57 protein-coding genes (1 of these 57 only partly in view) are annotated in these 56835 nt (G+C 60.0%); 35 read left to right on the top strand and 22 right to left on the bottom strand.

The annotated features are described in order from the left end of the window. The 11 genes from radA to rarD all read left to right on the top strand — a co-directional run. Nucleotides 1-566 carry the final stretch of a DNA repair protein RadA gene (radA, locus tag AKG12_RS21410; protein WP_046798796.1) on the top strand. 841 nt of this gene lie to the left of the window's left edge, so 566 of the gene's 1407 nt are visible here — the last part of the coding sequence; its start codon lies off the left edge, out of view; its stop codon occupies nt 564-566. A gap of 89 nt (nt 567-655) precedes the next feature. Beyond that, nucleotides 656-1243 (top strand): CvpA family protein, encoded by a 588-nt coding sequence (locus AKG12_RS21405; protein WP_046798795.1) that lies wholly within the window; start codon nt 656-658, stop codon nt 1241-1243. Between the two features lie 138 nt (nt 1244-1381). Beyond that, a complete protein-coding gene (purF, locus tag AKG12_RS21400) occupies nt 1382-2890 on the top strand; it encodes an amidophosphoribosyltransferase (protein ID WP_003502024.1) in 1509 nt (502 codons plus the stop codon). A gap of 145 nt (nt 2891-3035) precedes the next feature. Next, the gene (locus tag AKG12_RS21395) at nt 3036-3776 is read left to right on the top strand and encodes an SDR family NAD(P)-dependent oxidoreductase (protein ID WP_046798793.1); all 741 of its coding nucleotides are present in this window, start codon (nt 3036-3038) and stop codon (nt 3774-3776) included. A 216-nt stretch (nt 3777-3992) separates the two neighbouring features. After that, entirely contained in the window at nt 3993-5378 is a 1386-nt protein-coding gene (gene cysS / locus AKG12_RS21390; protein WP_052820339.1) for a cysteine--tRNA ligase, read from the top strand. 257 nt (nt 5379-5635) lie between these two features. Beyond that, the gene (locus AKG12_RS21385; RefSeq protein ID WP_082178992.1) at nt 5636-6004 is read left to right on the top strand and encodes an endonuclease domain-containing protein; all 369 of its coding nucleotides are present in this window, start codon (nt 5636-5638) and stop codon (nt 6002-6004) included. Next, nucleotides 6001-6477 carry a GFA family protein gene (locus tag AKG12_RS21380; protein ID WP_052820338.1) on the top strand — a complete coding sequence of 159 codons (477 nt, stop codon included), beginning with the start codon at nt 6001-6003 and terminating at the stop codon, nt 6475-6477. Before AKG12_RS21385 ends, AKG12_RS21380 begins: the two co-directional genes overlap by 4 nt. Further along, nucleotides 6474-6935 carry a GFA family protein gene (locus tag AKG12_RS21375; RefSeq protein ID WP_046798790.1) on the top strand — a complete coding sequence of 154 codons (462 nt, stop codon included), beginning with the start codon at nt 6474-6476 and terminating at the stop codon, nt 6933-6935. Before AKG12_RS21380 ends, AKG12_RS21375 begins: the two co-directional genes overlap by 4 nt. Continuing rightward, nucleotides 6935-7420 (top strand): GFA family protein, encoded by a 486-nt coding sequence (locus AKG12_RS21370; protein WP_046798789.1) that lies wholly within the window; start codon nt 6935-6937, stop codon nt 7418-7420. The genes AKG12_RS21375 and AKG12_RS21370 overlap by 1 nt, the downstream gene beginning before the upstream one ends. Then, complete coding sequence (gene pip, locus AKG12_RS21365; protein WP_052820337.1) at nt 7417-8373, top strand: prolyl aminopeptidase; 957 nt, start codon at nt 7417-7419, stop codon at nt 8371-8373. Before AKG12_RS21370 ends, pip begins: the two co-directional genes overlap by 4 nt. A gap of 217 nt (nt 8374-8590) precedes the next feature. After that, nucleotides 8591-9499 (top strand): EamA family transporter RarD, encoded by a 909-nt coding sequence (gene rarD, locus AKG12_RS21360; RefSeq protein ID WP_052820336.1) that lies wholly within the window; start codon nt 8591-8593, stop codon nt 9497-9499. Between the two features lie 53 nt (nt 9500-9552). Here the strand turns inward: rarD and AKG12_RS21355 are convergent, their stop codons facing one another. Together AKG12_RS21355 and AKG12_RS21350 are read right to left on the bottom strand one after the other, a co-directional pair. Then, nucleotides 9553-11313, bottom strand: a complete 1761-nt coding sequence (locus tag AKG12_RS21355; RefSeq protein ID WP_052820335.1) for a peptidoglycan D,D-transpeptidase FtsI family protein — start codon at nt 11311-11313, stop codon at nt 9553-9555. Nucleotides 11314-11555: 242 nt separating this feature from the next. Beyond that, on the bottom strand, nt 11556-12176 hold the full coding sequence (locus AKG12_RS21350; RefSeq protein ID WP_080842185.1) for an LOG family protein: 621 nt from the start codon (nt 12174-12176) through the stop codon (nt 11556-11558). Nucleotides 12177-12332: 156 nt separating this feature from the next. On the opposite strand from AKG12_RS21350, the gene AKG12_RS21345 reads away from it, so the two are divergent. The 6 genes from AKG12_RS21345 (at nt 12333) to AKG12_RS21325 (ending at nt 20101) form a co-directional block, all read left to right on the top strand. Continuing rightward, a complete protein-coding gene (locus tag AKG12_RS21345) occupies nt 12333-14366 on the top strand; it encodes a LysM peptidoglycan-binding domain-containing protein (RefSeq protein WP_052820333.1) in 2034 nt (677 codons plus the stop codon). Between the two features lie 106 nt (nt 14367-14472). Next, entirely contained in the window at nt 14473-16359 is a 1887-nt protein-coding gene (locus AKG12_RS21340) for an ABCB family ABC transporter ATP-binding protein/permease (protein ID WP_052820332.1), read from the top strand. Nucleotides 16360-16523: 164 nt separating this feature from the next. Next, nucleotides 16524-17222, top strand: a complete 699-nt coding sequence (locus tag AKG12_RS21335) for a phosphatidylserine decarboxylase (RefSeq protein WP_046798782.1) — start codon at nt 16524-16526, stop codon at nt 17220-17222. A 24-nt stretch (nt 17223-17246) separates the two neighbouring features. Continuing rightward, nucleotides 17247-18116 carry a CDP-diacylglycerol--serine O-phosphatidyltransferase gene (pssA, locus tag AKG12_RS21330; RefSeq protein ID WP_046798781.1) on the top strand — a complete coding sequence of 290 codons (870 nt, stop codon included), beginning with the start codon at nt 17247-17249 and terminating at the stop codon, nt 18114-18116. Between the two features lie 171 nt (nt 18117-18287). Further along, the gene (locus AKG12_RS31090) at nt 18288-18419 is read left to right on the top strand and encodes a hypothetical protein (protein WP_263135246.1); all 132 of its coding nucleotides are present in this window, start codon (nt 18288-18290) and stop codon (nt 18417-18419) included. 389 nt (nt 18420-18808) lie between these two features. Continuing rightward, nucleotides 18809-20101 (top strand): GGDEF domain-containing response regulator, encoded by a 1293-nt coding sequence (locus tag AKG12_RS21325; protein WP_052820331.1) that lies wholly within the window; start codon nt 18809-18811, stop codon nt 20099-20101. A 228-nt stretch (nt 20102-20329) separates the two neighbouring features. Here AKG12_RS21325 and AKG12_RS21320 read toward each other — a convergent pair whose 3' ends face one another. Both AKG12_RS21320 and AKG12_RS21315 read right to left on the bottom strand, forming a co-directional pair. Further along, a complete protein-coding gene (locus AKG12_RS21320; protein ID WP_052820330.1) occupies nt 20330-21091 on the bottom strand; it encodes an SOS response-associated peptidase in 762 nt (253 codons plus the stop codon). A 10-nt stretch (nt 21092-21101) separates the two neighbouring features. After that, nucleotides 21102-21425 (bottom strand): YnfA family protein, encoded by a 324-nt coding sequence (locus AKG12_RS21315; protein ID WP_052820329.1) that lies wholly within the window; start codon nt 21423-21425, stop codon nt 21102-21104. A 142-nt stretch (nt 21426-21567) separates the two neighbouring features. Here AKG12_RS21315 and AKG12_RS21310 point away from each other — a divergent pair, with 142 nt between their 5' ends. The 9 genes from AKG12_RS21310 (at nt 21568) to AKG12_RS21270 (ending at nt 27623) form a co-directional block, all read left to right on the top strand. Beyond that, nucleotides 21568-21984, top strand: a complete 417-nt coding sequence (locus tag AKG12_RS21310; protein WP_052820328.1) for an NUDIX hydrolase — start codon at nt 21568-21570, stop codon at nt 21982-21984. A 173-nt stretch (nt 21985-22157) separates the two neighbouring features. Further along, entirely contained in the window at nt 22158-22595 is a 438-nt protein-coding gene (locus AKG12_RS21305) for a TIGR02301 family protein (RefSeq protein WP_052820327.1), read from the top strand. A 105-nt stretch (nt 22596-22700) separates the two neighbouring features. Then, nucleotides 22701-22958, top strand: a complete 258-nt coding sequence (locus tag AKG12_RS21300; protein WP_003496894.1) for a hypothetical protein — start codon at nt 22701-22703, stop codon at nt 22956-22958. A 14-nt stretch (nt 22959-22972) separates the two neighbouring features. Then, complete coding sequence (locus AKG12_RS21295; protein WP_052820326.1) at nt 22973-23740, top strand: hypothetical protein; 768 nt, start codon at nt 22973-22975, stop codon at nt 23738-23740. Nucleotides 23741-23862: 122 nt separating this feature from the next. After that, nucleotides 23863-24711, top strand: coding sequence for a CAF17-like 4Fe-4S cluster assembly/insertion protein YgfZ (gene ygfZ / locus AKG12_RS21290; RefSeq protein WP_052820325.1), 849 nt, complete (start codon nt 23863-23865; stop codon nt 24709-24711). A 2-nt stretch (nt 24712-24713) separates the two neighbouring features. Next, entirely contained in the window at nt 24714-25337 is a 624-nt protein-coding gene (locus tag AKG12_RS21285; protein WP_052820324.1) for an HD domain-containing protein, read from the top strand. Beyond that, nucleotides 25334-25852, top strand: a complete 519-nt coding sequence (locus AKG12_RS21280) for a tyrosine phosphatase family protein (RefSeq protein WP_046798772.1) — start codon at nt 25334-25336, stop codon at nt 25850-25852. Before AKG12_RS21285 ends, AKG12_RS21280 begins: the two co-directional genes overlap by 4 nt. A gap of 78 nt (nt 25853-25930) precedes the next feature. Beyond that, entirely contained in the window at nt 25931-26752 is an 822-nt protein-coding gene (locus AKG12_RS21275) for a mechanosensitive ion channel family protein (protein WP_046798771.1), read from the top strand. 184 nt (nt 26753-26936) lie between these two features. Continuing rightward, entirely contained in the window at nt 26937-27623 is a 687-nt protein-coding gene (locus tag AKG12_RS21270) for a metal-binding protein ZinT (protein ID WP_052820323.1), read from the top strand. A 184-nt stretch (nt 27624-27807) separates the two neighbouring features. Here AKG12_RS21270 and AKG12_RS21265 read toward each other — a convergent pair whose 3' ends face one another. From AKG12_RS21265 to AKG12_RS21255, 3 genes are all read right to left on the bottom strand, one after another. Next, entirely contained in the window at nt 27808-28626 is an 819-nt protein-coding gene (locus AKG12_RS21265) for an ABC transporter permease (RefSeq protein WP_046798769.1), read from the bottom strand. After that, nucleotides 28623-29411, bottom strand: a complete 789-nt coding sequence (locus tag AKG12_RS21260) for an ABC transporter ATP-binding protein (RefSeq protein WP_046798768.1) — start codon at nt 29409-29411, stop codon at nt 28623-28625. Before AKG12_RS21260 ends, AKG12_RS21265 begins: the two co-directional genes overlap by 4 nt. A gap of 220 nt (nt 29412-29631) precedes the next feature. Further along, complete coding sequence (locus AKG12_RS21255) at nt 29632-30675, bottom strand: ABC transporter substrate-binding protein (protein WP_052820322.1); 1044 nt, start codon at nt 30673-30675, stop codon at nt 29632-29634. Between the two features lie 290 nt (nt 30676-30965). On the opposite strand from AKG12_RS21255, the gene AKG12_RS21250 reads away from it, so the two are divergent. The 4 genes from AKG12_RS21250 (at nt 30966) to AKG12_RS21235 (ending at nt 37237) form a co-directional block, all read left to right on the top strand. Next, entirely contained in the window at nt 30966-32525 is a 1560-nt protein-coding gene (locus AKG12_RS21250) for a VOC family protein (protein ID WP_052820321.1), read from the top strand. Nucleotides 32526-32795: 270 nt separating this feature from the next. Next, on the top strand, nt 32796-35591 hold the full coding sequence (locus AKG12_RS21245) for a DUF2339 domain-containing protein (protein ID WP_052820320.1): 2796 nt from the start codon (nt 32796-32798) through the stop codon (nt 35589-35591). A gap of 150 nt (nt 35592-35741) precedes the next feature. Further along, entirely contained in the window at nt 35742-36383 is a 642-nt protein-coding gene (locus AKG12_RS21240) for an HD domain-containing protein (protein ID WP_052820379.1), read from the top strand. Nucleotides 36384-36394: 11 nt separating this feature from the next. After that, entirely contained in the window at nt 36395-37237 is an 843-nt protein-coding gene (locus AKG12_RS21235; RefSeq protein ID WP_052820319.1) for an MOSC domain-containing protein, read from the top strand. 30 nt (nt 37238-37267) lie between these two features. Here the strand turns inward: AKG12_RS21235 and AKG12_RS21230 are convergent, their stop codons facing one another. After that, the gene (locus AKG12_RS21230; RefSeq protein ID WP_052820318.1) at nt 37268-38002 is read right to left on the bottom strand and encodes a class I SAM-dependent methyltransferase; all 735 of its coding nucleotides are present in this window, start codon (nt 38000-38002) and stop codon (nt 37268-37270) included. Nucleotides 38003-38182: 180 nt separating this feature from the next. Here AKG12_RS21230 and AKG12_RS21225 point away from each other — a divergent pair, with 180 nt between their 5' ends. Then, nucleotides 38183-39397: an MFS transporter gene (locus tag AKG12_RS21225; protein WP_046798961.1), complete on the top strand. Its 1215-nt coding sequence runs from the start codon at nt 38183-38185 to the stop codon at nt 39395-39397. 2 nt (nt 39398-39399) lie between these two features. On the opposite strand, the gene recO is transcribed toward AKG12_RS21225, so the two are convergent. From recO to AKG12_RS21175, 9 genes are all read right to left on the bottom strand, one after another. Beyond that, entirely contained in the window at nt 39400-40164 is a 765-nt protein-coding gene (gene recO, locus AKG12_RS21220) for a DNA repair protein RecO (protein WP_052820317.1), read from the bottom strand. A gap of 56 nt (nt 40165-40220) precedes the next feature. Then, nucleotides 40221-40598 carry a response regulator gene (locus AKG12_RS21215; RefSeq protein WP_046798761.1) on the bottom strand — a complete coding sequence of 126 codons (378 nt, stop codon included), beginning with the start codon at nt 40596-40598 and terminating at the stop codon, nt 40221-40223. Between the two features lie 135 nt (nt 40599-40733). Continuing rightward, nucleotides 40734-41486, bottom strand: coding sequence for a Crp/Fnr family transcriptional regulator (locus tag AKG12_RS21210; protein ID WP_046798760.1), 753 nt, complete (start codon nt 41484-41486; stop codon nt 40734-40736). A 345-nt stretch (nt 41487-41831) separates the two neighbouring features. Then, entirely contained in the window at nt 41832-42782 is a 951-nt protein-coding gene (era, locus tag AKG12_RS21200) for a GTPase Era (protein ID WP_046798758.1), read from the bottom strand. A 74-nt stretch (nt 42783-42856) separates the two neighbouring features. Then, on the bottom strand, nt 42857-43576 hold the full coding sequence (gene rnc, locus AKG12_RS21195) for a ribonuclease III (RefSeq protein ID WP_046798757.1): 720 nt from the start codon (nt 43574-43576) through the stop codon (nt 42857-42859). Continuing rightward, a complete protein-coding gene (gene lepB / locus AKG12_RS21190) occupies nt 43573-44319 on the bottom strand; it encodes a signal peptidase I (protein ID WP_046798756.1) in 747 nt (248 codons plus the stop codon). The genes rnc and lepB overlap by 4 nt, the downstream gene beginning before the upstream one ends. Nucleotides 44320-44529: 210 nt before the next feature. Then, nucleotides 44530-44934, bottom strand: coding sequence for a holo-ACP synthase (acpS, locus tag AKG12_RS21185; protein ID WP_046798755.1), 405 nt, complete (start codon nt 44932-44934; stop codon nt 44530-44532). Beyond that, entirely contained in the window at nt 44931-45509 is a 579-nt protein-coding gene (locus AKG12_RS21180; protein WP_052820316.1) for a DUF2062 domain-containing protein, read from the bottom strand. Before AKG12_RS21180 ends, acpS begins: the two co-directional genes overlap by 4 nt. A gap of 445 nt (nt 45510-45954) precedes the next feature. After that, the gene (locus AKG12_RS21175) at nt 45955-46101 is read right to left on the bottom strand and encodes a hypothetical protein (RefSeq protein WP_003496944.1); all 147 of its coding nucleotides are present in this window, start codon (nt 46099-46101) and stop codon (nt 45955-45957) included. Here AKG12_RS21175 and AKG12_RS29565 point away from each other — a divergent pair. Beyond that, nucleotides 46100-46291: a hypothetical protein gene (locus AKG12_RS29565; protein ID WP_082178991.1), complete on the top strand. Its 192-nt coding sequence runs from the start codon at nt 46100-46102 to the stop codon at nt 46289-46291. The genes AKG12_RS21175 and AKG12_RS29565 overlap by 2 nt on opposite strands. A 7-nt stretch (nt 46292-46298) precedes the next feature. On the opposite strand, the gene AKG12_RS21170 is transcribed toward AKG12_RS29565, so the two are convergent. Together AKG12_RS21170 and rpoZ are read right to left on the bottom strand one after the other, a co-directional pair. After that, nucleotides 46299-48533: a RelA/SpoT family protein gene (locus AKG12_RS21170; RefSeq protein ID WP_046798960.1), complete on the bottom strand. Its 2235-nt coding sequence runs from the start codon at nt 48531-48533 to the stop codon at nt 46299-46301. Nucleotides 48534-48665: 132 nt separating this feature from the next. Continuing rightward, nucleotides 48666-49058, bottom strand: a complete 393-nt coding sequence (gene rpoZ / locus AKG12_RS21165) for a DNA-directed RNA polymerase subunit omega (protein WP_046798752.1) — start codon at nt 49056-49058, stop codon at nt 48666-48668. 392 nt (nt 49059-49450) lie between these two features. On the opposite strand from rpoZ, the gene AKG12_RS21160 reads away from it, so the two are divergent. Both AKG12_RS21160 and AKG12_RS21155 read left to right on the top strand, forming a co-directional pair. Beyond that, the gene (locus AKG12_RS21160) at nt 49451-50020 is read left to right on the top strand and encodes a LabA-like NYN domain-containing protein (RefSeq protein ID WP_035218078.1); all 570 of its coding nucleotides are present in this window, start codon (nt 49451-49453) and stop codon (nt 50018-50020) included. Between the two features lie 220 nt (nt 50021-50240). Further along, entirely contained in the window at nt 50241-51740 is a 1500-nt protein-coding gene (locus tag AKG12_RS21155) for a globin-coupled sensor protein (protein WP_052820315.1), read from the top strand. Nucleotides 51741-51934: 194 nt separating this feature from the next. Here the strand turns inward: AKG12_RS21155 and smpB are convergent, their stop codons facing one another. Both smpB and dapA read right to left on the bottom strand, forming a co-directional pair. Next, the gene (gene smpB, locus AKG12_RS21150) at nt 51935-52417 is read right to left on the bottom strand and encodes an SsrA-binding protein SmpB (RefSeq protein ID WP_052820314.1); all 483 of its coding nucleotides are present in this window, start codon (nt 52415-52417) and stop codon (nt 51935-51937) included. Nucleotides 52418-52640: 223 nt separating this feature from the next. Further along, on the bottom strand, nt 52641-53525 hold the full coding sequence (dapA, locus tag AKG12_RS21145) for a 4-hydroxy-tetrahydrodipicolinate synthase (protein WP_046798749.1): 885 nt from the start codon (nt 53523-53525) through the stop codon (nt 52641-52643). Nucleotides 53526-53926: 401 nt separating this feature from the next. Between dapA and AKG12_RS21135 the strand changes: the two genes are divergently transcribed. Next, entirely contained in the window at nt 53927-55999 is a 2073-nt protein-coding gene (locus AKG12_RS21135) for a lytic transglycosylase domain-containing protein (RefSeq protein ID WP_052820313.1), read from the top strand. Between the two features lie 164 nt (nt 56000-56163). Here the strand turns inward: AKG12_RS21135 and AKG12_RS21130 are convergent. Further along, nucleotides 56164-56835: porin (locus AKG12_RS21130; protein ID WP_197283339.1), on the bottom strand; the 672-nt coding region annotated here is incomplete at its 5' end.

Below are 56835 nucleotides of genomic sequence, written 5' to 3'. Positions count from 1 at the left end.
AACTGTTTCTGGGCGAGCGCAACGAGAAATCGCCGGGTGCGGCGGTTTTTGCCGGCATCGAAGGCACCCGTCCAGTGCTTGTTGAAGTGCAGGCGCTGGTCGCCGCCACCTCGCTCGGTACGCCGCGCCGCGCCGTGGTCGGCTGGGACAGTTCGCGGCTTGCCATGATCCTTGCCGTGCTGGAGGCCCATTGCGGCGTGAAGCTTGGCCAGCATGACGTTTACCTGAATGTCGCCGGCGGATACCGTATTTCCGAACCGGCGGCGGATATGGCGATTGCCTCCGCACTTGTTTCCTCGCTTGCCGGTCTTGCCCTGCCCGCCGATTGCGTCTATTTCGGCGAAATCAGCCTCTCGGGCGCGGTACGGCCGGTGGCGCACACGGTGCAGCGATTGAAAGAAGCTGAAAAACTTGGTTTTTCCGCCGCACTTCTGCCGTCTGGTTCGGCTGAATTGCCGAAAGCGGGCAAGGGTCGCTGGACGGAAATTGAAAGCCTGCCAGACCTCGTGGCGCGCATCGCTGGCTCCGGCAACCGGTTCAAACAGGTTGAGGACGACGAATATTGATCCTTTCGCCAAGGGAAACAGTGGTGTAAGAGGATCGCAAAATTGGCAAGGCAGCGCCTGACAAGGCGTCGCACCTCCGGAGTTGGTATATGCCCATTACAATTTTCGACGGCATCGTCATCGCCGTTGTTCTTTTCTCCGCCGTTCTCGCGATGGTGCGCGGCTTTTCCCGTGAGATTCTGTCGATCGCGAGCTGGGCGGGTTCGGTCGCCGCCGCCTATTATCTCTATCCCGTTCTGCTGCCCTATGCGCGCAACTATACCGATGACGACAAGATCGCCATTGCCGGTTCGGCGGGCGTGGTTTTTCTCGTCTCGCTCATCGTCATCTCCTTTATCACCTCGCGCATTGCCGATTTCATCATAGACAGCCGCATCGGCGCGCTGGATCGCACGCTCGGTTTCCTGTTCGGCGCGGCGCGCGGCATTCTGCTGCTCGTCGTCGCAGTCGCCTTCTGGAACTGGCTGGTGGATGTGAAGACGCAGCCGGAATGGGTGACGCAGGCCAAGTCCAAGCCCTTCCTCGATGGGCTGGTGGGCAAGCTGGAGGCAGTGTTGCCTGACGATATCGAGCCGCAGATTCGCGCCCGTATCCTTGGAAAGCCGCAGGAACCGACAGCTGCGCAGGCGCCTGCGGAAGATGTGCCGGCAACAAATCCGCCGGCAACGAATAATTGACACAGTGTCGCGCCTTGCAATGCATGCAAGGCGCGCTATTTGTGCTAAATATCAAGCACGACACAGACAGGCCGACCGGGAGACAAGCTCACCGGAGAGGTCTTTCTTTTTTCTCGTTAGAGAGCAAGGGCAAGCCGGATGATTGAGCCGCTTTCGCATTCCCCGTTCCCTGGGGCCACTTTCAAGGAAGAGATCGACGGCGACACGCTGCATGAAGAGTGCGGCGTTTTCGGCATTCTCGGCCATGCCGATGCCTCGGCGCTGACCGCTCTCGGCCTGCATGCGCTTCAGCATCGCGGCCAGGAAGCGGCGGGCATCGTCTCTTTCGATGGCAAGCGCTTCCATCAGGAACGCCATATGGGCCTCGTCGGCGATCATTATACCGATCCCGCAACGCTTGCCCGCCTGCCCGGCTCCATCGCCATTGGCCACACCCGTTATTCCACCACGGGCGAAGTGGCGATGCGCAACGTGCAGCCGCTGTTTGCCGAACTGGAAGAAGGCGGTATTTCCATTGCCCATAACGGCAACTTCACCAATGGCCTGACGCTTCGCCGCCAGATCATCGCCACCGGCGCCATCTGCCAGTCGACATCGGATACCGAAGTCGTGCTGCACCTCATCGCCCGCTCGCGCCACTCCTCCACCGCCGATCGTTTCATCGATGCTATCCGCCAGATGGAAGGCGGTTATTCGATGCTGGCCATGACGCGCACCAAGCTGATTGCCGCACGCGACCCGATCGGCATTCGCCCGCTGGTCATGGGCGAGCTTGATGGCAAGCCGATTTTCTGCTCGGAAACCTGCGCTCTCGACATCATCGGCGCGAAATTCGTCCGAGACGTGGAAAATGGCGAAGTCATCATCTGCGAAATCCAGCCGGATGGTTCGATCACCATCGATGCGCGCAAACCGTCGAAGCCCCAGCCCGAACGTCTCTGCCTGTTCGAATATGTCTATTTCGCCCGTCCCGATTCCGTCGTCGGCGGCCGCAACGTCTATACGACGCGCAAGAACATGGGCATGAACCTTGCCAAGGAAGCACCGCTGGAAGCCGATGTCGTTGTCCCGGTTCCCGATGGCGGCACGCCGGCAGCACTCGGTTTTGCGCAGGAAAGCGGTATTCCCTTCGAATATGGCATCATCCGCAACCACTATGTCGGCCGCACCTTCATTGAGCCGACGCAGCAGATCCGCGCTTTCGGCGTCAAGCTGAAGCATTCGGCCAACCGGGCGATGATCGAAGGCAAGCGTGTGGTGCTGGTGGATGATTCCATCGTGCGCGGCACGACATCGGTCAAGATCGTGCAGATGATCCGCGAAGCCGGCGCCAAGGAAGTTCATATCCGCGTTGCCAGCCCGATGATTTTCCATCCGGATTTCTACGGCATCGACACGCCTGATGCCGACAAGCTGCTCGCCAACCAATATGCCGATGTCGAGGCGATGGCGAAATTCATCGGCGCCGATTCGCTGGCTTTCCTGTCGATCGATGGTCTTTACCGCGCCGTCGGCGGCGAGAATCGCAATCATGCGCGGCCGCAGTTCACGGACCATTATTTCACCGGCGACTATCCGACCCGCCTTCTCGACCAGAATGGCGAGGCGATGGGCAGCAAGATTTCCATGCTGGCCAGCAACGGCTGATAGCCCGAAACAACAAGCGGCCGCCGGCTTCCGGGGCCGCTTTTTTCTTGCCTTTTGTTTAGGCCGTCCCATGCGACGATTTAATCGCTTGCAGCCGGCCGCTGTGGCTTCGTAAAAGGAGGCGCAATCATTTCGGAGGGGCAGCATGACCATCAATCTCAAGGGCCGGATCGCGCTCGTCACCGGCGCTTCGCGCGGCATCGGTTATTTCACGGCGCTGGAACTGGCCAAGGCCGGCGCGCATGTCATCGCCTGCGCCCGCACGGTCGGCGGCCTTGAGGAGTTGGACGACGCCATCAAGGCCGTTGGCGGCACTGCAACGCTGGTTCCCTTCGATCTCTCCGACATGAACGCCATCGATGCGCTGGGGGCCAATATATTCGAGCGCTGGGGCAAGCTCGATATTCTGGTCGCCAATGCCGGCGTTCTCGGTGTCATCTCGCCGGTCGGCCACATCGAGGCCAAGGTCTTCGAGCGGGTCATGACCATCAATGTCACCGCCACATGGCGGCTGATCCGCTCGGTTGAACCGCTGCTGCTGAGATCGGATGCTGGCCGCGCGCTGATCCTGTCTTCGGGTGCCGCGCATAGCTGTCGTCCCTTCTGGGGTGTCTATTCCACCTCCAAGGCTGCGGTGGAAGCACTCGCCCGCACCTGGGCCGCAGAGACCGAAAAAAGCGCACTGCGCATCAACAGCATCAATCCCGGCGCCACACGCACCGCAATGCGCGCCCAGGCCATGCCCGGCGAAGACCCGGCCACCGTGCCGCATCCGTCAGAGGTTGCCGCCGCCATTCTTCCGCTTGCCTCGCCGGAGCTTACCGAGACCGGCAAGCTCTTTGTCGTGCGCGACGGGAAATTCGTGGACTACCGCCAGCCGGAGTGACTATTTCATGCTTCGGCAGCCGATGCAGTCACCACGGATGCTCTTGACCGGACGGCACCGCCGCGCCATAAGGCAAGACATGAAAATAACGATCTGCACCTGCTGCTGAATAAATTTTGCTGGTTCGCCGCCGGCCAGATCGTTTTCGTCTCCCCGCAAGGTCCAACAGACAAACGGTCCGGTCAGGACAATTGACTGCCTTTAGGGAACACCCGCATGTCCTTGCGCCTCAAATTCCACAATACCCTGACACGCGAAAAGGCGGAATTTGCGCCGATCGATGCTGATAATGTGCGCATGTATGTCTGCGGCCCGACCGTTTATGATTTTGCCCATATTGGCAATGCGCGCCCGGTCATCGTGTTCGATGTTCTCTACCGGCTGCTGCGTCACGTCTATGGCGAGACCCATGTGACCTATGCCCGCAACATCACCGACCTCGATGACAAGATCAATGCGCGGGCGCTGCGCGACTATCCGCATCTGCCGCTCAACGACGCCATCCATGCGGTGACGAAGAAGACCGCCGACCAGTTCCACGAGGATGTGGCCATGCTCGGCTGCCTTCCGCCGACCGTCGAACCGCGCGCCACCGACTATATTGCCGAGATGATCGACCTCATCGAAAAACTGATCGCCCGCGGCCATGCCTATACGGCGGGCGGCGAGGTGCTGTTCGACACCCGGTCGATGGCCGATTACGGCCAGCTTTCGAAGCGGCCTCTGGACGAACAGCAGCCGGGTGCACGCGTTGCGGTGGAAGCCCACAAGAAGACATCAGGCGATTTCGTGCTGTGGAAACTGTCGTCGCACAATGAGCCGGGCTGGGAAAGTCCCTGGGGCCGTGGCCGTCCCGGCTGGCACATCGAATGCTCGGCCATGGCCGGTCGCTACCTCGGCGAGGTGTTCGACATTCACGGCGGCGGGCTCGACCTCATCTTCCCGCATCATGAGAACGAAATCGCACAATCGCGCTGCGCCCATGGCACGCATGTCATGGCCAATGTGTGGATGCATAACGGCTTCGTGCAGGTGGAAGGCCGCAAGATGTCGAAGTCCGAAGGCAACTTCGTGACCATCTACGAATTGCTGCATACGGAGAAATTCGGCGGCCGGAAATGGCCGGGCGAGGTTCTGCGCCTTGCGATGCTGATGACGCATTACCGCGAACCGATCGACTTTTCGGTGAAGCGCCTGGAAGAAGCCGAACGCCTGCTTTCCAAGTGGCCTGCGGCCGATGCCTCAGAGGCGGCACCGGATGAAACCGTGCTCGAAGCGCTTGCCGACGATCTCAACACGGTTGCCGCCGTGCAGGCGCTGCACGCCCTGGCCCACGCCGCCAATGTGGACCCGTCCAGGCTGCCGGCCTTTGCGGCCAGCGCCGCATTGCTCGGCGTTTTGCCAAAGAAGGCGGAAGTGGATGAGGCCATCGTTTCGGCTGTCGATGCGCTGGTGGAGTTGCGGCTTGAGATGCTGAAGGCGAAGAACTTTGCGGAGGCGGACCGGTTGCGCGACGAGCTTTCCGAGAAGGGGATTCAGCTGAAGGATGGCAAGGACAAGGAGACCGGGGAGCGGACGACGACGTGGGAGTTGAAGCGGTAATTTGCTGCTTCGGCTAGAGGCTCACCCCCCTCTGCCCTGCCGGGCATCTCCCCCTCAAGGGGGGAGATCGACCTGCGGCAAGGTCTCGCCCATCTCGAAGCTTGAGAGTGGAGTGGCGGTAGAGCGTCTTGCTGATCTCCCCCCTTGAGGGGGAGATGCCCGGCAGGGCAGAGGGGGGTAAGCCCCACGACACGCCCTTGCTTTCACCCACACCATACTCCAATCTCGCGGCACCCCATCAAGCTGCGAGCATCTCAATGCCCCACGCCAAGGTCGAGCTGAAACACCGGGAATATGCCCGGCAGATGCGAAAAGCCATGACCGACGCAGAACTGAAGCTTTGGAACGCCGTCCGCGCTCATCGTCTCGAAGGTATGGCCTTCAGACGCCAGCTACCTGTCGCCGGATATATCGTTGATTTCGCCTGCCCCTCGCATAAGATCATCGTCGAGCTCGATGGGTTGCAGCACTCGGAAGATGCTGCGGCAAGCTATGATCACCAGAGAACACAGACGTTTGAGGAACTTGGCTGGACCGTCCTCCGCTTCTGGAACGATGATATCCTGAAAGACATAGACAATGTCTGTCTCCACATTATCCGAACGGTAAAGGAGAACCAACCATGACCACCCATACCGGCGGATGCCAGTGCGGCGCGATCCGTTTTCGCGCCATCGGTGATCTGAAAGACAGTTCGATCTGTCATTGCCGCATGTGCCAGAAGGCTTTCGGGGCTTATTATGCGCCGCTGGTCTCCGTACGCGACGTTGAATTCGAATGGACGCGTGGTGAGCCGAAGCGCTTCCAGTCCTCCAGCGTGGTCAAGCGCGGCTTCTGCCCGGAATGCGGAACGCCGCTAACCTATGAGGCGCCGGATGGCATGGCGGTGGCGGCCGGGGCATTCGATGATCCCGCGGCACTGCCGCCGACCATTCAGTGGGGAGTGGAGCGCAAGATCGATTTCGTCGACAGCATCCACACGCTTCCTGCCGTTCCAACAGAAGACGACCTGACGCAGGTGGACTATCTTGCCGATCTCGTTTCCTATCAACATCCCGACCATGACACTGAAAGCTGGCCACCGGAGAGCGGAAAATGAATGAAGCGGGCTTTTCCGGCGGCTGCCAGTGCGGTGCCGTGCGTTTCCATGCGGGCAAGCTTGGCCGGGCCTCCATCTGCCATTGCCGCATGTGCCAGAAACATTTCGGCAATTTCTTCGGTGCGCTGGTCAGCGCCGATCAGGCGCATCTGGTCTGGACACGCGGCCAGCCTGCCCTCTTCCGCTCCTCAACCAAAATCCATCGCGGTTTCTGCAACAAATGCGGCACGCCGCTGACCTATCATTATCCGGGAGGCGTGGAGATCGCCATCGGCGCTTTCGATGAACCGGAGCGGATCGAGCCGCAGGTGCAGGTCAACTTTCACAAGCGCATGCCGTGGATCGAGCAGCTGTTTTCCAAACCGGCCGTGGATCAGGGCGTGGACGAGGCGGAGATCAACTCCTATCAGCATCCGGATCACGACACTCAAGTCTGGCCGCCGGAAGAAGGTCGCTGATGGGCGAACTGACGGGCTTTTCCGGCGGATGCCAGTGCGGCGCAGTGCGTTACCGGATCGAGGGCGGGTTGCGTTATCCGCATCTGTGCCATTGCCGCATGTGCCAGAAGGCATCAGGCAACTATTTCATGCCGCTTGCGGCAAGTACCCTCACGCAGTTTGAGATGACCCGCGGCGAGGCATCATGGTTCCAGTCTTCCGACCATGTGCGCCGCGGTTTCTGCGGTCGTTGCGGCACGCCGCTCTTCTATGACATGCCGGGGGCCGATTTCATCAATATCACCCTCGGTTCGCTGGATGAGCCGCAGCGGATAAGACCCGAAGCGCAGTCCAATCTTGCCAGCAAGATGCACTGGTTTTCCGAGCTCGACGGCTTGCCGGTCGAGCCGGAACCTGCAACGGATGACGCGCCCGCGCCGGTGAACAGCCGGCAGCATCCGGACCAAGACACGGCCAAATGGCCACCAGAGGATATTGACCCATGACCGAAGAATTGCGCGGCTTTTACCCCGAGATCGAACCTTTCGAGACCGGCATGCTCGATGTCGGCGATGGGCATGTGATCTATTGGGAACGGGTGGGCACACGCGGTGCGAAACCGGCGATTTTCCTGCATGGCGGCCCGGGTGGCGGGGTGAACCCCACGCATCGCCGCGTTTTTGATCCGGCGCTGTATGACGTCATCCTGTTCGATCAGCGCGGCTGCGGCCGCTCCATCCCCCATGCGGAACTGGAGGCCAACACCACCTGGCATCTGGTCGCTGACATTGAAAGGCTGCGCGAGCTTTGCGGCTTTGAAAAATGGCTGGTTTTCGGCGGGTCCTGGGGCTCGACGCTGGCGCTCGCCTATGCCGAGACCCATCCAAACCACGTCAGCGAACTCGTCCTGCGCGGCATCTACACTGTCACCCGGCCGGAACTGGACTGGTACTACCAGTTTGGCGTTTCGGAAATGTATCCGGACCAGTGGGAAAAATTCATCGCGCCCATCCCGGAAGCTGAGCGCGGCGAGATGATGCAGGCCTATAATCGCTATCTCACCGGCGCTGACGAGGCAAAGAAGCTTGAGTGCGCCAAGGCATGGAGCCAGTGGGAAGGCGCGACCATCGAGCTCGTTACCGATCCTGACCGCGTCGAGGATTTCGGCGAGGACAAATATGCCATCGCTTTTGCGCGCATCGAGAACCACTTCTTCGTTAATGCCGGCTGGCTGGAAGAAGGGCAACTGCTGCGCGATGCCGGCAAGCTCAAGGATATTCCTGGTGTCATCGTGCACGGGCGTTACGACATGCCCTGCCCGCTGAAATATGCCTGGCAGCTGGCCAAGGCCTGGCCGAAGGCGGATTTCCACATTATCGAGGCGGCTGGACACGCGATGAGTGAGCCCGGCATTCTTGACCAGCTGATCCGCGCCAACGATCACTTTGCCGGGAAATAAGAGTCTTTTCAGCGACTTGAAACGGCCGGGTGAGACAATGAATCACGCGGGATTTCCCGCGTGAATCCCCCGGACGGTTACCATGGCAGCTTATTTCAAGAGCAAAGCGCCTGTTATTCATGCAGTTTTTCTCATGAACCCTTCACGGAAATGAATTGGCCGCCACTGTGGCGATCCGCTATAAAACGCCATCCGAACAATTTTGGCGGCACTCCCCATGGCACTCGACAAATCGCTCCCGGCCCAAGAGGGCGGCGACAGCGCGCGCGGTTTTGCTTTCGCGCTCTCCGCATATCTGCTGTGGGGCTTTCTTCCCTTTTACATGAAAGCGGTTGCGCATATTTCGCCAATCGAAGTCATCGTGCATCGCGTCATCTGGTCTGTACCGATCGCGGCGGTCGTGCTGATTGCGCTCGGGCGCACGGCGGAAATCCGCTCAGCACTGAAAAACCCGAAGATGCTGGCCATGGCGAGCCTCACCGCCGCCCTCATCAGCATCAACTGGGGCGTCTATATCTGGTCGATCGGCGCGGGGCGTGCGCTTGATGCCGCACTTGGCTATTTCATCAATCCGCTGTTCAGCATCTTTCTGGGTGCCGTGCTGCTGAAGGAAAAGCTCTACCCGGCGCAGATCGCCGCCATCAGCCTCGTGGCGGTCGCGGTGGCGATCCTCACCTGGCATGCCGGCAGCCTGCCCTGGGTGTCCATCGCGCTTACTGTCTCCTGGGGTTTTTACGCCTTTTTCCGCAAGACATTGCCGATTGGTGCGACGCAGGGCTTCCTGCTGGAAGTCATGCTCCTGTCCATTCCGGCCGTGCTGGTCATGGCCTGGCTGGGCTTCAGCGGACAGGCCCATTTCATGGGCGGCAATTCTGCCGACACCTGGCTTCTGGCAGCAAGCGGCGTGATCACCGCCGTTCCGCTCATTCTCTACGGCAATGGCGCAAAGCTGCTGCGGCTGTCGACCATCGGCATCATGCAATATATCGCGCCGACGATGATCTTCCTCATCGCCATCTTCGTCTTCAAGGAGCCGTTCGACATGGTGCGCATGGCCGCCTTTGCGATGATCTGGGTAGCGCTGGCGATCTATACCGGCTCAAGCCTGATGCGGCTCAAGCGGTAATCCAGACTGCTTCCCCCCGTTCCCTTACTCATCACGGGAATGAGGAGAGGTGGTCAATAATCCACCAGCAATTGCGGGTTCGCATCATAACCGAAACGCGGCTTGACGCCGAGAAGGCCCGCCGTCTGGGCGATGATTTCGCGGGTCATGGGGGCTGCGGTGGAGGCCGCCGTGCGCCCGCCGTTCACGCCGGTCCTCGGAGCGTCGATCATCGTCAGCACGACATATTTCGGCCTATGCATGGGAAAACCGGCCACGAAGGCGTTGAAATTGATATCCTTGGCGTAACGGCCGTTGATCACCTTGTCGGCGGTTCCGGTCTTGCCGCCCACATGAAATCCTTCCACCTGCGCGCCGCGGCCGGAGCCCTTGATACCGTTCCAGTTGAACAGGTAACGCATATCGGCACTCGTCCTGTCGTTGATGACGGTGCGCGCGAGCGATGCGGCAGCTTCTTTCGAACGTGGCAGGAAGGTCGGCGAAATCAGGTTTCCGCCATTGATCAGCGCGGCGGCGGCCACCGCCGTCTGCAACGGCGTGGTGGCAACGCCATGGCCGAAAGAGATGGTGACGGAATTGATCTTCTTCCAGTTTTTCGGCTGGGTGGGTGTCGCCACACCCGGCATTTCCGTGTCCATTCTGGTAAGCAGCCCGAGTTTCGTCAGGAACTGCTGGTGGCCTTCGACGCCGACCTTGTCGGCCACCGCCGCCGTGCCGATATTCGATGAATATTGAAACACTTCCGGAATGGAGAGCGGCCGGTTCCGGCCCTTGAAATCCTTGATGGTGAAGCCGCCCATGCGGATCGGCCGCGACGCATCGACCACCGAATTCAGCGTGATCGCCCCCGCATCCAGCCCCATGGCCAGCGTGAAGCTCTTGAAGGTGGAGCCCATCTCGAAGGTGGCGTTGCTCATCCGGTTGAACCAGCCCTTCTCATACTCCTTGTCGATGCTGCCATCGGCAAGGGTGCGGGAAGGTTCGTTCGGATCGTAATCCGGCACGGAGGCCATGGCCAGCACCTCGCCCGTCTCCACATCGAGGATTACTGAGCCCGCCGCTTCGGCCTGATAGGCGCTTTTCGCCTTCACGACGACTTCACGGACGATGTTCTGCACCCTGAGATCGATGGAGAGCCGCACCGGCTCCAGTGGCGCGCCGCTGGCAAGACCCACGGCGCGCAGATCGGCAAGGCCCTGCTGGTCGAGGTAACGCTCCATGCCGGCAAGGCCCTGATTATCGACATTCACGTGGCCGATAATGTGCGAAGCGGTGGGGCCACCCGGATAAAAGCGCCGCTTTTCCGGCCGGAAGCCGATGCCCGGTATGCCGAGGTTGAGAATATCCGCCTGCTGCCGGGGCGTCAGCTGACGTCGCAGCCACTGGAAGCCGGTATCCGAGCGCAATCGGCGGTGCGTGTCGCGCCAGTCGAGATTGGGGATGACGGTCGCCAGCTTCTCCACCACCTCATCCGGATCGACCACCCGGCGCGGATCGGCATAAAGCGACACCATGTTGAGATCGGTGGCCAGGAGCTTGCCGTTGCGGTCAACGATATCAGGCCGTGACGCGACGGCGGTGGCGCCGGTGTTGATCCAGGCGGTTGCGACGGGGTCCGCAAGTCCATATTGAACGAGGCGCGCAGCCACGACCGCATAGATGGCGATGAAGACGGCGATCAGGATACCGAGCCGCATTCGCGTATCCACCCGGCGGCGGGCGCCGGCGCCAAGCACGCCTTCCCTGCCCCGCAGCGGGCTTCTCTGAACAATGAAATGCGCCCGGCTTTTAAGCCGCACCACAAAAGCAATCATTTCCTGATGCACCCAATCTCATGGCGGCGAAACGAGAGTCCGCGACAGCCAACGCCTTGGTGACGCTGGCACAGGATCAGTCGCGGGGCCATGAAAAGAGCGGGCGGAGCGATGCCGCTGTTAAATCTGTATTAATATACACTTAAAATTATAATGAAGCGCGTGGCGGTTCATTAACGATTTTTCGGTGCGCGACGCATGCCGTTATCCCGAAACCGCTGCACGCTCTCGAATGACATGTGTCAGAGGCGGGAAATGACCGAAGGGTCGCCTTCCGGGTTCTGCTGGGCCAGCGCCCGGTCGATGATGGCGGGCACGATGTCCTTCACCTCGTCGACGACAAGCGGGTTCAACAGGTGGGCGCGGTGGATGAAACCCTGGTCGCGCATGTGCTGCACCAGTTCCAGCATCGGGTTCCAGAAGCCGTTGATATTGGCAAAGACCATCGGCTTGGCGTGACGGCCGAGCTGCGCCCAGGTCATGATCTCGACGATCTCCTCCAGCGTGCCGACACCACCCGGCAGGGTTACGAAGGCATCCGAGCGCTCGAACATCATATGTTTGCGCTCATGCATGTCCTTGGTAACGACAAGCTCGTTCAATTGTCCGAGAGAATGGCGCGTTGCCTCCATATCGACCAGAAATTCCGGTATGATGCCGGTTACTTCGCCGCCATTGGACAGAACGCCGCTGGCAACCGCGCCCATGATGCCCTTGGTGCCGCCGCCGTAAACGAGGCGGATGCCGTTTTCGGCAATGGATTTCCCAAGCGCGCGGCCTGCTTCCATATGAGCTGGATCACGTCCGGGCTGGGAGCCGCAATAAACGCAGATGGATCGAATCGCTGTATTTTTGTCCGTCATGAGAGGAAGGAACTATGCGGGATGCTGCACGTCAAGAAAATTTGGGAAATCCCTTGTAAATATGGCCTTTTGGCCACACGCCGCTTGTCTGGCGCAAGGTAAGACGCTAGCAATCTCAACTCGTGTGAAAAGCTTGAAATACCCGGAGATTCCAGGATGAAAAACAATAAAGCCGGTTTGCTGGCGCTGATCGTGCTGGGCATCGCGTCCCTGCTCATGATCTTTTTCGTCCTGCCGAGGATTTCCAACGACGGCAAACCGATCGGTGACGCCATCAACGAGGCGGGCAACGCCGTGAAGAACAGCGTCGAAATGGGCGGCGACAAGGCGGGCGACATCCTGTCCGACGCTGCCGAGGAAACCGCCAATATCGCCGACAAGGTCGGGCGTCTTGCGGCCTCTGCAACCCAGTCGATCAAGGATCTGACAACGCTTTTCGCCGACAGCAAGGTTCCCTCCGACGCCGATTTCGCAGCGGCGCGCAAAAAGGTCGAAGCTTCGCTCAAAGAGCTGACCAATATCGAAATCCCGGAATCGCTGGACGAAACGACGTCGCGGCTGATCACCACGGCGCGCACGGCGGCCGAACGCACCACGGCCTTCCTGCGCGGCCTGCCCGACAATGCGGCAGCGGCCGCAGCCCAGATCCGCCGCCTGGCAGGTGTTTTCGCCGGGACCGACGATGGCGCAGCGCAGCCGGCACAGCCCGCCGCCGCACCTGCCGTCCCAGCACCGGCCGGTGCTGCCCAGGCAACGCCCGGCGTACCGACCTTTGACGTGTTGCGCGTCGAGCCGGATGGTTCGGCTGTGGTCGCCGGCAAGGCGCAGCCGGGTGCCAAGCTCGAAATTCTCAGCAATGGCAAGGTGATCGCCCAGACCACCATCGACGGCACCGGCGATTTCGCCGCGGTTTTCGACAATCCCCTGCCACCGGGTGACCATGAGCTGGTGCTGCGCTCCACCGACACCAGCGGCAAGGCAACACAATCCGAAGAAGTGGCAACCGTTTCGGTGCCCAACAGCAAGGCCGGCGAACTTCTGGCGATGGTTTCCAGGCCCGGTGAAGCAAGCCGCGTGCTGGCGATGCCGGAGGCCGCACCTCCGGCACTGCAGACCGAACAATCGGGACAGCCCGCAGCGGCACCCACCGAAACCGGCAATGCCGCCACCACGCCTGCAGCCGTTGCCGGAGTGACGGCGCCGCCTGCTGCCGGTTCCGTTCCGGCTCAGGCAGCTGCCTCGACCGTTCAGGTCACAGCCGTGGAATTTGAAGGATCGAAGATTTTCGTTGCGGGTTCCGCGCCCGCCGGTTCGACCGTACGCGCATTGGTCGATGACCGGGAGATCGGCAAGAGCGTTACGGAAGCCTCCGGGCATTTCGTCGTCGAGGGTGATGTCGATCTTGCCGTTGGCAGCCATATCGTCACCGTCGAGGAACTGAATGCCGACGGCACGGTGAAGCTGCGCGTACGTGTTCCCTTCGAGCGGCCGCAGACCGATCAGGCAACCGTTGCCATGCAGGCGCCCACCGCTTCGCCCGCCGCCACCGCAGTCGCGCCGGCTGAAAACCAGAGCACGGCAAGCGACCGCGCCACATTTGAAAAGCTGCGTGACGACGTTTCCAAGGCTTTCGGCATTCTTTCCAATCTCTACAAGGATCAGGCGACGCCGGCGCTCGATCAGGCAATTGCCGGCCGCTCCGCGGTGGTGATTGGCCTGAAATCGCTCTCCGAGTTCCGCACCGCCGCGGCAACAGAGCCAGCCTTCACCGCCTTTGCAGGTGGCATCACCGCCAAGGCGCGTGATCTGCTGGCATCGGTCGAGGCATGGCCGAATGATGTGGCGGCCATCGGCAAGGGCATCGCATCGCTCGCCAGCCGGTTGACCGAACTCCACATTACGGCGCCAGCCGCGCCCGCGCCGCCAGCGCCCGCCGGTCCGCAGACCTTCGAGCAGGCCCCGCTTGCCGAAAGCCAGAACAGCGTCATCATCCGCCGCGGCGATACGCTGTGGCAGATTTCCCGGCGTGTTTATGGACAGGGCGTGCGTTACACGACGATCTACCTCGCCAATGAGGACCAGATCAAAAACCCTGATCTCATCGAGCCCGGTCAGATTTTCGGTGTACCGGAAAAGGCCCTGCCGAATGCGGAGGAACTTCACCGCAAACGGCTGAAGGGCGGCTCTTAAGGCGCTGAAGAGGTTGCGGTGAACCCGCGACAATCCCACCTGTGACAAGCACGGCGGCGAAAGCCGCCGTCCTGCTGTCGGCTTCCGGCAGTGACCGGAGAGAATGATGGCCACGAAGAAAAAAACCATTTCGGCGGATTCCAGCAATCCCACCCAGACCCTGATCAATCTCTGGCCCTATATGTGGCCTGAAGGACGTCTGGACCTGAAGATGCGGGTGGTCTGGGCCACCGTGTTCCTAGTTGTCGCCAAACTGGTGCTGATCCTCGTCCCCTATTTTTTCAAATGGGCGACGGATGCGCTGAACGGCAGACTGGACATGGCAGGGCTGGTTCCGGCCTTCCTGCTCGGCGCGGTCGCTCTGGTCATCGCCTATAATCTGACGCGGCTGATACAGGTCGGGCTCAACCAACTGCGCGATTCGCTGTTTGCCAGCGTCGGCCAGCATGCCGTGCGCCAGCTCGCTTACAGAACCTTCGTGCACATGCACCGGCTTTCGCTGCGCTTCCATCTGGAGCGCAAGACCGGCGGGCTTTCGCGGGTTATCGAGCGTGGCACCAAGGGCATCGAAACCATTGTCCGTTTCACCATTCTCAACACCGCGCCGACCTTCATCGAATTCCTGCTGACGGCTGTTATTTTCTGGTCGTCATATGGGTTTTCCTATGTGCTGGTCACCGTCATCACCGTCTGGGCCTATATCTGGTTCACCGTGCGAGCCAGCAACTGGCGCATCTCCATTCGCCGCGCCATGAATGACAGCGACACCGACGCCAATACCAAGGCAATCGACTCGCTTCTGAACTTCGAGACCGTCAAATATTTCGGTAACGAGGAGATGGAGGCGAAGCGCTTCGACGTTGCGATGGAGCGTTACGAAAAATCGGCGATCTCGATCTGGACATCGCTCGGCTGGCTGAACTTCGGCCAGGGTGTGATCTTCGGCATCGGTTCCACCGTCATGATGGTGATGTCGGCGCTGGCCGTGCAGCGCGGCGAACAGACCATCGGCGATTTCGTCTTCGTCAATGCGCTGCTGCTGCAGCTTTCCGTGCCGCTGAACTTCATCGGTTTCGTTTACCGCGAAATCCGCCAGGGTCTGACCGACATAGAGCAGATGTTCGACCTTCTCGAGGTCGAGGCCGAGGTTACCGACAAGGCGGATGCGAAACCGCTTGGCGCCGGCCCCGGCGCCATCTCGTTCCGCGACGTGCATTTTGCCTATGATCCGGAAAGGCCGATTTTGAAGGGCGTTTCCTTCGATGTCCCCGCCGGCAAGACGGTGGCGATCGTCGGGCCCTCGGGGGCAGGAAAATCGACGATCTCGCGGCTGCTTTATCGTTTCTACGATATTCAGGAAGGCGCCGTCACAATCGACGGGCAGGATATTCGCGACGTGACGCAAAAGAGCCTGCGTTCGGTGATCGGCATGGTTCCGCAGGATACCGTACTGTTCAACGACACGCTCGCCTACAACATCCGCTACGGCCGCCCCTCGGCAACGCAGGAGGATGTCATGGCCGCAGCGGATGCGGCGCAGATCAGCGCCTTCATCGGCAAGCTGCCGGAGGGTTACGCCACCATGGTCGGCGAACGGGGCCTGAAACTGTCGGGTGGTGAAAAGCAGCGCGTGGCGATTGCCCGGACCATCCTCAAGGCCCCGCCGATCCTCATTCTCGACGAGGCGACTTCAGCGCTCGATACGCATACCGAACAGGAAATCCAGAGCGCGCTCGACATCGTCTCGAAAAACCGCACCACACTGGTCATCGCCCATCGTCTTTCCACAGTCATCCACGCGGACGAAATCATCGTGCTGAAGGAAGGCCAGATCGCCGAGCGTGGAACACATGCTTCGCTGATGGCGCAGAACGGCCTCTACGCCTCGATGTGGAGCCGCCAGCGCGAAGCCATCCGGGCGGAAGAGATGCTGCGCCATGTTCGCGAAACCGACGATCTCGGCGTTGTGGACCGCGGCGAACCGGCGCATTGACGGGCATAAACCCCGGGGAACCGGGATCGCAGATCCGCCGGGCCATTGCCGGGCGGGTCGTTTGGCTGTAACCAGCTAGGCAAAATTTGTCGCATTGCCGTGTGGATCGTGTCGTATCACGACCACATATAGACGTGACAACGGAAACCGGAGCAAGGAATCTCATGAGTCTGTTCGACACCATTCGCAACACCATCGTACCGATCCACAAGGAAGGTTACGTCTTTGTCGCCGCCTTCTTCGTCGCGTCGCTGGTGCTCGGCTGGATTTCCGAACCGCTATTCTGGGTCGGTCTCGTGCTGACGGCCTGGTGCGCCTATTTCTTTCGCGACCCCGAGCGCGTTACACCACAGGATGACGACCTGATCATCAGCCCCGCCGACGGCAAGGTTTCCGCCGTGCAGACCGTCGTTCCGCCGCTGGAGCTGGAACTCGGCAAGGAGCCGATGGTGCGCATCTCGGTATTCATGAACGTGTTCAACTGCCATGTGAACCGCGCCCCGGTACGCGGCCGCATCGTCAATGTCGCCTATCGCCCCGGCCTCTTCCTCAATGCGGAAGTGGACAAGGCTTCTGAAGACAATGAGCGCAACGGTCTCGTCATCGAGACGGCGCATGGCAAGGTCGGCGTGGTGCAGATCGCCGGCATGGTTGCCCGCCGTATCGTCTGCTGGGTCAAGCCGAATGAACCTGTTGATGCCGGTGAGCGTTTCGGCCTTATCCGTTTCGGTTCGCGTCTCGACATCTTCCTGCCGGAAGGTTTCCAGCCACGCGTTTCCGTCGGCCAGACGGCGATTGCCGGTGAAACCGTGCTTGCCGAATTCGGCTCCGCCAAGGGCCCGGTCATCAGCCGCCGCGGCTGATGATAATCAGGAAGGGCATGCGCCATGGAAACGCCGATCATCGAGCCGCAACAGAACGGAAAACAGGAGAGCCGCAAGGATAGCGGCCGGGGACCACGCCTGCGGGAAATTCCCTTCCGCCTCGTGATACCCAATCTCATCACCGTTCTGGCCATCTGTGCGGGCCTGAGCGGCGTTCGCCTCGCCATCGAAGGCCGCTTTGAGCTGGCCGTTGGCATGGTGCTGCTCGCCGCCTTCCTCGACGGCATCGACGGGCGCATCGCCCGCATGATGAAGGCGACATCCAAATTCGGCGAACAGATGGATAGTCTGGCGGACATCGTCAATTTCGGTGTCGCCCCTGCCCTGGTGGTCTATGCCTATCTGCTCGATCAGGCACGCTCCATCGGCTGGATCGCCGCGCTCATCTATGTCATTGCCGCCGGCCTGCGCCTGGCACGCTTCAACGTGATGATCGAACGGCCGGTGAAAGCGCCCTGGCAGAACGAATTCTTCGTGGGTGTTCCGGCTCCCATGGGCGCCATGCTGGTGCTTCTGCCGGTCTATCTCGGCTTCCTCGGCGTGGAGCCGGACAAGCCCTTCGCCTACGTCGCCGCCGCCTATACCGTACTGATCGGTTATCTCCTCATCAGCCGTTTGCCGGTCTGGTCGGGAAAATCAGGCACCAGCCGCATTCGCCGCGATCTGGTGCTGCCGATGATCCTCGTCGTCGTGCTTTATGTGGCGATGTTGATGAGCTTCACCTGGGAAGTGCTGGTTCTGACGGTTGCCGCCTATCTCGTCTTCATTCCCATCAGCGCGCGCCTGTGGCACCGCCGCTACGGCACGCTGACCATCGAAGAAGACGCGCATGATGATGCGAATGGCGGAAACGGCCTCGATCGCGGCATTTGAAACCATAGGTTTATTTTTCCCGCAGGACCTTGCCGGCGGATGTGGCGCAAAATGTCGCATCCCCAAAAGCCGGCTTCATTTTTTTTCGCCTCGAATCCGTCAAGATTACCCCCGAAAAAGGGGCTTCACACGCTTCGCACAGGCGAATGGCGTGAATTATGGAGAAGAGAAATGACGAACGAGACGAAGGCACAGCCGCAGGCGAAGCCGGACCTCAAAAGCCACTACCGCCCGCTCGGACTGAAGGCCGTGGCGGCCGCAGCCCTGATGCTGAAGCGCAAGCCAGTCGTCAAACCCGCCTGAAAACATTCAGTTTTTTGGCCAGCGGTTTTCGGATCAACTGGTGGATCGGGTCTAGAATCAACATTCCCCGACAGAATTTCAGCAATCGCGCGGCGCCTTTAACGGCGCCGTTTTTTTATCCGGCATGCAGCATGAACGGCCGGTATTCATAAATTCAGGAACTTTTTGTAACGAAGCAGCAACGAAAGTGAAGTAAAAAGCGCGGCCTCTACGAAACGTCTGTACGAGCGCAAACGTATAGACTAGTGAATAACAAAGAATTTTCTATTTTTCGCAGTTTTTTCCAAAACATTGCATAAGCCGACTTCCCAATCCGCAGACATGCGGATGACGAATATCCGGTGTTCGGGAAAGCGTGCGAAGACAGGCCAGGGGGGCTTGGGACGGCCATGCAGGATAAAATCCTTCTGATTGAAGATTCCGTTGCTCTTTCCATGCTGCTGAAGTCGCGGCTCTCGGAAGAGACCGAAGCCGAGGTCATTCATTGTGACAGCATGGCCGCCGCCGATACGCTGTTGCGCGCCCATGATTTCACGCTGGCGCTGACGGGGCTCAACCTGCCCGACGCACCGAAGGGCGAGATTTTAGCTCTTCTTTCCGAGCACAAGGTGCCGGCGATCGTCTTCACCGCAACGGTGGATGAAGAGGCACGCAAACGTTACGCCGAAAAGAAGATCATCGATTATATCGTCAAGGACGGGCACCGCACCGTCGATGCGGTGGTCAAGACCGTTGACCGGATTTTGACCAACCGGCGCTTTTCCGTTCTGGTGGTCGATGACGCGCGCACGGCGCGTTCCGGCCTGGTGGAAATATTGGAGCGGCAGAATTTCAAGGTCAGCGAGGCCCATTCGGGCAACCGGGCGCTGGAAATCCTGTCGCAGGACCCATCGATCCAGCTCGTCATCACCGATTACCATATGCCTGACATGGACGGTTATGAGCTGACGCGCCGTATCTGCGACAGTCGTTCCTCGGAAGATCTCAGGGTTATCGGCATCTCGTCCTCCACCGACCGGCTGCTTTCGGCAAGCTTCCTGAAGGCAGGCGCATCCGATTTCGTCTATCGCCCCTTCGTGCCGGAAGAATTGCAGTGCCGTATCGACAATAATATCGAAACGCTGAAGCAGCTGAAGCGCCTGCGTGAACTGGCTGAACGCGACCATCTGACCGGCTTGCCGAACCGCCGCTCCTTCTTCGAGCGTACCCGGGCCTTGATGGATATCATCAACGACAACGACGAAAACGGCGCGGTCGCCATTCTCGACATCGACCATTTCAAGAAGATCAACGACACACTCGGGCACGATGCCGGCGACCGGGCGCTGAAAAAGCTTGCCGAACTGCTGCACGACATGTGCCGTGAGAAGCGCCATATTCCCGCCCGCCTCGGCGGCGAGGAGTTCGCCGTGTTCCTGCGCGGGCTTGATGCCCGTGCCGCCTATCAGTTTTGCGAGGAACTGCGCGGCGCTGTTGAAAGCAATGGCCGCCAGCTCAGCGGCAGCAGCCTGGCGCTGACGATTTCGCTCGGCGTGGTGGAAATCGAAAAGGGCGAACCTTTCGACAACCAGCTGAATGCCGCCGATCAGCTGCTCTATCTCGCCAAGGCGAATGGCCGCAACCGGGTGTATTCCGACGTGATGATCCAGGAAGGCTTGCAGAAGATGGGGCAGAACAGCTGAGAGCCCTTCGAATAAGATAGCCGTTTATTGAAAATGGGCGGGTGCCGCTTGTTTCTTCTCCCCGCCGGGGAGAAGTCCGCGGCAGCGGGATGAGGGGGCAAGCTCTCCGTCTCTCGCCGGCGTCGCCCCCTCATCCGCCCCTTCGGGCCACCTTCTCCCCGCCGGGGAGAAGAAATGGGCGGCAACGTCCAGCCGTAAATAACTAGCCTCGCGCGCCACGCAAAGACGTCAAAACAGCGACATCTGCCCTTCATCCTTGGGCGGTTTGATCTTTGCCAGCGGCGCGGTTTCCGGCACCGGCTCGATGAGGTCAGCGCCGACATTGGCGACCTTGTTGACCTTGTCCGACACCGGGATCATCTCGAAGAAATCGTCCTGCGCCGGGCGCATCAGATCGGCCACCTCGCGCGGTTCCTGCGTCTTGCAGTCCAGCCAGCGGCTGAAATCCTCAGGCGCGATGACAACAGGCATGCGGTCGTGAATACGCCCGATCGCGGCATTGGCGGCGGTGGTGAGAATTGCACCGGTATCGACTTCCGAGCCATCGGCTGAGGACCATGTTTCCATAAGGCCGGCAAAGGCGACGATGCCGCCGTTTTTCGGGCGGATGAAATAGGGCTGCGGCTTGCCGCCCTCCTCCTTCGGCGGTCGTCGCCACTCATAAAAGCCAGTGGCGGGAATGAGCACACGGCGATGGCGCATGGCGGCGCGGAAGGATGCCTTGTCGATGGCGGTTTCCGAACGCGCGTTGATGAGCAAGGGAAAATCCTTGGGATCCTTCACCCAGCCCGGCAGGAAACCCCAGCGGACCAGCACGGCCCGGCGGTTGGGCAGGTTGCTGCCGCGCTCCTGCCGCTCGCCTTCCAGCACCACCAGAACCGGTTGCGTGGGCGCGATGTTGAAACGGGCGGGGAAATCCTCAAGCCCGATCAGGTCGAGATAATCGGCGATTTCTTCCGGCGTCGCCTTCAGGACAAAACGTCCACACATGATCTTCTCCTCAGGCGCGTGGGCCGAACAGAATGACGGCCGTGCCGGCAAGGCAGACGGCGCCGCCGGCGACATCCCATTTATCCGGCAGCTGCCCTTCAACGCCCCAGAGCCAGAGAAGCGATGCGGCGATGTAAATCCCGCCATAGGCGGCATAGGCTCTGCCCGCCGTCTCGGTCGGCACCAGTGCCAGCAGCCAGGCAAATGCGGCAAGCGACAGCATGCCCGGCAATAATATCCAGACCGGCTTGCCGAGTTTCAGCCAGGCCCAGAAGGCGAAGCAACCGGCGATTTCCGCAAGTGCCGCCAATACATAGATAAGATAGACCTTCATTCCACCGTCTTCTGCGTGCACAATAGAGCGTGTTGTTCTCAACAGGTTAGAGCCTCCGCGCCTTATCCGAAAGGGCGCATTGGCGCTCTCGCACCACAATATGCAGACAGGCCGGAGACGGCCGAAACGAGTGAAACCCTTCATGACCCTTCGCATCAAGCCCCGCCCCGCCTCCTCCGCCATCGTCAGGAATGGCGACCGGCTGCTTCTCGTGCGCCGGGCCAATCCACCGTCAAAGGACATGTTCGCCTTTCCGGGCGGCCGTGGCGAAGAGGGGGAAACACCGGCCGAGACCGCACTTCGCGAACTTCACGAGGAAACCGGCATCGTGGCGCGCAAACCGCAACTCTTCGCGACCTATGACCTGCCGTCACGCAATGCAGACGGCGTGCTGACCAGCCATTATTTCCTGTCCGTCTTCACGGTGGAAACGGATGCCGATCCGGCCGTGACGGCGGCCGACGATGCGGCGGATGCGGGCTGGTACACATTGGCGGAAATCCGCCGGCTGCCGGCACCTGAAAGCGTCGTCGAATGCGCCGAGCGCCTGTTTGCATGATTGCCAGCCAGCCAGAATCGCGATTATTTAGGGCATGTCCGCTCGCCGGATGTTCACGAGCCAGCAGTTCGCGAGCCAGTAGTTCACGAGCCAGTAGTTCACGAGCCAGTAGTTCACGAGCCAGTAGTTCACGAGCCAGTAGTTCACGAGTATGTGTGGGGCAGAATAGAATTTTGATACGATCAACCATTTTCCTGTCTCTTTTCCTGACCATGTTACCGGCCGGGCAAGAAGGCATCGCTTATGCGCAGCCTTCAAAAGCGGCTCCCAAGGAAGTACGACCTGCGGAAGTAACGCCGCCCAAACCCGCACCTTATGACGACAAGCTGGCACGGCTTTCCGAAATACTTGGCGCGGTGCAATATTTAAGAACCCTGTGCCCTTCTTCCGGTCCGGAGGACTGGCGCAGATCGATGAGCGATCTTCTGGCTGCGGACACGGCCAACGAACCCGAAAGACGCCAGCGCATGACGGCTGCATTCAACCGTGGATACCGCTCCTTTGCGGCCATCCACACCAGTTGCACACGCGCCGCCGTCATGGCAGAAGAGAACTACCGTAACGAAGGGGCAACACTCGCTCAGGAAATCGCGTCGCGGTTCGGAAATTAGCGGATTGTTAACCTCTTTTCGCCGCAGGCCGTGCCGTTTTGATAAAAGACTGATAGTGTTGTTAACAGGGTGGTAAGGACTTGCCCGCCCTGTCGAGGATGAAAAATGCAGACGAGCCGTAACGAAATCGACGATATGATCGTGCATGAAAAGATGCAGGTCGCTCTGGAACACCAGAACGAGGCATGGGCCGACGGCATGGCCGACGGCATCGAGCCTGAGATCATCGCCGATGCCGCCATTGCTCTGGCCATGCGCGAAACCATTCGCATGCATGGCGAAGCCGGCGCTGAAGCAATGCTGGAATCGCTGCGCCAGCGCATGCTTGAAGGTGAATTTTCTCCGCAGCGGGTGATACAGTAAAGCCGGGGTCTATCATGTCTTGCCTGAGCAAGGGGCTTTTGCGCTCTTCCGCCATGCTGTCCATCGTGCTTGCTTTGACCGCCGGGTCGGTTGGCTTGCCGAACCGCGCTTTCGCCCTTTCCGAGCTGAAACCGGCGCAAAACACCGAAAGCGAGCCGCAGGCCCAGAATGGCGATCAGCCGCAGCAGGCTCAGCCCGCGGAGCCGGACGAGATCGAAGGCGATTCGGAAGGTATTCCCCTGCCCGACCCTCTGGTTGACCGTTCCGCTGCCCAGACCAAGCAGCAATCCTCCAAGCCCGACAATGCTCCGGAAATGTCCGTCGTCATCGAGCACGACATTTCCAAGGCGCCGGAAGCCGTTCGCAAGCTGCGCCAGCAGATCATCGACGCAGCCGCTTCGGGTGATATCGAAAAATTGCGGCCCTTCATCGCCGCCGGCCAGAACGCATTCCGCATCGACGGCAGCGACAGTGAAGACCCGATCGCGGCACTGAAAAGCTATTCCGGCGATCCCGACGGGCTGGAAGTGCTGGCGATCATCATCGACCTATTGTCGACCGGTTATGCCCATATCGATGCCGGCACGCCGGACGAAGCCTATGTCTTCCCCTATTTCGCCGGAAAGCCGCTGAATACGCTGACGCCGCCGGAAAAGGTGGAGCTCTTGCGCATCATTACGGCGGGCGATCTGGCGGATATGCAGGAATATGGCAATTACAGCTTCTACCGCATCGGCATTTCGCCTGATGGCAAGTGGAAGTTCTTCACCGCTGGCGATTGATCGCCTCACGGTGCTTGCCGTTCTTCGGTAAAAATCCTAACTGTGCGGAATGAGCCGTCCGGCAAAGTGCATCTGCATTTTGCCGGAGATCGCGCAGTCTCGATGAACCGAACGGTGACGCCATGCCTTCCGCCTTTCTTGCCGACCGCCGCCTGATCAGAGTTTCCGGCACAGGCGCCGAGGAATTTCTGAACAATCTCATCACCGCCGATGTTGAAAATTTGGGCGAGGGCGAAGCCCGCGCTTCGGCGCTGCTGACGCCGCAGGGCAAGATCCTGTTCGATTTCCTGATTGCGCGCGACGGAACGGATTACCTGATCGAGACGGGTGCTGCCGAGCAGGATGCGTTGCTGCGCCGCTTGACCATGTACAAGCTGCGTGCGCCGGTCGATCTGAAATCCGAAGCCACCGAAGGCGTCAGCGTTTTCTGGAACGAGAATGCGCCGGAAGCAGGCATCAAGGATGGGCGTTTCGCCAAGACAGGGGTCGACCTATTCCGCGTGCCGGGCGCATCGGCCTCCGGCGACGCTGCAGCCTATGATGCGCTGCGCGTCGAACACGGTATTGCCGAATCCGGCCGGGACTATGCGCTGCAGGATGCATTTCCCCATGATGTGCTGATGGATGTGAATGACGGCGTTTCCTTCAGGAAGGGTTGCTTCGTCGGCCAGGAAGTCGTCTCGCGCATGAAACATCGCGGCACGGCAAGGCGGCGCGTCGTTACCGTTTCGGCGGAAGGTCCGCTTCCCGCCACCGGGACGGAGATTACCGCCAATGGAAAACCGGTGGGCACTCTTGGGACCGTTTGCGGCAACAACGCTCTTGCCATTGTGCGGATCGATCGCATTGCCGATGCGCTTGCCGCCGGCACGCCGCTTCTTGCAGAAAATGCCACCGTAACCGTGGCCCTGCCGGCCTGGAGTGGCCTTTCCTTCCCGGCCGCCGATCCGGCAGCGCGGGCGGAGGACTAGGCGTGGCTCCCGCAAAAGGTCCGCGCGCCTGGCAGCGCATGCTCTCCGGGCGGCGGCTCGATCTGCTCGATCCTTCGCCGCTCGACGTGGAAATCGCCGATATCGCCCATGGTCTTGCCCGCGTTGCCCGCTGGAACGGCCAGACGCGCGGCGATCACGCCTTTTCCGTCGCCCAGCACAGCCTCATCGTCGAGACGATTTTCTGCCGCATGTGCGCGGATGCGACGCCCGGCGACATGCAGATGGCGCTTCTGCATGATGCGCCCGAATATGTCATCGGCGACATGATCTCACCGTTCAAATCCGTGGTTGGCGGCGGTTACAAGACCGTGGAAAAACGGCTGGAGGCCGCCGTGCATCTGCGGTTCGGCCTGCCGCCGCATGCATCACGCGAATTGAAGGACCGCATCAAGAAGGCCGATACGGTTGCCGCCTTTTTCGAGGCGACGGAGCTTGCCGGTTTTTCCACCGCCGAGGCGCAGAAATTCTTCGGGCTGCCGCGCGGCATCACCCGCGACATGTTCACCATCACGCCGCTGCCCTCGACGGAAGCGCAGAGACTGTTCATCGAACGTTTCGAAGCAATCGAGGCGCTGCGCGTAACCAAGACCGGGAGCGCCAAATGACGGCCATCGTGGTATCGCCGCTGTCGCGGATCGCGGAAATGGCCGTGAAGCACAAGGCCCGCGAAATGGTGACACTGATCGCCAAGGAGCAGAGCTTTCACCGCCCGGCGGTGATTGCCGCCGACCGGCATCTGACGCTTGCCATGAACGACATCGCCTTCAAGGGCACCGGTGATCTTATCGCCCCTGATGATGCGCATGTGCTGAAGCTCATCGATTTTGCGCGTGAATGGGATCAATCCGCACCGCTGCTCATCCATTGCTGGATGGGGATTTCGCGCTCACCGGCCGCCGCCGTCATTGCAGCACTCAGCCTTTATCCGGATCAAGACGATAACGAGCTTGCGCTTCGCCTGCGCGCCGTCTCGCCCTATGTCACCCCCAATGCCCGCATCATTGCCATCGGCGATCGGCTGCTGGCGCGTGAAGGCCGGCTGGTCAAGGCAATCAAGGCGATCGGCAGGGGTGCCGATACCGACGGCAATGTGCCTTTCGTGTTGCCGCTTGGCGGCTGACGCCCGATTTTTGGCGGAACCCCTGCGGCACCCGTTCGTTACCAACCCTTAACAGCAATGAAAATCACGGGATAATTCATGGAACAACAGGCAACGGATATCATCGTCGCATCGCAGGCGGCCGTGCGGCAGGCGAGCGCGCTGGCGGTGCAATATTCCTTTTCGATCGTCGGCGCGCTTCTGCTGCTGATCGTCGGCTGGCTGGCCGCCACCTTCCTGCAACGCTGGGCTTTTCAGGGCCTGTCGCGCATTCGCGGTTTCGATGAGACCTTGGCCGGTTTCTTCGCAGGCGCCATCCGTTATGTCGTGCTTATTCTGGTGCTGGTGATGGTGCTTGGCCAGTTCGGCGTGCAGACAGCTTCCATTCTCGCGGCCCTTGGTGCTGCCGGTCTCGCCATCGGCCTTGCGCTGCAGGGCACGCTGCAAAACATTGCCGCCGGCATCATGCTTCTGGTGCTGCGCCCCTTCCGGGTCGGTGAATATATCGAGACCAATACGGTCAGCGGCACCGTGGTGGAAATCGGTTTGTTTGCCACCGAGCTCAAGACCAGCGACGGGCTTTACCGCCTCGCGCCGAATTCCACCCTTTGGAATGTACCGATCACCAATTACAGCCGCTTTCCCTCACGCCGCCACGAGCTGAGCCTGACGGTCAAGAATGACGACGATCTGGCTGCCGCACAGGATATGCTGATGCGCGTGGTGCGCTCGGAAAGCCGGGTGCTGCTGGACCCCTCCCCCATCACCTTCGTCGATTCCGTCAGCGCCGACAGCGCGACGGTCAAATTGCGCTATTGGGTGCGCAGCGACAGTTATTTCGTAACGACCCGCGATGTGACGAAGGCCATGAAACTCGCCTTTGATGAACGCAAGGCGGAAGTGAGCGCGCAGCCCGCCTGAGGCCTCAAAGCTCTCTTTTTGCCCTCCTCCATTTCTCAAGCGCGGTGGCCTTACCGGCCATCGCGCTTTTTCATTATGGCCCGCCCGCTCCCGCCTTGCGCCCCGCAAAAGACATCTCTATAGGTCGACTTGTAATGTTATTACGTAACCTACTTTTCGATGGCAGATATGAGAGGCCGAAACAATGCAGAAGACACACATCCTCGTCACCGGCGCGGTGGCACTTGGTTCCATGCTGCTGGTGGCAGCCGCTGCCACGGCCGCCGGGGGTGACAAATCCGCCGCCCACAGCCATGACCATGGGCACGATCACGGCCACCAGATGACCGAGGCGGAAAAGAAGATTTATAGCGGCTATTTCGAAGACGCCCAGGTGAAGCCGCGCACGCTTTCCGACTGGGACGGCGACTGGCAGTCTGTCTATCCCTACCTGCTGAACGGCTCGCTTGATTCCGTCATGGCCGAAAAAGCCGCCCATGGCGACAAGACGGCTGCAGAATATCGCGCCTATTACGACATCGGTTACAAGACGGATGTGAACCGCATCGTCATCAAGGGCGACAGCGTGGCCTTTTACAAGGAAGGCAAGCCGGTCGAAGGCACATATGCTAGCGACGGTCAGGAAATCTTGACTTACAAGAAGGGCAATCGCGGCGTAAGATACATCTTCAAGAAGACCTCCGGCGACGAGGCCGCTCCGCAGTTCATCCAGTTCAGCGACCATTCCATCGCCCCGGTCAAGGCAGGCCACTACCATCTCTACTGGGGGAATGACCGCAAGGCCCTGCTGAACGAAGTCACCAACTGGCCGACCTATTATCCCTTCCTGATGGACGGCGCTGATATCGTCAAGGAAATGGCGGCGCATTGAGCCATTGCAGGCTTACGGATTTCCACGGTTTGGAGAATGCCGAGCGAGCGCGTCTTTCGCCTTCTCCCCGAGGGGGAGAAGGTCGCGGTAGCGGGTTGAGGGGGCAAACTCTCGGTTTATCGCTGGCGTTGCCCCCTCATCTACCCCTTCGGGGCATCTTCTCCCCGGCGGGGAGAAGAAAGACTCACTGCCCCATGGTCGAGCGATGCGCCCAGCCGGTCATGCGCTTCTCCAGCCAGGCCATGATGGCGTACATGACGATGCCCTCCACCGCGAGCATCAGGAGGCCCGCAAAGACCAGCGGCACGTTGAACTGGCTCTGCGCCGAACTCATCATGTTGCCGAGGCCATAATTTGAGGCGACAGTCTCCGAGACGACCGAGCCGACGAAGGCGAGCGTGATGGCGATTTTCAGCGAGCCGAAGAAATAAGGCATGGAGCGCGGAATGCCGACCTTCAGCATGATGTCCATCTTCTTTGCGCCCAGCGCCCGCAGCACATCCTCGGTTTCCGGCTCGATCGTGGCAAGACCAGTGGCGACATTAACGACGATGGGGAAGAAGGAAATCAGGAAGGCGGTCAACACGGCGGGGACAGTGCCGATGCCGAACCAGATGACAAGGATCGGCACCAGCGCCACTTTCGGGATGGCGTTGAAGCCGATCATCAACGGATAAAGCCCGGCATAAATGGTTTTCGACCAGCCGATGAACAGGCCGATGGCAAGGCCGGCGACAACGGCGATGGCAAAGCCCAAAGTCGTCGTATAAAGCGTCTGCAGCGAATTCTTCCAGATCGGCGACCAATATTGCAGGATTGCCTGACCTACTCTCACGGGCGACGGCAGGATGGTGGGCGGCATTTTCAGCGCATATACCAGCAATTCCCACAGCACGAAGAGCGCCAGCGTATAGAGCCAGGGGGCCGCCTTCACCCAGTTGACGCGGGCAATCAGCGGCTTGCGCGGCTCAGCCGTAACGGTGCTTTCCATGATCGCGCTCATGCCGCCACCCTCGCCTGCGCGATTTCGCCATGCAGTGCCTGCACCATGTCGTTAAAACCCTTGTCATACATGAGATCGAGCTGCCGCGGGCGGGCGAAGGGAACGCGATGTTCCGCCAGCACGCGGCCCGGCCTTGCGCTCATCACGAAAATCTTGTCGGCGAGGAAGGTCGCTTCGCGCAGATCGTGGGTTACCAGAATGATGGTCACGCGCTGCGCGGCGTGCAGGTCACGGATGACACACCACAATTCCTCGCGGGTGAAGGCATCGAGCGCACCGAATGGCTCATCCAGCATCAGAAGTTCCGGCTCATGGATCAGCGCGCGGCAGAGATTGGCACGCTGCTGCATGCCGCCGGAAAGCTGCCATGGATATTTTGAGCCAAAGCCCTTCAGGCCGACGATCTCCAGAAGGCGCTCGGCTTTCGCGACATATTCCGCCTTGTGGGCGCGCAGACGGCGGCGGTGTTTCTCGACGATTTCCAGCGGCAGCAGGATGTTCTCAAGCGTCGTGCGCCAGGGCAACATCGTCGGGTTCTGAAATGCCATGCCGACGATGGAGACCGGCTCCGTGACCTGCCGCCCGGCAACGATGACATTGCCCTTCTGCGGAATATGCAGTCCCGTCACCAATTTCATCAGCGTGGACTTGCCGCAGCCGGAGGGGCCGACCACGGCGGCGAATTCGCCCTTGTCGACCGTCAGGTTCAAACCGGATACGGCCAGCGTTCCGGCCGACCCGCCGTAGCGCATGTCGACGCTGTCTATTTCCACGAGATGTGACATTGCTGTTCCCGTTTTAAGTTGCTGATCAGGCCGTTTAATCCCGCAGCGTTGCCGCTTGTTTCTTCTCCCCGAGGGGGAGAAGGTGGCCCGAAGGGTCGGATGAGGGGGCGACGCCAGCGATGGACGGCCCCCTTGCCCCCTCATCCCGCTGTCGCGGACTTCTCCCCGACGGGGAGAAGAAACTCGCGGCACCCGCTCGTTCAATCTGCAACGCCGCCCCTCAGGGAAGCATGCGCTCTTCCTTGGCAGGCAGGTAGGTCGCGTCGAACACCTGCTCCGCCTTCACATTGCCCTTCAGGCCCATGGAAACCTTCAAAGTCTCGATGGAAGCAGCAAGCCGGGCCGGATCAACGCCGCCCATGCCGTTTTCCACCACATAGGGCGTCTTGATGTTCATGCTGTTGGCCATGTTGAGGCGTTCCAGCTCAATGGCGCTGTCGAGCGTCTCATTGCGCTTCAGCACCGCCGCCACGCCCTCTTCCGGGGTCTTGACGGAATCGGCGAAGCCCTTGGCCAGCGCTTTGAGGAACCCCTTCACGGCATCAGGGTTTTTCTCAGCGAAATCAGTGTTTACCAACACCGCATTGCCATAAAGATTCAAGCCGTGCTCGGCCATCAGAATGGTCGAGATGTCGTCATCGGCAATGCCCTGCTTCTTCAAGTTGAGGATGACCGAAAAAGCGAAACCGAAGACGGCATCGACATCTCCCTTGGCAAGCATCGGTTCACGCACGGGAAAACCGATCGATTCGATCTTGATCTTGCTCTCATCGAGACCCGCGACCTGCTTGAAGGCCGGCCATTGCGCAAAGGCGCCATCCGGCGGCGGCGCGCCGAGCTTCTTGCCTTCCAGCGACTTCGGATCACCCGTGACGCCGAGCGACTTGCGACCGACGACGGCAAAAGTCGGGCGCTCATAAACCATATAAACGGCCTTGATCTTCTGGCTCGGATCCTCGTCGAGGAACTTCATCACCGAGTTGATATCGCCGAAACCCATCTGGTAGGCGCCCGTCGCCACACGCGGAATGGCTTCCACCGAACCATTGCCGCTGTCGATGGTGACATCGAGCCCTTCCGCCTTGAAGTAACCCTTGTCGAGCGCCAGCAGGAAGCCGGCGGCGGGACCTTCGAATTTCCAGTCGAGCGTGAATTTGACCGGCGTTTCGGCATAAGCGCCCGTCACCGGCAGCACCATTGCGGCGGCGGCGCCGATGGCAGCGATGCCTAGCCCTTTGGACAACAACCTGCGCGTTAAGAACATCTATTCCCCCTGATGGTTTTGTTGGATTGGTTGCATAAGAGCCAATTCCCACCCTCAAGGCAAGATAAAATTGCATACAAAATAGCCATTATTTTGTATGCTTATTTAATATGCAATTCGGATCGATATGGAGGCAAAAAGCTCAGTTTCTGCGCAGCGTGTGTGCAACGAAGCGCAAGCAATATCGTTCACGCAGAGAACACAGCGTTCTCATTTGCCGGGGTTGCGGATCAGGCGCAGCGTAGGACAAATAGGGCCACGAACAGCAGGCGAAACGACGGGACCGCAAGATGAATTCTGCACTGGGCATACACCACATCACCATGATCACCCGGAAGGTGCAGGCGAATGTCGATTTCTACGCCGGCTTCCTCGGTTTGAAGCTGGTCAAGCGCACCGCCGGCTTCGAAGACGCCATGCAGCTTCACCTGCTTTATGGCGACGACATCGCCTCGCCCGGCTCGCTTTTGACATTTCTTGTCTGGGAAGATGGCGGCCAGGGCCGTGTCGGTTATGGCCAGACACTGGAAGTCTCGGTAGCGATCGATCCTGCCGCCATCGGTTTCTGGCTGACGCGGGCACTGAAATTCGGCATCCGCGCCGAGGGCCCATCCGACGAATTCGGCGAGCCGGTCATCCGGCTGAAAGACCCTGACGGCCTGATCGTCAAGCTGGTCGGCACCCATGCCTTTGCCGATGCCACGCCGCATGTGACGGACGACATTTCTGCGCAGGACGCGATTCGCCGCATCTATGGTGCGACGATGCTGAGCGAGGTACCGGAAGAGACCGTGGCGTTTCTGGAAAAGCACTTCGGCTACCGGCAGGAAAGCCAGACCGGTGCGATCCGCAGGCTCGTGTCCGACAGCGGCGACATCATCGACGTGCGCGATGCCACCGGCTTCTGGTCCAGCGCACCGGGCACCGGCACGGTCGACCATATCGCCTTCCGCGCAGAGGATATGGATGAGCTGAATGCGGTTCTCACCGGGCTGAAATCGCTCAATTCCAGCACCACCAATGCCCATGACCGCAAGTATTTCCATTCGCTGTACGTTCGCGAACCGGGCGGCGTGCTGATCGAAATGGCAACCGACGGCCCCGGCATGACGATCGACGAACCGCTGGAAGCACTTGGCGAACAATTGTTCATTCCGCCGCTGTTCATGAAGGACGAGGCGGATGTGCGCGTCGCCCTGCCGCAATTCTCCATGCCGGGCGAGGAGCGCATCATCTATCGCGACCTGCCCTTCGTGCACCGGTTCTATACGCCGGAGGAGCCGGATGGCAGCACCATCATCCTGCTGCACGGCTCGGGCGGCAGCGAAACGAGCCTGATGCCGCTGGCACACAGGGCCGCGCGCGGCGCGACACTTTTAGGCGTGCGCGGCAGAAGCACGGAAGAAGAGATCGCCCGCTGGTTCCGGCGTTTCCCCGATTTCAGCTTCGACCAGAATGACATTGCGGCAGAAGCGGAGGCCTTTGCCGCCTTTGTCGAGGGTGCGGTCCGCTCCTATGGTCTTGATCGTTCGAAATTGCGGTTTATCGGCCATTCGAATGGCGCGAATTTCTATGCGGCCTTTGCCGCACTTTATCCCAAGCTTGCAGGAGACGCCCTGCTCTACCGCCCCATGCCGGTTCTAGATACATGGCCGCAAACAGATCTTTCCGGCCGGAATTTCCTGCTCGTCGCCGGCGAACGCGACAAATACCGCGACGGAGCAGCCGAGCTGCAAGGCCGGCTTGCGGCGAGCGGCGCAGAGGCACGGGTGGAAATGCTGGATGACGGGCATGATCTGGGGCTTGCCGATATAGAAGCGGCACGGCGCTGGCTGGCGGACGCTTCCTGATTTTCGATAGATGGGCATGCGCCGAGCGGATGCCACCCATTTCTTCTCCCCGCCGGGGAGAAGGTGGCCCGAAGGGTCGGATGAGGGGGCAACGTTGCCGAATCCCTCTACCGTCGCCCCCTCATCCCACTGCCGCGGACTTCTCCCCGGCGGGGAGAAGAAACAATCGGGACCCGCTCGCTCCCTGTTACCCCCTGCCATTCATCAACCGGGCCTTGCATAAATTCGCCAAAAGGGCTTTAAAAACAGCTTCGTAATTGGAGAGCCCGTTTGGAAATCCCGTTTCTCATCCTCGCCCTCATCGCGGCCTTTATCTACACGCTGGTCGCGAGCATCCGTAATTCAAGCCGAATCAAATCGCTGGAACGCGAGGTTCTCAATCTCAAGCGATTGATGGCTGCCGGGGTGACGTCTCCCGCGACGGCACAGGCTGAAAGCGTGGAGTCTGTGGAAAACACGGATTTCGAGGCGGAAGAGAAAAACCGGGATTTGCCCGGAGCAGCAGCGTCCCAAGCTGAATACGCCTCCGAGCCTGAAGAAGCCGCCGCCATGGCGGTACCGGAAGAGGTCGTGCGCGAGGAAGCGCCGCCTGCGCTCGCCAACGAGACCGCGTCCGCGCCGGCCACGAAAGAAAGCTTCGAAAGCCTGCTCGGCGCACGCTGGGCTGTCTGGGCCGGCGGGCTGGCGCTTGCGCTCGGCGGTATTTTCCTCGTCAAATATTCGATCGAATCGGGGCTGCTCAGCCCGGCGGTCAGGCTTTCGCTCGCCGCCATTTTCGGCCTCGTTCTCGGGCTTGCCGGCGAGGCGATCCGCCGCAAGGCCGTGCCGGGCATCGCCGCCGCCTATTCCAACGCCATGATACCGGGCGTGCTGACGGCGGCCGGTGCATTGACGCTGTTCGGCGTGGTTTATGCCGCCTATGGCGTTTACGGTTATATCGGCTCAGGAACGGCCTTCATCCTGCTCGGGCTTGTCGCCTTTGCCACCATTGGCCTGTCGCTTCTGCATGGGCAGGCGCTGGCCGGGCTCGGTCTTCTTGGCTCGATGCTGACGCCGGCGCTGATTTCCAGCGAAACACCAAATATCTGGGCGCTTTTCGTTTTCCTGACGATCTCGTGGCTGGCGACGGCGGCCGCAGCGCGCAGGCAGGGCTGGACCGTGGTCCCGTCGCTTGCCAATGCCGGCCTTGGCCTCTGGGCGCTTGGCTATATCGGCTTTTCCGAGACGATCAATGCCGAACCGCCGACACTCGCATTGCTCATCATGCTGGCCGGTACGATCTTCCTGTGGCCCGGGAAACATTTCGACACACCGCCGGCAGAGGCCGGTGAAACCGCCGCCCCGGAGCGGCGCGCCATCCGTGCCATTCGGCTTCTGCTGCGGCCGTCGCTTGCCATCAACCTCACCGTATCGATGGCCGTGATCCTGCCCGCCATCGGCTTCCTGTTCGCCAGTGGCGGCATCGACACTCACCCGGCGCTGATCGTCTCGGCGCTGATCGCAGCACTCGCGGCCCTTGGCGCTGCCCGCCACTACGCCGTGTGGCCGGCCATCATTGCAGCACTCGGCGCGCAGACGGCGGTGGCGCTGATGTCACGGCAGGGCATCGATTTCATCGGCCTTATCAACGATACCGGCGTAACGCTTCCGCCCGTCGGAACAGGCTATACGGCTGAAATCGCCATGGCGCTTGGTCTTGGCGCTGTCTTCGTGCTGTGCGCCTTCTCCTTCCTGAAACGCAAGGGCGCCGACGATGCGGATTTCGCCCAGCTGTGGGCAGGTATTGCCGCGCTGTTCCCCGTCTGGCTGGCAACGGCAAGCTTCGTCGAATACGGCAATCTCGGCCGCGACTGGCTGCACGCCGCCTATGGTCTCGGTCTCGGCTTCGTGCTGATTGCCGGTGCAGAATGGCTGCACCGACAGAACAACGAGGCCTATCGCAAGCCGCTCAACATTCTCGTGCTCGGCTCGTTCGCCGCCTTCGCGCTCAGCCTGCACACGCTGACGGAAGGGCTTGCAACAACCGTTCTGCTTTCGGTCATCGGCTTCGTTTATGTGCTGGCCAGCCGTTACCGCAACTGGGATGTGCTGCCCTGGGTGATGGCCGTGGCAAGCGTTGCCGTTCTCGGCCGCATCGCCTGGGAACCCACCATCGTCGGGCCACAAAATCTTGGACTCACGCCTGTCTTCAACGCGCTTCTGCCGGGTTATGGCATTCCCGCGCTGCTGGCCGTCGCTTCCGCCTGGTTGCTGCGCGACTGGCCGGGTGTGAGGGCGAAGAACTTCCTGCAGGCGATTGCCAGCGTCATGGGGCTTCTGGCTGTCGCCATCCTCATCCGCCACGCGATGAATGGCGGCACGCTTGATAACAGCGTTCCGACACTTGGCGAACAATCGATCTACACACTGTTGACCATCGGTTTTTCCGGCGTGCTGATGACGCTCGACCTGAAGAGCCCCAGCCCCGTCTTCCGTTACGGCTCGATGATCGCCGGCGTGATCGCCGTCATCAACGTGCTGACGATGCATTTCTTCACGCTCAACCCCTATTTCACCGGCGAAAATACCGGCCGCATTCCGTTCCTCAATCTGCTCTCGATCGGTTATCTGCTGCCGGCGCTGGCCTATGGCGGCCTTGCTTATTATGCGCGCGGCAAGCGGCCCGCCGCTTATGTCAGTCTGCTGGCGGTGGCGGGTGCGGCACTCGGCTTTGCCTGGGCCACACTTTCGGTGCGCCGCTTCTGGCAGGGCGAAAACATCGCCGACTGGAAAGGCTTTTTGCAGGGCGAGACCTACAGCTATTCGGTGGTGTGGCTGCTGATCGGCGTGCTGTTGCTCATTCTCGGCTCGCGCTTCAATGCCCGCAGCCTGCGTCTGGCATCGGCCGCCTTCGTTTTGATCTCCGTCGCCAAGGCCTTCCTGATCGATATGAGCAATCTTGAGGGCGTGCTTCGGGCGCTGTCCTTCATCGGGCTTGGCGCGGTTTTGATCGGTATCGGCCTGTTTTACCAGAAAATCCTCACCCGGAAGAATGCCCCTCCCGCCCCGCGACAAGCCGATACATGATGTCAATTGCGCGGGCGCGATTCCCCCTCTAAACGGCATGGAACATCAGACCGAAAGTGCTTCGGGAATCCGGTGCCCAAGCAGGAATTCAGAGCGGCGGAACGATTCCGTTTTATCTCCGCCGCTCCAGCCAAAACCGATGGAGTTGCAATGCAGGCCCAATCTTTTGCTCCTTACGAATCGCTAGCCGGCCCACTGATCCCGCACGCCGCGGATAGCGGCGACGGCTCGCACGATCTTGCCCATATTCACCGCGTCTTCCGCAACGCCATGCGCATCCATGCGGACGAAGGCGGCGATGGCAGGGTTCTGGCGGCCAGCGTGCTGTTGCATGATTGCGTGGCCGTGGAGAAGAACTCGCCGCTGCGCGCTGAGGCCTCGCGGCTGGCGGCGGAAAAAGCCACCGGCATTCTTGAAGCGCTCGGCTGGCGGCAGGCCGACATTGACGCCGCCGCGCACGCCATTACCACCCACAGTTTTTCCGCCAATATCGAGCCGCGGACGCTGGAGGCAAAAATCCTTCAGGATGCCGACCGGCTGGATGCCATCGGCATGGTTGGGGCGGCGCGCTGCTTTTATATTGCCGGGCGCATGGGTTCGGCGCTTTATGATCCGGCCGATCCGCTGGCCAAGGATCGACCGCTTGACGACCGCGCCTTTGCCATCGACCATTTTGAAACCAAGCTTTTCAAACTGGCAGACGGCTTTCGCACCGAGACGGGGCGGCAGATGGCCAAGGCCCGCCATGAGCGACTGAAACAGGTGCTCGACCTGTTTCTCGACGAGATTTGAGGAGATCCAGGATGCGTGTGACCGAACTCAACATCTATCCGCTGAAAAGCGCGCGCGGCATTCCCCTCTCCGAGAGCGCTGTTTCGGACGAGGGCCTGCCCGGCGACCGTCGCGCCATGTTGATCGACCCTTCCGGCCATTTCATCACCCAGCGCGAATTGCCTTCCATCGCCACGGTTCTGGCGCGGCATGAGGATGGCGGCATGGCGCTTGCGCGGGACAAGGGTGGCGAGATCGTCGCAAGACCGTCCGGCCAGCGCATGGATGTGGCGGTGTGGAAATCGATCGTCAGCGCCAACATCGCCGATGACGAGACCAACACTACGCTTTCGGCATGGCTGGGGCGCGAGGTGAAGCTGGCATTCTTCGATGATGCCTCAAAACGCATTGCGAGCCTCGAATGGACGGGTAACGAAACGCCCGTCACCTTTGCGGACGGCTATCAGATCCTCGTCACCACCACCGCCTCGCTCGCCGCGCTGAACGACAATATGCGCGCCAATGGCGAAGACACTGTTGGCATGGAGCGCTTCCGGCCCAATATCGTGCTTGATACGGACGAGCCATGGGCCGAGGACCGCTGGGCGGCTATCGAGATTGGCGGCATTCGTTTCGATCTCGTCAAACCCTGCGCCCGCTGCATCATGACCACGCAGGACCAGATAACCGGCTCCCGCGATGTGCCCTCGCCCATGAAAGCCATGGGCCGCATCCGCATGTCGGGTGATCGGCGCGTGCCCGGCCCGCTGTTCGGCTGGAACGTGACGCCGCGCGGTCAGGGCAGACTGTCGGTCGGCGATGTGGCCAAGGTGGTCGAGGAACGGACGGAAGGCTGGGCGATCAAGAGACGCTAGGCCACGGGCGTTGCAGCGCCCGTCATGCCATCACGGCTTGCGGGCGCTGACGATCAGAAAGATCGGGCGGCGGTCCTCGTGCTTCAACTCCGGTCGCTCCGCAAGCAAAGCGGGATCGGGCCTCGGCTCGGCCAGACGCGTCAGGGCAAAGCCGGCGGAAAGCAGGCTGTTGAGAACGCCTGACACCGTGCGGTGATATTTGACGACATCATCCGCCATCCAGTTGGAATGGCGCACGCCCTCGTCCTGATAATTATCGAGCGGCCAGTGCAGGATTTCACCATCTTCGCCGTAGAACCAGTCCTGTTTTTCGAGAGCCGTGAACACCGGATGCTCGATGGAAAAGACGAAATCACCACCGCGTTTCAGGACGGCGAACACCCTCGCGAATGCCGCATCGAGATCGCGGACGTAATGCAAAGCGAGCGAGCTCAGCACCACGTCGAAGCTTTCGGACGCAAAATCGATGTCCTCGATCGCCGCCCGGCGATATTCGATACCGGACCCGCCATTTATTTCGGCGGCACGGCACAGCATGTTCTCCGAAAGATCGACGCCGACAACACGGGCCGCCCCCTGCTCTGCCGCATAACGGCAATGCCAGCCGAAACCGCAACCGAGATCGAGAAGGCTCCGGCCCTGCAACGGCGGAAGCACGGCGCGCAGTTCGTGCCACTCGCCGGCCTGCTGCAACCCCTCCACGGAGCGCGGCATGGCGCTGTAGCGCTCGAAGAACCCGGGGTCGTCGTAAATATTCTGCTTCATCGTCATCTCTCCGGAATTCCGGCAATAATGTGCGGGCATCCCATCAATCCCATGAATAATGGGGGTCAAGAAAAGTCGCTAGTGGGGACGGCTGACAAAAGCTAATATTCATGCCGATCAGAGGGAATCTGCAGAAGATTTGCGCCATCTCCAAGGCGCATGCTGCAGCAGGAGAATTTCATGTTGCAAGCCACACGCCAGACCATGCCCTGGCTGATTATCGCCGCCGGGTCGCTGATTGCCGTCATGACCTTTGGTCCGCGTTCGGCCATGGGCTTTTTTCAGCTGCCGATGCTGGCCGATACCGGCTGGGACCGTTCCACCTTCGGCCTCGCCATGGCTTTGCAGAATCTCTTCTGGGGTCTCGGCCAGCCCTTCTTCGGTGCAATCGCCGATAAATACGGCACGGGCCGCGTGCTCGTGCTGTCAGGCTTTCTGTATGCCGCCGGCCTCATCTGCATGTCCTTCGACACCTCGCCCTTCTGGCTGCATTTCGGCGGTGGCGTGCTTGTCGGGCTTGGTATCGCCGCCGGTTCGTTCAGCGTCATCCTGTCGGCGTTTGCGCGCCATGTGACGCCGCAGCAGCGCTCGCTCGCCTTCGGCATCGGCACGGCGGCGGGCTCTGCCGGCATGTTCCTGTTCGCACCGATCAGCCAGGGCCTGATTTCCGCCTATGGCTGGTCGAACAGCCTCGTCTGGCTCGCCGTGATGATGATGCTGGTGCCGCTGCTCGCCATTCCCATGCGCGGCAATTCCTCCTCCGGCAGCCAGTCGCAGACACAATTCCAGCAGACGGCAGGCGAAGCACTAAGGGAAGCGCTTGGCCATAAAAGCTATCTATTGCTGACGACAGGCTTTTTCGTCTGCGGTTTTCAGGTGGCCTTCATCACCGCGCATTTCCCTGCCTATCTCGGTGATATCGGCATCGAACCGCGTTACGCCGTCATTGCCATGGCGCTGATCGGCTTCTTCAATATCATCGGGTCGCTCGCCGCCGGCGTCATCGCCCAGCGTTATTCGAAACCCTATATGCTGGCCTATATCTATATTGCCCGCTCGGTTGTCGTGACGGCCTTCCTGCTCCTGCCGCAATCGCCACTTTCGGTCATCCTGTTTGCGGCTGTCATGGGCATTCTCTGGCTTTCCACCGTGCCGCCCACAAACGCGCTGGTGGCAATCATGTTCGGCACGCGCCACCTCGGCATGCTCGGCGGTGTCGTGTTCCTGTCGCACCAGATCGGCTCGTTCCTCGGCGTCTGGCTTGGCGGCTTCCTTTATGACCGGCTGGGGTCCTATGATCTCGTCTGGTGGCTTGGCGTCGGCATGGGGATTTTTGCGGCCATCGTGCATTGGCCTATTCAGGAGCGGCCCGCGCCGCGGCCTGCAATGGCCTGAGACTACACGGCCTTATCAAGCGCGGGCGGTAATGCCCTGCGCTGCAGCGCCTTCAGCGCCGCCTGCACGAAACCGTCGCGGGCGGCGTTTTCATTCAGGCCGCGCGGATCATAGACATGCCGGTTGAGGAAATGCGCCGTCAGGCGGAAGGCCGCCGCGAGGCTTTCGGGATCGGCAGCTTTCGACTGGCCCTCACCGAGAAAAGCGGGCAGCGACAGCATCCGCTCCGCATAGGGCGCCCCCGCCGTGCGGCAAACCGCCCTGCCCGTTTTCGGCGACACATAAATGAGATCGGTGCGCAGCCCCGTCGCCGCGCATTCGGTGAGATCAAGCCCGAAACCCAGATCGTTCAGCACCGCGAGTTCGAACCGCACGAACAATTCCCCGGCATCGGCCGGATCGTGGAGATTGTCGAGGATGATATCGAGCGCCTGATAAAGATGCGGGTGCGGGTCGCGCTCCGGTAGAAGCCTGAGAAGCGCGCCCATGGCCTGGACGCCGTAAACAGCGGTCGCCGTTTCCATCAGCTGCGCGGCGCGCAATTGCAGCGGCTCGATTCGGTATTCGCCAAGATGGTCGTCAAGTCGCGCCCGCCAGATGACATCCACCCGGTTTCCCGCCTGCAGCACCGGCTGCATGCTGCGGGAGCGACCGGAGCGCACCATGCCGAGATGCCGGCCGCGCGTACGGGTCATCACCTCGGCGATGACACTCGTCTCGCCATGGCGTTTTACGCCGAGAATGATTGCCTCATCCTGCCACTGCATGAAACCTGTCCGAATTTCGATTCAAGCCGGATCATAACCGATCCTTCGGCGAAACGTTATTCTTTTACGGTGTCACTCGAAACGCCGACAAGGCCGAGAACGAAATCCATGATTTCATTTTCTCCAAAAGGCTTTCCGAGCAGAGGCGCCTGCGAAAGATCGTCGGGAAACCCTGTCGTATCGCCATAACCGCTGACGAAACCGAAGGGAATGCCGGCCTCACGCAGCTGGCGCGCAAAATCATAACTCATGCCGTCGGAAAGGCTGACATCGAGAAGCACGCAATCGGCGCCGTCCTGCTCGACGGTCTGCCGCGCCTGCGCAAGCGTCGTTGCGATGACGATGATTTCGACACCCATGGACTGGAGAACCGCCTCGACATCAAGCGCCACCAGATATTCATCCTCAACGATGATAACCCGTTGTGGCACCATATGTTTTCTTCTTTCAACAGGAGGGGCGCCAACTGGCTGCGCGCCACGGCCTTCAAAGTGATGTTCCAGCACCATGGCTTAGCAGTCGCAAATTGCGACCCAACCGTCATTTAAAAAAGACATGTCGAAAGAAGATCAGATGAAGGGTCTTTGCCGCTTCTCGTCGCTTTCCCAGCCGGCCACATGGCTCAATCCGGCATTGTCGAGCACCAGACAGCCCTTGTCCGTCCAGCGAATGAGACCGCGATCAACAAGCTTTCTCAAGGTCTTGTTGGTGTGGACGATGGAAAGGCCGAGCGTATCGGCCACATGCTGCTGGGTGACGGGAATAGGTGTTTCGCCGCGCATAAGATCGACCGCCTTTGCCTTGCTGTAAAGAAACGCAATGAGATAGGCGGCGCGCTCCAGCGCAGTGCGCCGGCCGATGCTGAGCAGATGACTGTCAAGCATGCGTTCCTCGCTTGCCGCGATCCAGGTCAGGTCATAGGCAAGGGTCGGATGATCGGTGAAGAGGTTGTTGAGGCGTGATCGTTCGAAAACGCACAACGTCACCGGTGACAGCGCTTCGACCGAATGCTGCATTTCCCCCATGACCGTGCCCTGCAGGCCAACAAGATCGCCCGGCATGACATAGTTGAGGATTTGCCGCCGGCCGTCTTCCAGCGTCTTGTAGCGGAAGGCCCAGCCATGCAGCACGGTATAGAGGTGGGCGCTGTGCGACCCTTCCATCAAAATGACAGAGCCGCTTTCCACCGCCAGTTCCCCCGTTTTGAAACGGGAGACAAAATCGAGTTCGGAAGGGGCGAAATCCCTGAAATGCGGCAGGTCACGCAGGGGACATTGCTGACACGGCGTGGTGGAAATTCCGTTCGGTTTTTTTGGCGACATGAATATCCGTCATCGAAAAAAGGTTGCGCCCAATTGTTTTGGAACAACCCGCCTGAACGCATTCGGTTCCCGATGGTGGGTGAAGATATTCAAGTCATTCAAGGATCGCGGCGCGCCCTACGCTCCAACACACAAAAACGAAGGCTTTGGAGGCAATCTCGATGTTCGCGTTGGTTCGCGACATTTCCCGCTCGTCATTCCGGCCTTGAGCCGGAATCCAGTCGACGCGCGTCTGCGCGGCGAGAGAGTTCTTTCAGCCCAAGGACTTGGGCTGGCTGGATTCCGGCTCAAGGCCGGAATGACGGAGGCGGGCGCATGCTCTCACCCTGCCGGTGCGCCAGTGCGCTAGCCGCGCGGGAACTCCAGTCCCATTTCACGGAAACGCTCGGGGTCATCGCCCCAGTTCTCGCGCACCTTGACGAACAGGAAGAGATGGACCGGCTGCTCGAGGATTTCCGACAGCTCCTTGCGCGAGGCGGTGGAGATCGCCTTGATCGCATCGCCGTTCTTGCCGAGTGCAATCTTCTTCTGGCTGTCGCGCTCCACATAAATCACCTGCTCGATGCGCACGGAGCCATCCTTGCGCTCTTCCCACTTTTCCGTCTCGACATGCGAGGCATAGGGAAGTTCCTGATGCAGGCGCAGGAAAAGCTTCTCGCGGGTGATTTCGGCGGCGAGCTGGCGCATCGGCAGATCGGAAATCTGGTCTTCCGGATAATACCACGGACCTTCCGGCAGGGTATCCACCAGATAATCCATCAGGTCTTCGCAGCCCGAACCATTGGTGGCCGAAATCATGAAGGTGCGATCGAAGGCGACCTTCTCATTGGCGGCGGCGGCCAGCGTCAGCAGGTCTTCGCGCTTCACCTGGTCGATCTTGTTGAGGCAGAGGATCTTCTTCTGCGGAACGTCCTTCAGACCTTCAAGGATCGCCTCCGCATCGCCCTTGAGGCCGCGCTCGCTGTCGATCAGAAGCAGGATGAGATCGGCATCCTTTGCCCCACCCCAGGCGGAGGTGACCATGGCGCGGTCAAGCCGGCGGCGCGGCTTGAAGATGCCGGGCGTGTCCATGAAAACGATCTGCGCATTCTTGTGAATGGCGATGCCGCGCATCACGGCGCGCGTCGTCTGCACCTTGTGGCTGACGATCGAAACCTTCGCGCCTACCAGCCTGTTGACCAGCGTCGACTTGCCGGCATTGGTCGGGCCGATGAGGGCCACAAAGCCGGAACGGGTCGGAAGGTTGTTGTCTTCGCCTTCAATGGCGGGGTTTTCGTGATCGGTCATGATATCCATCAAGGTCAGAGGTATTCAACATGCGGCCATAGGGTCCGCCATGCGCTCGATTTTGGCACCCTAAGGTGGGGTGCTCAGTTTTTGGTGGGGCTTTTCTGCCAGACGCCTTCGCGCTCCAGCAATCTGGTGGCCGCCACCTGTTCGGCTGCGCGCTTGGAGCGCTCGACGCCGGTTTCCGGCTTCACGCCGGGAATTTCCACCGTCACGGTGAAGCTTGGATCGTGATCCGGTCCGGAACGATCGTCAACCCGGTAAGCGGGTGTCGTCGCAAATCTGGCATGCGCCCATTCCTGCAACTCGGTCTTGGCGTCGCGCCGCCCGGCATCCACCCTTGTCGCCCGACTTTGCCAATATTTCAGAACGAACCTGCGGGATGCCTCCAGCCCGCCATCCAGATAGATGGTGGCGATCAGGCTTTCGACCACATCGGCGCGCACGTTCAGCATCGCCTTGCCGGTCAGTTTCTTCACGTCCGATCCGGTGCGGATGAAATTGTGCAGGCCCATCTCGTCGCCGATCGCGGCGCAGGATTCGGCGCTGACGAGCTGGTTCAGACGGACGGAGAGTTCACCTTCGGTGGCGTTACGGAAGGTGGAGAAAAGCAATTCGGCGACGCAGAGACCAAGGACACGGTCGCCTAAAAATTCCAGCCGCTCGTAATTGCCGGCGGCGGCGGAGCGCGCGCTGGCATGGGTCAAGGCCCGGTCCAGCCGGGCCTTTTCCTTGAATTCATATCCGATCAACGCTTCCAGACGCGAAATCTCGTCCGCCGAAAGCGGCTTGGTCTTGCTCATTCCACAACCTTGAAGAGGCGGTCCCAACGCATGTTGGCCGGCCATTCCCAAATGCGGCTGAACGGCGTGTCGTTGCCCAGCGAGAAGAAGATGACGCTGGCGCGGCCGATCAGGTTTTCTTCCGGCACGAAGCCGACATCGAAGCGGCTGTCGAGCGAATTGTCTCTGTTGTCGCCCATCATGAAATAATGGCCTTCCGGCACCAGGAATTCCCGGGTGTTGTCGCCGCGCGAGTCGGGCGACTGGTCAAGCGTGTCATAGGTGACGCCATTATCCAGCGTTTCGCGGAAGACCGGCACATTGGCGCCAGGATCAGCGCGGTAATCCGAAGTGAAGGTGCCGTCGGGCTGCTTCGGCACCGGCTGGCCGTTGATGAACAGCACGCCGTTCGTCACCTGAACGCGATCACCCGGCAGACCGACGAGACGCTTGATGTAATCCACTTCGGGATTGGGCGGCAGGCGGAACACCACGACATCGCCCCGCTTGGGCTTGCTGAATTCCAGAATACGGCCCGAAAACAGGTTCGGCGAGAAGGGCAGCGAATATTTCGAATAGCCGTAGGAGAACTTGTTGACGAAAAGATAGTCGCCCACCAGAAGCGTCGGCATCATCGAGCCTGATGGGATCGTGAAGGGCTGAAACAGCACGGTGCGGATGACCATGGCCAGCAGCAGCGCCTGAATGATGACCTTGACGTTCTCCCAGAGGGCGTTCTGCTTCTTCTCAGCTTTTTCGGACACTTAGAGACCTGCCTGATTGTTTCCCGGCTTCTTCGGTTTCACGAAGGCATCGGGGCCGTTGTTTTGTCGTGCTTGCGCCGCATGAAGCACTCTTCATACAGCCGGCAACGCTTTCATATTTCTGCGACTTCTCTAGAACCTTTCCAGCCCGAAGGGAAGCGCTTCTATGACAAGGGTGCAAATAGGCCGCCAATGCGGCCGCACCGGGTCTCAGCCATTCACGGGAAGCGCCTCGATAATCACAAATGCCTGAGCATAAGGGAAATCATCCGTGATCGTCAGGTGGATATTGGCGCGGTGGCCGGCCGGCAGCATGGCCGCCAGTCTTTCCCCTGCCCCATTAGTCAGAAGCATGGTCGGCTTGCCGCCCGGCAGATTGACGACGCCCATGTCCTTCCAGAAAACACCATTCGCAAGGCCTGTTCCAAGCGCCTTCGAACAGGCCTCCTTGGCGGCGAAACGCTTGGCATAGGAGGCGGCGCGGTTCTTGCGGCCATCGGATTTGGCGCGCTCTATATCGGTGAAGCAGCGATGCGTGAAACGTTCGCCGAAACGCTCGATCGACTTTTCAACGCGGCGAATGTCGATCAGGTCGCTGCCCAATCCAATGATCATTTCAACATCTCCAGAGAAGCGTTCTTATTGGCGGCGCGGTGTGCAAGATTTTCCATCTTGCGCCGCTGGAAGCCGCTGATGAGGCCGTAAACGACGATATAAGCGATGACTGCGCTGATGACAGCCGGAAACAGCGCGCCGACCGTCATGGGTTCCAGCACGGGTGTCCATATCTGCCGGAATTCGAGATGGCTGAACAGCGCAACGAAATCCACATGTGCAGCGCTTTCCGCGCTCTGGCGGCCGAGGATGAAATGCCCCAGTTCCCAGGTGGATGCCCATATAAACGGAAATGTCAGTGGATTAGCGAAGGTCGTGCCGAGCGCCGCGGCAACAAGATTGACGCGCATGAGGAAACCGAGCGCCATGGCGATGATGATATGAATGCCGAGAAACGGCGTCCAAGCCACGCCGATACCGAGGGCGACGCCGGCAGCAACCGAATGTGGAGAGGCGGAAAGCCTGAGCAGACGCAGCTTCATATAGCGCAGCGAACGGGAAAAACCCGTGCGCGGCCAGAAGAGGTCGCGAATCTTCTCTGAAAAACCAACGGGTTCACGGCGGCGAAACGGCATGAGGGCAGTCTATTTCATCGCCCCGGTTGAGCCAAGAGCATCATAGACGGCGCGGAGATCTTTTGCAGGCGTATTTTCTTCCGTCATTCCGGCCTTGAGCCGGCGTTCCGCCGATACTGCGCGGCGCCACCAGATGAATACGAACCTTGCCGGACACTCTGACGTCATCCTCGGGCTCGTCCCGAGGATCTACAACCGATTGATTTAATTCGACGTGATTAGATCCTTGGGACAAGCCCAAGGATGACGCAGGGGAAATACCCACCCTCTCGCCGTCAACTTCGCTTCAACAGCAACGTGTCCTGTCATTCAGACAGGACTGCGGTGGACGCCCGCTTGAAGCGCGCATTCACATAGTTTTGCGAGACACAGCAATGCTCAGGCCGATACGGCTGCACCTGCTGGCCGCATACGCATGGCGAAGGGCTGCCATGCGCTGAGCGCATTACCGACGGAACAGGCCGCGGTCGATTTCGCGCTGACGGAACTCGAGGTCGACATTCGATACCGAGCCGCTGAGATATTCGAATTCGCGTTCCTGCGTGGTCTTGCCACGAACGGCACGGGCGATCTTGCGAAGCGGAGTAAACATGATTTTCGGTCCTTTCGGTTTGGGATTGGCGTTTCTCATCGGTGTAAATCCCACCGGCACGCCGCGTTTCCCGTCTTCAATTTCTGAAAGGAAGATAGTCTTAAACCCCGCCTGCGACCAGAGACAGGAAAAGGCCGCTGCCATGCAACCAATGCATAACGGCGGCCTTTCGAGTTACGGCAGCGACTAAAAATGCCTCAATCGAAGGCACGCGCCACTGTTGATACGCAGTCGAGATCTTTCAGCTGCGACAGAAGCTGGTTCAGCTGCCGCAGATCCCAGACTTCGACATCCAACGCCAGTTCGGAGAAGTCAGTACCGATGCGGACCATGTTCAACCCGCGAATATTGACATCCAGCGTCGCGATCGATTGCGCCACCGAGGCGAGCGTGCCCGGCTCGTTCAGCGCATTGATCATCACCCGCGCCATGAAACGCGACTTGTTCGCCTCATCGAGATCCCAGCGCACATCGATCCAGCGCTCCGGCTCATCGTCGAAGCGTTGCAGCGCCGGTGCCTGGATCGGATAGATGGTGATGCCCTTGCCTTTTTCCATGATGCCGACGATGCGGTCTCCCGGAACGGCGCCGGCCGCACCAAAATGCACATCGACATTGCCGGAAAGGCCACGGATGGGCAGCGGGTCCGGCCCATCCAGCATCTCGGCCGCACCGTCATCCTCGAGAACCGAGCGCGACTTGCCGGGGATCTTGAAGACCATGCCGGAGGCGCTGCGCATGTTGAACCAGCCATCATCGCCGGTCATCTTCACCGTGACGCGCTCATCCTGATAATCCGGATAGACCGCGCGCAGCACATCGAGCGAGGAAACCTCACCGCGGCCGACGGCGGCGATGGCGTCTTCCACATCCTTCTGCGCCAGACGATGCAGCACGGGCTTCAGAGCTTCCCGCGAGAAGGCCTTGCCGGCGCGCTCGAAGGTGCGCTCGAGAATACGATAACCGAGGCCGGAATATTGCTTGCGAATGGCCATGCGGGTGGCGCGGCGAATGGCCGAGCGGGCTTTGCCGGTCACCACCACCTCTTCCCATGCGGCCGGCGGCACCTGTACGCCGGAGCGGATGATCTCCACCTCGTCGCCGTTGTTCAGGCGGGTGACGAGCGGCATGATCCGGCCGTTGATCTTCGCGCCAACGGTGGTGTCACCGATATTGGTGTGAACGGCATAGGCGAAATCGATGGGCGTCGCGCCGCGCGGCAGCGCAATCAGCTTGCCCTTCGGGGTGAAGCAGAACACCTGGTCCTGGAAGAGTTCGAGCTTGGTATGTTCGAGGAACTCTTCCGGGCTGTCGCCTTCGGCCAGCGATTCGATGGTGTGGCGCAGCCAGGAGTAGGCATTCGATTCCGGCGAGAGCAGATCGCCCTCCCCGTTTTCACCATCCTTATAAAGCGCATGGGCGGCGATGCCGAATTCGGCGATCTCATGCATGCGCTTGGTGCGGATCTGTAGTTCGATACGCTGGCGCGACGGGCCAACGATGGTGGTGTGGATGGAGCGATAATCGTTCTGCTTCGGGGTGGAGATGTAGTCCTTGAAGCGGCCGGGCACCACGCGCCAGCGGGTATGCACGATGCCAAGCGCCCGGTAGCAGGAGGGAATATCGTCCACCAGAAGGCGGAAGCCATAAACATCGGAAAGCTGCTCGAAGGAGAGCGACTTCGACTGCATTTTGCGGAACACCGAATAGGGTTTTTTCTGACGTCCCTTGACGCCCGCCCCAATGAGGCCATTGGCCACCAGAAGCTCACGCAATTCGTCCTCGATCTTCTTGATGAGGCCTTCATTGCGGGTTTCCAGTTCCTGCAGACGATTAGTCACCGTCTCATAGGCTTCCGGGTTGAGATACCGGAAGGACAGGTCCTCCAGCTCGTCGCGCATATCCTGCATGCCCATGCGGCCGGCGAGCGGCGCATAGATTTCCATGGTTTCCTCGGAAATGCGGCTGCGCTTGTCGGCCGGCATATATTCCATGGTCCGCATATTGTGCAGGCGGTCGGCGAGCTTGACCAGGAGAACACGCACGTCGTCGGAAATGGCAAGCAGCAGCTTGCGCAGGTTTTCGGCCTGCTTGGCCTTGCGGGTAACGAGATCGAGTTTCTTGAGCTTGGTCAGCCCTTCCACCAGCCGGCCGATGTCTTCCCCGAAGAGCTCATCGATTTCGGCGCGCGTGGCGGTGGTATCCTCGATCGTATCGTGCAGCAACGCCACCGCGATGGTCGATTCGTCGAGATGCATTTCAGTGAGGATGGCGGCAACTTCCAGCGGATGCGAGATATAGGGGTCGCCGTTGGCCCGCTTTTGCTGGCCATGTTTCTGCATGGCATAAACATAGGCCTTGTTCAGCAGGGCCTCATTCGCATCCGGTTTATATTTTTGAACCCGCTCGACGAGTTCGTATTGCCGCATCATGCGATATTCCACAAAAAGAAAGCGCGCCAACCTTGGGGTCGGCGCACAATGCTGCATCAATAGGGATCAGATTATGACGGGAAATATTGACAGACGGTAACCACCGCCTGCCAATGGCGTCATAAAGTCAGATCAATAGTCGTCATTTTTTTCCGGCGGCACAAGGCCTTCGATACCGGCCAGCAGTTCTTCTTCCGACATCTGGTCGAAAGTAACCGTTTCCGGCTGGTCGTCGTCTTCGCCATCGGCGCCAGTGGAGGCGGCAAGCGTGACCGGATCGGGCTCAGGCTCGTCCACTTCAACATGCTTCTGCAGCGAATGGATGAGGTCTTCCTTCAGGTCGTCAGGCGACAGGGTTTCGTCGGCGATTTCGCGCAGCGCCACAACCGGGTTCTTGTCGTTGTCGCGGTCAACCGTGATGGAAGACCCTTGAGAAATCTGGCGCGCACGGTGGCTGGCGAGAAGCACCAGTTCGAAACGGTTGTCTACTTTATCAATGCAATCTTCAACTGTGACGCGGGCCATTGCCTGTCCTTTGCGTGTCGTAATGTCGTGGATCAGAGCGCCGTGCGATGTTCGGGTGCACAAGGGATGCTCTAACCTATTGAATCTGCGCTTCGTGCCTTGCGAAAAACATTCAAGATTTCTCGCGACGAAGCTTTCCAGCTTCCGATACAGCCATTGGCCGCGGAATTCAAGTTTTTCCTGTCTTTGGCGTCTTTTGGCACCTTATTGCCCATGTTTGGCGTCTGATGAACAAAATGTCTAGAAGAATTGTCTTGGAATACGGGTGAAGTTACCTTACTTAAAACGCTAACGGCGATGCGCGAAGCTCGTTGATACGACATGTTTTTTTGCGTTATCGACCGGATATAAAAGCCAGATAATGGCCTTTCCAAAAAAAGGAATGGGATGGAATGTTCGATCCACGGGAGAAAATTGCGCTCTTCATAGACGGAGCCAATCTTTATGCAGCATCGAAAAGCCTGGGATTCGATATCGACTACCGCAAGCTCCTTAAGGCGTTTCAAAAGCGTGGATACCTGCTGCGTGCCTATTATTACACCGCATTGATCGAGGATCAGGAGTATTCCTCGATCCGCCCGCTGATCGACTGGCTGGATTATAACGGCTACAAGGTCGTGACGAAGCCGGCGAAGGAATTCACCGACGCGCTCGGCCGCCGCAAGATCAAGGGCAACATGGATATCGAACTTGCTGTCGATGCCATGGAACAGTCCGAGACGGTCGATCACCTCGTCCTGTTCTCCGGCGACGGCGATTTCACCACGCTGGTGGACGCGCTGCAGCGCAAGGGCCGCAAGGTGTCCGTGGTTTCCACCATGGCGACGCAGCCCGCAATGATTGCAGACGATCTGCGCCGGCAGGCCGACCACTTCATCGATCTGATGACGCTGAAGGCAGAGATCGGGCGCGACCCGAATGAGCGCCCTGCCCGGCATGTCGAAAGCCCTGAGACGATCTGATCCGGCTTTCGCGGCACTAACATCACAGAAGCGCGTCCGTCCGAAAGGCGGGCGCGTTTTTGTTTAGGCCACACCCCGCTCGACCGCGGAAAATTGCCGTTTAAATTAACAAACGTCAAATCCGGCCATGCGAAATTATATCTTGGTTAATTTTAGACGTGTCTAAATCACGCAACGGCACCACCGACGTAATTTGGGTGTCAAAGCAGGATGACTAGACATGCATGGCCAAGCGAAAACCAATCAACAACTCGATGAACGACTGAATTTTCTGGGGCTTGGGCACGAGCAGCGGCAAAATCTTTCGGACATGAAGGGTGTCATCACCGGTTCTCTCGACGCCTCTCTCGACCGGTTTTATGCGAAGGTTCGCTCGGTGCCGGAAACCGCGAGGTTCTTCTCCAGTGACGCGCATATTCACCATGCCAAGAGCATGCAGCTGAAACATTGGGCGAGGATCGCCTCCGGCACGTTCAACGTGGACTATACCGACGCCGTCACTGCCATTGGCCGCACCCATGCGAGGCTTGGCCTGGAGCCGCGCTGGTATATTGGCGGTTATGCGCTGATGCTTGATGGCATCGTCAAGGCGGTGATCGGGTCCGAATTGAAGGGCCTCTTCATGGAGAAGAAGGCCAGGAAGCTGAAGGATGGGCTGTCCGCAACCATCAAGGCCGCCCTTCTGGACATGGATTATTCGATCTCCGTCTATCTCGACGTGCTGGCCGCCGAGCGGCTGAAGGTAGAGGCTGAGCAGGCGCAGATGAAGAAGGAACAGGAGCACGTTCTCGAACTGCTCAACAATGCGCTGAACAAGCTGGCCAATGGCGACCTCACCTCCAGCATCACCGAAAAGACCGCGCCGCAATTTGAAGGGCTTATCGCCAATTTCAACGCTGCGGTCGGCAATCTCTCCGGCGCCTTTGGGCAGATCGTCGAAGAGGCCAACAAGATTTCCGGCAACACCCGCGAGTTGACCTCTGCGACTGACGACATGGCCCGCAGGACCGAACAGCAGGCCGCCGCCCTCGAGGAAACCGCCGCCGCCGTCGAGGAAATCACCACCATTTCCAAACTCTCGGCGCAGCGCTCCGAAGAGGCCAAGGCCATCGTCGAAAGCTCGGCCGTTGAGGCGGCGCGCTCCCGCGATGTGGTGACGGAAGCCGTCAAGGCGATGGGCGCCATCGAGGAATCGTCGCAGAAGATCACCCAGATCATTTCGGTCATCGACGAGATTTCGTTCCAGACCAATCTTCTGGCGCTGAATGCCGGCGTAGAAGCAGCACGCGCCGGTGAGGCCGGCAAGGGTTTTGCCGTCGTCGCCCAGGAAGTGCGGGAACTTGCGCAACGCTCGGCCACCGCCGCCAAGGAAATCAAGACGCTGATCTCCAAATCTTCCGAGGATGTGATGCAGGGTGTCTCGCTGGTCAACAAGACGGGCGAATCCCTGAATACGATCGGCAACAAGGTGGATCACATTCAGGAACATATCGCCTCGCTGACCAAGGCGGCGCAGGAACAGTCCGTCGGCATTCAGGAAATCAGCGCCGCGATCAACAGCATGGACAATCTGACCCAGAAGAATGCGGCCATGGTGGAAGAAACCAATGCGGCCACGCATAATCTGAGCGATGTCAGCGCCAATCTCGCAGCGCTTGTCAGCAGGTTCAGTGTCTCGGCTTCGAGGGCTTATGTAGAGCGGACTTACAGGGCTGCTTGAGAGGCGCCACGGGCAGCAGCACGCTCCCGTCATCCCGGCCTTGAGCCGGGATCCAGCCAGCCCAAGTCCTTGGGCTGAAAGGACCGTTTCCCCGGCGCAGACGCGCCGTGGCTGGATGCCGGATCAAGTCCGGCATGACGGAAGAACAAGTGGCGAAAGGCCGCCACCCTCTAGGCCGCGAAATTTCCTGCCGCTCAGGCGTTGTTACCCTTCAGCAGCCGCGACTTCTGCCGGTTCCAGTCGCGTTCCTTTTCCGTCTCGCGCTTGTCGTGCAGCTTCTTGCCCTTGGCGAGCGCCAGTTCCAGCTTCGCGCGGCCCTTTTCGTTGAAATAGACCTTCAACGGCACCAGCGTCATGCCATCGCGGTTGATGCCGGCCCGCAGGCGGCTGATCTCGCGTTTGCTCAAAAGCAGCTTGCGGCGGCGGCGCGGCTCGTGGTTGAACCGGTTGGCCTGCAGATATTCCGGCAGGTGGGAATTGATCAGCCAGATTTCATCGCCCTCATCCGAAGCATAGGATTCGGCAATATTCGCCTTGCCTTCGCGCAGCGACTTGACCTCAGTGCCGGTCAGCACGAGGCCTGCCTCATAGGTGTCGATGATTTCGTAGTTGAAGCGAGCCTTGCGGTTTTCCGCAACGATCTTGTTCACCACGCGCTGGCTGCCTTTGGGGCCCATGATATTTCAATCCCTTGTTTTTCTTATTGCGCCGCAGCCTGCCGGCCGGAGCGGTTTTCGAGATGTAGTTCTCGCTTTTCCGCATGTCTTTATCCCAAAACCGGTGCCCGCTTTTGGGAGACATGCTCTATTTAGTATCGTCGTCGCAAAAAGAAAAGGCGCGCGGAACCGCTTCTGTCGCGAAGCGGGCCCATTGCGCGCCTTTAAGGCTTTCAGGCGTCTCTCAGTTCATCAGGCCGGCATGTTTCAACGCCGCGTCAATCGCCGCTTCGGTCGCCGGCTCCAGCGTGCTCATCAAAGGCGAGCGGACCCGGCGGTTGCCGCCCCGTGTCTTCGACAGCGCATATTTCGTGCCGCAGACACCGGGCTCCATGAAGATCGCCTTGTGCAGCGGCATCAGGCGATCCTGATACTCCAGAGCCTTGGCATAGTCGCCTGCTAGCATCGCTGCCTGGAATTCCGAACAGAGGCGCGGCGCAACATTGGCAGTAACCGAGATGCAGCCGACACCGCCATGGGCGTTGAAGCCGAGCGCCGTACCATCTTCGCCCGAGAGCTGGATGAAATCCTTGCCGCAGGAAATGCGCTGCTCGGAAACGCGGTCGAGCTTGCCCGTCGCATCCTTCACACCGACGATGTTCTTGTGCGCCTTGACGAGCGCACCCATGGTTTCCGGCGACATATCCACCACCGAGCGCGGCGGGATATTGTAGATGACGATCGGCAATTTCACCGCTTCGGCAACAGCCGAGAAATGGGCGAACAGGCCCTTCTGCGTCGGCTTGTTGTAATAGGGGGTGACCACCAGCAGTGCATCCGCGCCGGCTTCCTGCGCATGCAGCGCAAGCTCTATCGCTTCATCGGTATTGTTGGAGCCTGCACCCGCAATGACCGGAACCCGTTTCGCCGCAACCTCGATGCACAGTTCAACGACCCGTTTGTGCTCATCGTGGGAAAGCGTCGGGGATTCCCCCGTCGTACCCACGGGCACAAGGCCCTTGCTGCCTTCGGCGATCTGCCATTCCACATGGGCGGCAAAGGCCTGTTCGTCCACGGCACCATTGTCCGTGAACGGAGTAATGAGGGCGGGAATTGATCCCTTGAACATGCAAAGCTCCTGGCGCCGAGCCGGTTCATGCTTCGGCCGCATTCGATGGTTAAAACCGGCACACATTAGTGCCAGCCCTTGGCGCCGACAAGCGCAAAGGCAGCCTATTTTGTCCGAAATTGTCGGAAGTGTGACAGTCCGGAAACGTCACACCACAGTTAAAAAATCGCGGCGGCGAAATTGCGGGCCGCTCGCGGGCCGGTGAATAAAAGTTGATGGGATTGCGCGGGGGGCGGTTAAGGTTTCATTAATCTCAATCTCCGTAGATTCAATGCAGAACACGGGAGCGGAATACGAGGCCAAGCCTTGAGCGATTTACGCAATCCTGCTGCAATAAAACGACAATACAAGAACGACAGTACAAGAAGGTCGATTGTTTCCGTCTGGCGATGAAGAACGGTATGAAAAAAACAGTTTGGGGATTGATGGCGGCGGGCCTCGCCGCAACCGTTTGGAACGCGCTGGCCGGGCCGCTGCCGGAAGGTGCGGTGCCGCTTCCCTATGTGAAGCCGAATGCGCCGACCGTTCCCGCCTTCATGCCCGCCTCGCCCGAGATCACCGGCGCCATACCGCGCCTCAACCGCCCCGATGATGCAAGCCAGCTGAAGGCCGGCCTCGACGCGCTTTCCAGCCGCGATGCGACGCGGGCGATTGCATTGCGCAACGCCATGCCGACCGGCAGCCTGGACCGGCATATTCTCAGCTGGGCAATTGCCGTTTCCGGCCAGAAGGATGTGCCTTCGTCCGAAATTGCCGCCGCCCAGCGCGAGCTTGCCGGCTGGCCGGGTGCCGCCACCCTGCGGGCCAATTCTGAAAAAGCGCTTTATCGCGAAGATCCGCCAGTACCGCAGGTGCTCGCCGCCTTCGGCAGCAGCCGACCGGAAACCGCCGAGGGCACCGTAGTGCTCGCCAAGGCACTCGCCTCCTCCGGCAAGGTCGTGGACTCCCAGCGCCTCATTCGCCAGCTCTGGGTCAGCGAAGGCATGGATAAGGACATGGAAGACCGGGTGCTTGCCGAGTTCCCCGCCTATCTGACGCCCGCCGATCACAAGGCGCGCATGGATTACCTGATGTATCGCAGCCGCATCGGCCAGGCGAAGCGTTTCGGCGATCTGGGCAAGGCGCAGTCGCTTTATAATGCCTGGGCCGCCGTTCTGCAGCGATCCGCCACTGCGGGTGCCCTGCTGGGCAAGGTTGACGCCAATTGGCGCGGCGATCCCGCTTTCCTATTCGCGCGCATAGAAAACCTGCGCAACCAGCAAAAATATCCTGAAGCGGCCGCCCTTCTGCGGCAGGCCCCGAAAGAGGCATCGAAACTCGTCAATCCCGGCGAGTGGTGGAACGAGCGGCGTATCATCGCGCGCGGCCTTGCCGATCTCGGCGATTTTGCCGAGGCCTATCGCATCGTCGCCAATCATTCGGCCACCTCGGCCGTCGATATTGCCGATGCGGAGTTTCATGCCGGCTGGTATGCACTGAGAGCGCTCCGCGATCCGGCGGCGGCTTCACGTCACTTCGACACGTTGTTGCAGACCTCGAACCGGCCGCTTTCCGCCTCGCGCGCCTATTATTGGCTCGGTCGGGCGGCGGAAGTGGGCGGACCGGGCAATGCCCGTGACTTCTTCACCAAGGCTGCCGCCCACCCCGGCACGTTTTATGGCCAGCTGGCCGCCGCACGAATCGGCACCACGACGCTGAATGTTACGTATCCCAGCCCAAGCACCGGCGACCGTGAACGCTTTGCCGGCCGTGAGGCCGTGCGCGCCATCGACCGGCTGGAGGCCGCCGGTTATGGCTGGCGGGCCGACAGTCTTTACCGCTCGCTGGCCGACCAGCTGGACAGCCCCGGCGAACTTGCCATTCTGGCCGCGAGGGCGGAAGGCAACGGCAATCATCAGGTTTCGCTGCAGATCGGCAAGACGGCCTTCAGCCGCGGCATCGATGCGGCAGCGCTCGCCTATCCGCTCGGCGTCATTCCCGCCAGCGCCAATATAGCCGGCTCCGGCAAGGCGCTTGCCTATGCCATCGCCCGGCAGGAGAGCGCCTTTAACCCGGCCGCGGTCTCCGCCGCCAATGCCCGTGGGCTGCTGCAATTGTTGCCGGGAACCGCCAAGGGCGTGGCCGGACGCCACGGCCTGCCCTATACGCAGGCGATGCTGACCAGCGACGCGGGATATAATGCCACGCTCGGCGCGCATTATCTCGGCGAGCAGATCGACAGCTTCGGCGGTTCCTATATCCTCACCTTCATCGCTTATAATGCCGGTCCAAAACGCGTGCCGGAATGGATTGCCCGCTACGGAGATCCGCGCGGCAAGCCTATCGATGAGGTGGTGGACTGGATCGAGCGCATCCCCTTCCCCGAAACGCGCAATTATGTGCAGCGGGTGATGGAGAATTATCAGGTCTACAAGACCCGGCTTGGGCAACAGGCCGATATTGTCGACGACCTGCGCCATGGCCGTGCGGGGTAAGCCGGGCTCATCGGCAGATATCATTACAGAGCATTCGAGCACCGGCTGGCCCGGTGCTTTTTTATTTCCCGGATAAGAATGACCGGCGCTGCAATGTGAAGCATTCAAACAAAAAACCCCGGCATTTCTGCCGGGGTTTCCATCACTGACAATGTCAGATCAGATTAGAACGTGCGCTGAAGGCGAACGAAACCGGTGACTTCGTCGTCACGGCCATCTTCATCGTAGTAGTTCGCGGTGATCTTCGTAGCCAGACCTTCGGTGATCTTGTAGTCAACCGTCAGACCAGCAGTCCAGGCATCACGGTCGCCAACGAAGTCGCCGTCAGCAGGATTGACGTCCAGCTTGCTGAGGTATTCGAAGCCGGGGGTAAGCGTCAGGCGATCCGTAGCCTTGATCGCGTACTCAACGGCAACAGCCCATTCAGACTTTGCGTAGTAAGCGTTGTCGCCCGAAGCCCATACACCGGCGAGGCCGAAGGTGCCCGGACCGATATCTGCAAACAGCATGCCGCGGACAGCAACGTTTTCTGCGTCGAAGTCGTAGCTGGCGATCAGGTTGGCGGTAACCGCGCCGAACTTGCCGCCGATCATGCCGCCGATGCCGACGTTGTTGTCTGCACCGTACTGGAACTGGCCGTACGAACCTTCAAGCTCGTCAACCGAGAGAGCAGCCTGGAAAGAGCCTGCGTCGTAGGTGTACTTGATCGAGTTGAACAGGGTGTTGGTCGACAGGATGTCGGTTTCGCCGTTCAGATCGTCGTCCCACCAGCTGTAGAACTTACCGACCTTCAGGCCGCCGAGTTCGATGAAAGCCTGGTCAACGAATACGCTGGA

The sequence above is a fragment of the Agrobacterium sp. SUL3 genome (assembly GCF_001263295.1).
In the GTDB taxonomy this organism is placed as follows: domain Bacteria; phylum Pseudomonadota; class Alphaproteobacteria; order Rhizobiales; family Rhizobiaceae; genus Agrobacterium; species Agrobacterium tomkonis.
Note: the sequence above shows the minus strand (reverse complement) of the source record. Positions and strands in the feature narration are given on the sequence as shown.

Coding starts and splice junctions, on each gene's coding strand:
- AKG12_RS21310 (WP_052820328.1), top strand. CDS start 21,568: ATGACCCTTCGCATCAAGCCCCGCCCCGCCTCCTCCGCCATCGTCAGG.
- AKG12_RS21295 (WP_052820326.1), top strand. CDS start 22,973: ATGTCTTGCCTGAGCAAGGGGCTTTTGCGCTCTTCCGCCATGCTGTCC.
- AKG12_RS21270 (WP_052820323.1), top strand. CDS start 26,937: ATGCAGAAGACACACATCCTCGTCACCGGCGCGGTGGCACTTGGTTCC.
- AKG12_RS21235 (WP_052820319.1), top strand. CDS start 36,395: ATGCGTGTGACCGAACTCAACATCTATCCGCTGAAAAGCGCGCGCGGC.
- cysS (WP_052820339.1), top strand. CDS start 3,993: ATGTCCTTGCGCCTCAAATTCCACAATACCCTGACACGCGAAAAGGCG.
- AKG12_RS21380 (WP_052820338.1), top strand. CDS start 6,001: ATGACCACCCATACCGGCGGATGCCAGTGCGGCGCGATCCGTTTTCGC.
- AKG12_RS21265 (WP_046798769.1), bottom strand. CDS start 28,626: ATGAGCGCGATCATGGAAAGCACCGTTACGGCTGAGCCGCGCAAGCCG.
- rpoZ (WP_046798752.1), bottom strand. CDS start 49,058: ATGGCCCGCGTCACAGTTGAAGATTGCATTGATAAAGTAGACAACCGT.
- smpB (WP_052820314.1), bottom strand. CDS start 52,417: ATGGGCCCCAAAGGCAGCCAGCGCGTGGTGAACAAGATCGTTGCGGAA.
- AKG12_RS21280 (WP_046798772.1), top strand. CDS start 25,334: ATGACGGCCATCGTGGTATCGCCGCTGTCGCGGATCGCGGAAATGGCC.
- AKG12_RS21135 (WP_052820313.1), top strand. CDS start 53,927: ATGAAAAAAACAGTTTGGGGATTGATGGCGGCGGGCCTCGCCGCAACC.
- AKG12_RS21370 (WP_046798789.1), top strand. CDS start 6,935: ATGGGCGAACTGACGGGCTTTTCCGGCGGATGCCAGTGCGGCGCAGTG.
- acpS (WP_046798755.1), bottom strand. CDS start 44,934: ATGATCATTGGATTGGGCAGCGACCTGATCGACATTCGCCGCGTTGAA.
- AKG12_RS21375 (WP_046798790.1), top strand. CDS start 6,474: ATGAATGAAGCGGGCTTTTCCGGCGGCTGCCAGTGCGGTGCCGTGCGT.
- era (WP_046798758.1), bottom strand. CDS start 42,782: ATGGATATCATGACCGATCACGAAAACCCCGCCATTGAAGGCGAAGAC.
- recO (WP_052820317.1), bottom strand. CDS start 40,164: ATGCAGTGGCAGGATGAGGCAATCATTCTCGGCGTAAAACGCCATGGC.
- dapA (WP_046798749.1), bottom strand. CDS start 53,525: ATGTTCAAGGGATCAATTCCCGCCCTCATTACTCCGTTCACGGACAAT.
- AKG12_RS21300 (WP_003496894.1), top strand. CDS start 22,701: ATGCAGACGAGCCGTAACGAAATCGACGATATGATCGTGCATGAAAAG.
- pssA (WP_046798781.1), top strand. CDS start 17,247: ATGGAAACGCCGATCATCGAGCCGCAACAGAACGGAAAACAGGAGAGC.
- AKG12_RS21255 (WP_052820322.1), bottom strand. CDS start 30,675: ATGTTCTTAACGCGCAGGTTGTTGTCCAAAGGGCTAGGCATCGCTGCC.
- AKG12_RS29565 (WP_082178991.1), top strand. CDS start 46,100: ATGATTTTCGGTCCTTTCGGTTTGGGATTGGCGTTTCTCATCGGTGTA.
- purF (WP_003502024.1), top strand. CDS start 1,382: ATGATTGAGCCGCTTTCGCATTCCCCGTTCCCTGGGGCCACTTTCAAG.
- AKG12_RS21325 (WP_052820331.1), top strand. CDS start 18,809: ATGCAGGATAAAATCCTTCTGATTGAAGATTCCGTTGCTCTTTCCATG.
- AKG12_RS21250 (WP_052820321.1), top strand. CDS start 30,966: ATGAATTCTGCACTGGGCATACACCACATCACCATGATCACCCGGAAG.
- AKG12_RS21170 (WP_046798960.1), bottom strand. CDS start 48,533: ATGATGCGGCAATACGAACTCGTCGAGCGGGTTCAAAAATATAAACCG.
- AKG12_RS21405 (WP_046798795.1), top strand. CDS start 656: ATGCCCATTACAATTTTCGACGGCATCGTCATCGCCGTTGTTCTTTTC.
- AKG12_RS21260 (WP_046798768.1), bottom strand. CDS start 29,411: ATGTCACATCTCGTGGAAATAGACAGCGTCGACATGCGCTACGGCGGG.
- AKG12_RS21160 (WP_035218078.1), top strand. CDS start 49,451: ATGTTCGATCCACGGGAGAAAATTGCGCTCTTCATAGACGGAGCCAAT.
- pip (WP_052820337.1), top strand. CDS start 7,417: ATGACCGAAGAATTGCGCGGCTTTTACCCCGAGATCGAACCTTTCGAG.
- AKG12_RS21225 (WP_046798961.1), top strand. CDS start 38,183: ATGTTGCAAGCCACACGCCAGACCATGCCCTGGCTGATTATCGCCGCC.
- AKG12_RS21395 (WP_046798793.1), top strand. CDS start 3,036: ATGACCATCAATCTCAAGGGCCGGATCGCGCTCGTCACCGGCGCTTCG.
- AKG12_RS21175 (WP_003496944.1), bottom strand. CDS start 46,101: ATGTTTACTCCGCTTCGCAAGATCGCCCGTGCCGTTCGTGGCAAGACC.
- AKG12_RS21340 (WP_052820332.1), top strand. CDS start 14,473: ATGGCCACGAAGAAAAAAACCATTTCGGCGGATTCCAGCAATCCCACC.
- ygfZ (WP_052820325.1), top strand. CDS start 23,863: ATGCCTTCCGCCTTTCTTGCCGACCGCCGCCTGATCAGAGTTTCCGGC.
- AKG12_RS21275 (WP_046798771.1), top strand. CDS start 25,931: ATGGAACAACAGGCAACGGATATCATCGTCGCATCGCAGGCGGCCGTG.
- AKG12_RS21230 (WP_052820318.1), bottom strand. CDS start 38,002: ATGAAGCAGAATATTTACGACGACCCCGGGTTCTTCGAGCGCTACAGC.
- AKG12_RS21315 (WP_052820329.1), bottom strand. CDS start 21,425: ATGAAGGTCTATCTTATCTATGTATTGGCGGCACTTGCGGAAATCGCC.
- AKG12_RS21210 (WP_046798760.1), bottom strand. CDS start 41,486: ATGTCGCCAAAAAAACCGAACGGAATTTCCACCACGCCGTGTCAGCAA.
- AKG12_RS21345 (WP_052820333.1), top strand. CDS start 12,333: ATGAAAAACAATAAAGCCGGTTTGCTGGCGCTGATCGTGCTGGGCATC.
- AKG12_RS21335 (WP_046798782.1), top strand. CDS start 16,524: ATGAGTCTGTTCGACACCATTCGCAACACCATCGTACCGATCCACAAG.
- AKG12_RS21385 (WP_082178992.1), top strand. CDS start 5,636: ATGCCCCACGCCAAGGTCGAGCTGAAACACCGGGAATATGCCCGGCAG.
- AKG12_RS21155 (WP_052820315.1), top strand. CDS start 50,241: ATGCATGGCCAAGCGAAAACCAATCAACAACTCGATGAACGACTGAAT.
- AKG12_RS21350 (WP_080842185.1), bottom strand. CDS start 12,176: ATGACGGACAAAAATACAGCGATTCGATCCATCTGCGTTTATTGCGGC.
- AKG12_RS21240 (WP_052820379.1), top strand. CDS start 35,742: ATGCAGGCCCAATCTTTTGCTCCTTACGAATCGCTAGCCGGCCCACTG.
- AKG12_RS21355 (WP_052820335.1), bottom strand. CDS start 11,313: ATGATTGCTTTTGTGGTGCGGCTTAAAAGCCGGGCGCATTTCATTGTT.
- AKG12_RS21215 (WP_046798761.1), bottom strand. CDS start 40,598: ATGGTGCCACAACGGGTTATCATCGTTGAGGATGAATATCTGGTGGCG.
- rnc (WP_046798757.1), bottom strand. CDS start 43,576: ATGAGCAAGACCAAGCCGCTTTCGGCGGACGAGATTTCGCGTCTGGAA.
- AKG12_RS21320 (WP_052820330.1), bottom strand. CDS start 21,091: ATGTGTGGACGTTTTGTCCTGAAGGCGACGCCGGAAGAAATCGCCGAT.
- AKG12_RS21180 (WP_052820316.1), bottom strand. CDS start 45,509: ATGCCGTTTCGCCGCCGTGAACCCGTTGGTTTTTCAGAGAAGATTCGC.
- rarD (WP_052820336.1), top strand. CDS start 8,591: ATGGCACTCGACAAATCGCTCCCGGCCCAAGAGGGCGGCGACAGCGCG.
- AKG12_RS31090 (WP_263135246.1), top strand. CDS start 18,288: ATGACGAACGAGACGAAGGCACAGCCGCAGGCGAAGCCGGACCTCAAA.